The sequence below is a fragment of the Janthinobacterium sp. SUN137 genome, assembly GCF_030587265.1.
In the GTDB taxonomy this organism is placed as follows: Bacteria; Pseudomonadota; Gammaproteobacteria; order Burkholderiales; family Burkholderiaceae_D; genus Janthinobacterium; species Janthinobacterium kumbetense.
Genome location: NZ_JAPWHZ010000005.1, coordinates 517,780 through 575,450 on the forward strand (window position 1 = coordinate 517,780; position 57,671 = coordinate 575,450).

Annotated in this window: 46 protein-coding genes and 1 pseudogene (1 of these 47 running past the window's edge); 16 read left to right on the forward strand and 31 right to left on the reverse strand. The window is 62.5% G+C overall.

All coding sequences use genetic code 11. The features are described 5' to 3' along the window. From O3298_RS26300 to O3298_RS26355, 12 genes are all read right to left on the reverse strand, one after another. On the reverse strand, positions 1-993 hold the beginning of the coding sequence (locus O3298_RS26300) for a TonB-dependent receptor domain-containing protein (protein WP_305060926.1). 1,122 nt of this gene lie to the left of the window's left edge; only the first 993 of its 2,115 coding nucleotides appear in the window; it begins with the start codon at positions 991-993; its stop codon lies beyond the left edge, outside the window. Between the two features lie 77 nt (positions 994-1,070). Next, positions 1,071-1,463, reverse strand: coding sequence for a DUF2946 domain-containing protein (locus O3298_RS26305; protein ID WP_289917990.1), 393 nt, complete (start codon positions 1,461-1,463; stop codon positions 1,071-1,073). Between the two features lie 53 nt (positions 1,464-1,516). Continuing rightward, positions 1,517-2,086 carry a membrane integrity-associated transporter subunit PqiC gene (locus O3298_RS26310; protein WP_289917989.1) on the reverse strand — a complete coding sequence of 190 codons (570 nt, stop codon included), beginning with the start codon at positions 2,084-2,086 and terminating at the stop codon, positions 1,517-1,519. Between the two features lie 23 nt (positions 2,087-2,109). Next, on the reverse strand, positions 2,110-3,741 hold the full coding sequence (locus tag O3298_RS26315; RefSeq protein WP_289906384.1) for an intermembrane transport protein PqiB: 1,632 nt from the start codon (positions 3,739-3,741) through the stop codon (positions 2,110-2,112). Next, positions 3,734-5,026 carry a paraquat-inducible protein A gene (locus O3298_RS26320; RefSeq protein ID WP_369811631.1) on the reverse strand — a complete coding sequence of 431 codons (1,293 nt, stop codon included), beginning with the start codon at positions 5,024-5,026 and terminating at the stop codon, positions 3,734-3,736. Before O3298_RS26320 ends, O3298_RS26315 begins: the two co-directional genes overlap by 8 nt. Positions 5,027-5,154: 128 nt before the next feature. Further along, a complete protein-coding gene (locus tag O3298_RS26325; protein ID WP_305060928.1) occupies positions 5,155-6,504 on the reverse strand; it encodes an amidase in 1,350 nt (449 codons plus the stop codon). A gap of 4 nt (positions 6,505-6,508) precedes the next feature. Next, positions 6,509-7,186: a DUF2848 domain-containing protein gene (locus tag O3298_RS26330; protein ID WP_305060929.1), complete on the reverse strand. Its 678-nt coding sequence runs from the start codon at positions 7,184-7,186 to the stop codon at positions 6,509-6,511. Between the two features lie 8 nt (positions 7,187-7,194). Further along, entirely contained in the window at positions 7,195-8,520 is a 1,326-nt protein-coding gene (locus O3298_RS26335; protein ID WP_251349758.1) for an MFS transporter, read from the reverse strand. A 108-nt stretch (positions 8,521-8,628) separates the two neighbouring features. After that, on the reverse strand, positions 8,629-9,300 hold the full coding sequence (locus tag O3298_RS26340) for a DUF4286 family protein (protein ID WP_289917976.1): 672 nt from the start codon (positions 9,298-9,300) through the stop codon (positions 8,629-8,631). Positions 9,301-9,434: 134 nt separating this feature from the next. After that, positions 9,435-10,361 carry a LysR family transcriptional regulator gene (locus tag O3298_RS26345; protein WP_289899810.1) on the reverse strand — a complete coding sequence of 309 codons (927 nt, stop codon included), beginning with the start codon at positions 10,359-10,361 and terminating at the stop codon, positions 9,435-9,437. A 57-nt stretch (positions 10,362-10,418) separates the two neighbouring features. Beyond that, positions 10,419-11,654 (reverse strand): M20/M25/M40 family metallo-hydrolase, encoded by a 1,236-nt coding sequence (locus tag O3298_RS26350; protein WP_305060930.1) that lies wholly within the window; start codon positions 11,652-11,654, stop codon positions 10,419-10,421. Further along, the gene (locus O3298_RS26355) at positions 11,651-12,883 is read right to left on the reverse strand and encodes a urate hydroxylase PuuD (protein ID WP_305060931.1); all 1,233 of its coding nucleotides are present in this window, start codon (positions 12,881-12,883) and stop codon (positions 11,651-11,653) included. Before O3298_RS26355 ends, O3298_RS26350 begins: the two co-directional genes overlap by 4 nt. Positions 12,884-13,014: 131 nt before the next feature. Between O3298_RS26355 and O3298_RS26360 the strand changes: the two genes are divergently transcribed. Both O3298_RS26360 and O3298_RS26365 read left to right on the forward strand, forming a co-directional pair. Continuing rightward, positions 13,015-13,953: a LysR family transcriptional regulator gene (locus O3298_RS26360; protein WP_034754583.1), complete on the forward strand. Its 939-nt coding sequence runs from the start codon at positions 13,015-13,017 to the stop codon at positions 13,951-13,953. A 73-nt stretch (positions 13,954-14,026) separates the two neighbouring features. After that, positions 14,027-15,781 carry an allantoate amidohydrolase gene (locus O3298_RS26365; protein ID WP_305060932.1) on the forward strand — a complete coding sequence of 585 codons (1,755 nt, stop codon included), beginning with the start codon at positions 14,027-14,029 and terminating at the stop codon, positions 15,779-15,781. 2 nt (positions 15,782-15,783) lie between these two features. Here the strand turns inward: O3298_RS26365 and O3298_RS26370 are convergent, their stop codons facing one another. The 7 genes from O3298_RS26370 to O3298_RS26400 all read right to left on the reverse strand — a co-directional run bounded on the left by O3298_RS26370 (position 15,784) and on the right by O3298_RS26400 (position 25,568). Further along, on the reverse strand, positions 15,784-17,019 hold the full coding sequence (locus O3298_RS26370) for a Zn-dependent hydrolase (protein WP_305060933.1): 1,236 nt from the start codon (positions 17,017-17,019) through the stop codon (positions 15,784-15,786). Between the two features lie 10 nt (positions 17,020-17,029). Continuing rightward, a complete protein-coding gene (gene hydA / locus O3298_RS26375) occupies positions 17,030-18,421 on the reverse strand; it encodes a dihydropyrimidinase (RefSeq protein ID WP_305060934.1) in 1,392 nt (463 codons plus the stop codon). Positions 18,422-18,438: 17 nt separating this feature from the next. Then, positions 18,439-19,923, reverse strand: coding sequence for an NCS1 family nucleobase:cation symporter-1 (locus O3298_RS26380; protein ID WP_305054288.1), 1,485 nt, complete (start codon positions 19,921-19,923; stop codon positions 18,439-18,441). A gap of 122 nt (positions 19,924-20,045) precedes the next feature. Further along, a complete protein-coding gene (preA, locus tag O3298_RS26385) occupies positions 20,046-21,326 on the reverse strand; it encodes an NAD-dependent dihydropyrimidine dehydrogenase subunit PreA (protein WP_305060935.1) in 1,281 nt (426 codons plus the stop codon). Continuing rightward, positions 21,326-22,693, reverse strand: a complete 1,368-nt coding sequence (locus O3298_RS26390) for an NAD(P)-dependent oxidoreductase (protein ID WP_305060936.1) — start codon at positions 22,691-22,693, stop codon at positions 21,326-21,328. Before O3298_RS26390 ends, preA begins: the two co-directional genes overlap by 1 nt. Before the next feature lie 47 nt (positions 22,694-22,740). Beyond that, positions 22,741-24,243: a CoA-acylating methylmalonate-semialdehyde dehydrogenase gene (locus O3298_RS26395; protein WP_305060937.1), complete on the reverse strand. Its 1,503-nt coding sequence runs from the start codon at positions 24,241-24,243 to the stop codon at positions 22,741-22,743. A gap of 8 nt (positions 24,244-24,251) precedes the next feature. After that, on the reverse strand, positions 24,252-25,568 hold the full coding sequence (locus O3298_RS26400) for an aspartate aminotransferase family protein (RefSeq protein WP_305060938.1): 1,317 nt from the start codon (positions 25,566-25,568) through the stop codon (positions 24,252-24,254). Between the two features lie 199 nt (positions 25,569-25,767). Between O3298_RS26400 and O3298_RS26405 the strand changes: the two genes are divergently transcribed. The 6 genes from O3298_RS26405 to O3298_RS26430 all read left to right on the forward strand — a co-directional run bounded on the left by O3298_RS26405 (position 25,768) and on the right by O3298_RS26430 (position 30,689). After that, a complete protein-coding gene (locus O3298_RS26405; RefSeq protein WP_305060939.1) occupies positions 25,768-27,225 on the forward strand; it encodes a PLP-dependent aminotransferase family protein in 1,458 nt (485 codons plus the stop codon). Between the two features lie 10 nt (positions 27,226-27,235). Then, the gene (locus O3298_RS26410; RefSeq protein WP_305060940.1) at positions 27,236-27,913 is read left to right on the forward strand and encodes a TetR/AcrR family transcriptional regulator; all 678 of its coding nucleotides are present in this window, start codon (positions 27,236-27,238) and stop codon (positions 27,911-27,913) included. Positions 27,914-28,004: 91 nt separating this feature from the next. Beyond that, on the forward strand, positions 28,005-28,520 hold the full coding sequence (locus O3298_RS26415; RefSeq protein WP_099665363.1) for a hypothetical protein: 516 nt from the start codon (positions 28,005-28,007) through the stop codon (positions 28,518-28,520). 141 nt (positions 28,521-28,661) lie between these two features. After that, positions 28,662-28,931, forward strand: coding sequence for a hypothetical protein (locus tag O3298_RS26420; protein ID WP_289906405.1), 270 nt, complete (start codon positions 28,662-28,664; stop codon positions 28,929-28,931). Positions 28,932-29,091: 160 nt separating this feature from the next. Further along, entirely contained in the window at positions 29,092-29,514 is a 423-nt protein-coding gene (locus tag O3298_RS26425) for a VOC family protein (RefSeq protein ID WP_099665365.1), read from the forward strand. An 11-nt stretch (positions 29,515-29,525) separates the two neighbouring features. Continuing rightward, positions 29,526-30,689, forward strand: a complete 1,164-nt coding sequence (locus tag O3298_RS26430; RefSeq protein WP_305060941.1) for a dipeptidase — start codon at positions 29,526-29,528, stop codon at positions 30,687-30,689. A 1-nt stretch (position 30,690) separates the two neighbouring features. Here the strand turns inward: O3298_RS26430 and O3298_RS26435 are convergent, their stop codons facing one another. The 7 genes from O3298_RS26435 to xapA all read right to left on the reverse strand — a co-directional run bounded on the left by O3298_RS26435 (position 30,691) and on the right by xapA (position 39,317). After that, positions 30,691-31,902, reverse strand: coding sequence for a nucleoside deaminase (locus tag O3298_RS26435; protein ID WP_289917944.1), 1,212 nt, complete (start codon positions 31,900-31,902; stop codon positions 30,691-30,693). A gap of 10 nt (positions 31,903-31,912) precedes the next feature. After that, complete coding sequence (locus O3298_RS26440) at positions 31,913-32,332, reverse strand: cytidine deaminase (protein ID WP_369811633.1); 420 nt, start codon at positions 32,330-32,332, stop codon at positions 31,913-31,915. An 87-nt stretch (positions 32,333-32,419) separates the two neighbouring features. Further along, positions 32,420-33,742, reverse strand: coding sequence for a thymidine phosphorylase (gene deoA, locus O3298_RS26445; RefSeq protein WP_305060943.1), 1,323 nt, complete (start codon positions 33,740-33,742; stop codon positions 32,420-32,422). 74 nt (positions 33,743-33,816) lie between these two features. Beyond that, complete coding sequence (locus tag O3298_RS26450) at positions 33,817-36,198, reverse strand: aldehyde dehydrogenase family protein (protein ID WP_369811632.1); 2,382 nt, start codon at positions 36,196-36,198, stop codon at positions 33,817-33,819. Between the two features lie 12 nt (positions 36,199-36,210). Further along, positions 36,211-37,170, reverse strand: a complete 960-nt coding sequence (deoC, locus tag O3298_RS26455; RefSeq protein WP_099665370.1) for a deoxyribose-phosphate aldolase — start codon at positions 37,168-37,170, stop codon at positions 36,211-36,213. Next, positions 37,167-38,360 carry a phosphopentomutase gene (locus tag O3298_RS26460; protein ID WP_289917940.1) on the reverse strand — a complete coding sequence of 398 codons (1,194 nt, stop codon included), beginning with the start codon at positions 38,358-38,360 and terminating at the stop codon, positions 37,167-37,169. Before O3298_RS26460 ends, deoC begins: the two co-directional genes overlap by 4 nt. A 117-nt stretch (positions 38,361-38,477) precedes the next feature. After that, positions 38,478-39,317: a xanthosine phosphorylase gene (gene xapA / locus O3298_RS26465; protein WP_099665372.1), complete on the reverse strand. Its 840-nt coding sequence runs from the start codon at positions 39,315-39,317 to the stop codon at positions 38,478-38,480. Positions 39,318-39,697: 380 nt separating this feature from the next. On the opposite strand from xapA, the gene O3298_RS26470 reads away from it, so the two are divergent. From O3298_RS26470 to O3298_RS26500, 7 genes are all read left to right on the forward strand, one after another. Then, positions 39,698-40,855, forward strand: coding sequence for a carbohydrate kinase (locus O3298_RS26470; protein WP_099665373.1), 1,158 nt, complete (start codon positions 39,698-39,700; stop codon positions 40,853-40,855). Position 40,856: 1 nt separating this feature from the next. After that, positions 40,857-41,786, forward strand: a complete 930-nt coding sequence (locus tag O3298_RS26475; protein ID WP_099665374.1) for a pseudouridine-5'-phosphate glycosidase — start codon at positions 40,857-40,859, stop codon at positions 41,784-41,786. Between the two features lie 87 nt (positions 41,787-41,873). Then, positions 41,874-42,776 carry a LysR family transcriptional regulator gene (locus O3298_RS26480; RefSeq protein ID WP_077400023.1) on the forward strand — a complete coding sequence of 301 codons (903 nt, stop codon included), beginning with the start codon at positions 41,874-41,876 and terminating at the stop codon, positions 42,774-42,776. Between the two features lie 379 nt (positions 42,777-43,155). Further along, positions 43,156-44,151 (forward strand): BMP family protein, encoded by a 996-nt coding sequence (locus tag O3298_RS26485; protein WP_071325222.1) that lies wholly within the window; start codon positions 43,156-43,158, stop codon positions 44,149-44,151. 81 nt (positions 44,152-44,232) lie between these two features. Next, a complete protein-coding gene (locus O3298_RS26490) occupies positions 44,233-45,762 on the forward strand; it encodes an ABC transporter ATP-binding protein (RefSeq protein WP_305060944.1) in 1,530 nt (509 codons plus the stop codon). Further along, positions 45,759-46,838, forward strand: a complete 1,080-nt coding sequence (locus O3298_RS26495) for an ABC transporter permease (RefSeq protein ID WP_305060945.1) — start codon at positions 45,759-45,761, stop codon at positions 46,836-46,838. Before O3298_RS26490 ends, O3298_RS26495 begins: the two co-directional genes overlap by 4 nt. A gap of 4 nt (positions 46,839-46,842) precedes the next feature. Next, positions 46,843-47,814: an ABC transporter permease gene (locus tag O3298_RS26500; protein ID WP_034754516.1), complete on the forward strand. Its 972-nt coding sequence runs from the start codon at positions 46,843-46,845 to the stop codon at positions 47,812-47,814. Positions 47,815-48,233: 419 nt separating this feature from the next. Here the strand turns inward: O3298_RS26500 and O3298_RS26505 are convergent. Beyond that, positions 48,234-48,818: pseudogene (locus tag O3298_RS26505) on the reverse strand (NUDIX domain-containing protein); the annotation flags it as partial. Positions 48,819-48,903: 85 nt separating this feature from the next. On the opposite strand from O3298_RS26505, the gene O3298_RS26510 reads away from it, so the two are divergent. After that, positions 48,904-49,668, forward strand: a complete 765-nt coding sequence (locus tag O3298_RS26510) for a DeoR/GlpR family DNA-binding transcription regulator (protein WP_305060946.1) — start codon at positions 48,904-48,906, stop codon at positions 49,666-49,668. Between the two features lie 35 nt (positions 49,669-49,703). On the opposite strand, the gene O3298_RS26515 is transcribed toward O3298_RS26510, so the two are convergent. The 4 genes from O3298_RS26515 to O3298_RS26530 all read right to left on the reverse strand — a co-directional run bounded on the left by O3298_RS26515 (position 49,704) and on the right by O3298_RS26530 (position 57,324). Then, entirely contained in the window at positions 49,704-50,774 is a 1,071-nt protein-coding gene (locus O3298_RS26515) for a S1/P1 nuclease (RefSeq protein ID WP_305060947.1), read from the reverse strand. Positions 50,775-50,776: 2 nt separating this feature from the next. Continuing rightward, positions 50,777-52,006, reverse strand: a complete 1,230-nt coding sequence (locus O3298_RS26520; protein ID WP_305060948.1) for a phospholipase D-like domain-containing protein — start codon at positions 52,004-52,006, stop codon at positions 50,777-50,779. A 17-nt stretch (positions 52,007-52,023) separates the two neighbouring features. Further along, entirely contained in the window at positions 52,024-53,721 is a 1,698-nt protein-coding gene (locus O3298_RS26525) for a bifunctional UDP-sugar hydrolase/5'-nucleotidase (RefSeq protein WP_305060949.1), read from the reverse strand. 156 nt (positions 53,722-53,877) lie between these two features. Beyond that, positions 53,878-57,324 carry a TonB-dependent receptor gene (locus tag O3298_RS26530; RefSeq protein ID WP_289917929.1) on the reverse strand — a complete coding sequence of 1,149 codons (3,447 nt, stop codon included), beginning with the start codon at positions 57,322-57,324 and terminating at the stop codon, positions 53,878-53,880. Between the last annotated feature and the right edge of the window lie 347 nt (positions 57,325-57,671).

A 57,671-nucleotide genomic window follows, 5' to 3' on the forward strand; every position in this document is an offset into this window, starting at 1 on the left:
CTTCACGTCCAGGCCCAGCGAATCGACATGGTTGTTGTTGATGACGCCCTTGCACAGCATACCCGCGCAGCTGCCGATGGAATACGCGGGAATCTGTCCATGGTCATTCTTGCGCGTAAACACGGTGACGGTGCTCGTGCCATCGGCCGTCGTCGCGCCCTCCCACGCCAGATTCATGCGCGTGGTCTTGTCTTTGCGGTAGGTAAACGTGTTCAGGCTCTTGCCGGGGTCGTTGCGGTAGTCGTTCTCGAACAGGCTGCCCGTCATCGCCGCATCGAGATCCGTGTGAACGATGGTGGCGCGCAGCTGTGAGGTGGGGCCAAGCGCATAGTCGGCGCGCAGCGAGAACGAATCCTTGTCGCCGTAGCTGTACTCTTGCCAGTTGTCGCGCGAGCGGCGCGAACTATAGTGGGAAAAGCGCAGTCCCAGCGGCCCCCAGGTATCGCTGGCGGAAGTGTCGTAGCGGGTGTAGCCGGCCACATTATCGCGTCGCACGCCGACCTTGGCCGTGGGTGCCGCGCTGGCGCCGGCTGTCAGGAAATTGACGGCGCCGCCGACCGCATTGCTGCCGTACAGCGAGGACGCGGCGCCCTTCACCACTTCCACGCCGCTGGCGCCCGCCATGTTCATCTCGTTGAGCGAATTGTGGTTGAAGACGCCCAGCGGGCGAATGGGAATGCCGTCTTCCAGGTACTGGTAGACGGCATTCGTGCCGATGGGCTGGCGGATGCTCATGCTGTGCTGTTCGTTGCCCAGGTCATTCCAGTACACGCCGGCGATGCGGTTGAGGATATCGCCCATGGTCTTGGGCTTGTCGCGTTCCAGGGTTGCGGCATTGACGACGCCGATGGCCTGCGGCGTCTCGGACAGCCACGCTTGCGCGCGCGAACCGGAAACGACGACGGTGTCGATGGCGTGGTCAAGTTGCTGCGCCTGCGCGCAGGGGTAAGCCACGGTGATGGCCGCGGCCAGCACCAACAGTTGTTTGTTCATGTGATTCTCGTATGAGTGTGCGGATGCGGCGTGCCCCACCGCAAGGCGGACAGCGCCAACATTGAAAATGCAAGGACTTAGACGAGTGCGGGCGGCGCGCGCGATTGCGCGGTGGACCAGATGAACAGCGGAGACGGCGACTGGTAGTACAGGGCCGGGAAAATGGCCGTGCCGCCGGCGACGGGCAGCGGCAGCACGGGACTGGGCGGCAAGCCCACGGAACCCGCATGCGTGGAACAGAAGGCGCAATGCTCCATCTGCATGGCCTTGCCGCCGGACTTGCCGTCGGCGCCGCCATCATCGTCGATCTGGACGAAACGGATGCCGGCCACCGAGCAGATTTCCGCCCAGCCGGAGCCGGACTCCTGCTTGGCATTGGCGACGGCCTGGGAAACCGATGGCGCGAGCGCCGCCAGCAGGATCGCGAAACAGGCGATCCAGGCGGCGCAGCGGCGTGTGAAAGAGGTCATTCCCATGGCCGCATTTTACCAGCGGCCGCCGGGACTGGGTAGCGGAAAGCGGCTCAGGCGGCCGGACAGGCGGCGTTGCCGCCGTCAAAGCCACGCACGACGCTCGCCGTATCGGCGGCGATGCGGCCGACGGCGCGGCGGTGACCGAGCACCAGTTCATCGTAGCCCGCGCCCACCTTTTCATTGGCTATCGTGCGGCAAGTCACCACCTTGTTGCTGGCCAGCTGGCGCACGCTCCACACGGCATCGATCAGCGCATACTGGCCCATCACGGACTCGAAGCGCTGCACATTGGTGCTGATGCGGTACACGGGCAGGTTGTCCGGATGCGGCGTGCGGAACACGTCGATGGCGCCCAGGTCGTTCGTCACGGCCGTCGACAGGGCCTGGCCGATCTCGCCGGCCAGCGGCCCCGCCCAGCGCTGCTGCTCCAGCAATTCGATGCGCCCCGATGGCGCCGTCACGACAAACTGGTTGCGGCTCACCTGCTGCGGCACGCTGACGGCCAGCACTTCGACATAGTATTTGACGGGCTTGGCCGGCTGCGCGTCGGCGCCGCCGCTGAGCGTATAGAAATGCTCGGGCTGGGGTGTGGAACAGGCACACAGCAAGATGGCTGTCATCAAAAGCGCAAGAATTGGCTGCTTCATTTTTTCTCATCTCCTTTTTTACCGCGGATCAGGGACTCGGGGTGGCGTTCCAGGTAATCCGACAGGGCATTGAGCGATTGCAGGGTTTGCGTCAGCTGCTGCAAGGCCTGGCGCACGTCCGACTGCAGCGGCGAATCCTTTTGCAGCACCTGTTCGGCCGTGCCGAAGGTCTGTTTCGCCGCCGTCAAGGTATCGCGCATTTCCGGCACCACCTGACCATCGAGCTGCTTGAACAGGGTATTGGCCTGCTTGATGGTGGCGTTCAGGTTATTGCCGATCTCCGCATACGGTACCTGATCGAGCTTGCGGGCGATGCTGGCGATCTGCGTCTGCAATTCGTCGAGCGTGTTCGGCACGGTCGGCACTTCCAGCGGATACTTGTTCGCGTCGAGCACCACCTTCGGCGCTTTCGGGAAGAAGTCCAGCGCGATGTACAGCTGGCTGGTCAGCAGGTTGCCCGTGCGTAGCTGGGCGCGCAAGCCACGGCTGACCATGCGTTCGAGCAGCTGGTGGCCGGCCGAGCCTTCCTCATCGTCGACAGCGGCCTTGAAGCGCATGCCCAGGCGGGCCGGGTACAGATTGACGGTGACGGGCATGCGGAAGTTCTTCTTCACGGGATCGAACTCGATGCCGACCGAACGCACCTCGCCCAGCACGATGCCGCGGAAGTCCACCGTGGCGCCAGGCTGCAAGCCGCGCAGGGACTGGTCGAAATAGAACACGGTGGTAATGGCTTCGCCATCGGGTTCGCGCATGGCGCTGGCTTCGTCGGCCGCCAGGCGGAAATTGGTATTGGCCGGCGCCGGTTCTTCGGGCTTGCGGCCATTTTCCGCTTCGAAGGCGATACCGCCCACCAGCATGGCGGCCAGCGATTGCGTATTCAATTTGAAGCCGTTCGAATCGAGGCGCACGTCGACGCCGCTGGCATGCCACCAGCGCGCATTCTTGCCGACGAACTGGTCGTACGGCGCATTCACGAACACCGACATGGTGATGCCGTTGCCATCCTTGTCCAGCGCGAAGCTGACCACCTTGCCCACGCGCAGACGGTGGAAGAACAGGGGCGAACCCACGTCGACGGAACCGAGGCTGTCCGCATGCAGGGTGTACAGCTTGCCCTTCTGGTCGCCGGCCACGGCGGGCGGACTCTCCATGCCGATGAAATTCTCCTTTTTGGCTTCCGACTTGCCCGTGTCGACGCCGATGTAGGCGCCCGACAGCAAGGTGCCCAGCCCCGTCACGCCGCTGGCGCCGATCTGCGGGCGCACCACCCAGAAACGCGAATCGGCGGTAGCGAAGCGGCGCGCTTCCTTGCTCATGTCGATCGTCACCAGCACCTTGCTCAAGTCCTCGCCCAGGGTGATGGCGCGCACCTGGCCGATATCGACATCCTTGTATTTGACCTTGGTCTTGCCAGGCTCGAGTCCTTCCGCGCTCTTGAAGCTGACCGTCACCGTGGGCCCCTGGTCGAGGATGGACTTGGCGGCCAGGCCGGCGCCGATCAGTGCGGCCAGCAGCGGGATGAGCCATACCAGCGACGGCAGCCAGCGGCTGCCCTGTTCCACATCAGGCTCGGGCAATGGACGGCCACCCGCTTCGGCAAGGTCGCCTGCTTCTTTGTCAGACATGCTGTTCTCCAATCACTGTATTGTTTCCGGTATTTGTCACCACCACGGGTTCTTCCTCGCCGGGCACCTGCCCGTCGATGGGGTCCCAGATCAGGCGCGGGTCGAACTGCATCGCCGCCAGCATGGTCAGCACCACCACGGCGCCAAAGGCCAGCGCGCCGGGGCCGGCCGTGATCACGGCCAGCGACTTGAAGCGCACCAGCGCCACCGTCAGGGTGACGACAAAGATATCGAGCATGGACCAGCGGCCGATGAATTCGACCATGCGGTACAGGATGGTGCGCTGGCGCGGCCGCCAGCGCGAACGCCGCTGCGCGGTGAACGCCAGCAGCGCCAGCACGCCCAGCTTCAGCATGGGCACGACCACGCTGGCGATGAAAATGATGATGGCCAGGCCCTTCGAGCCGCTGGTCCAGAACAGCACCACGCCGCTCATGATGGTGTCGTCCTGCGCGCCGAACAGCGATTGCGTCACCATCACGGGCAATAGGTTGGCGGGAATGTAGAGGATCATGGCGGCGATCAGCAAGGCCCAGGTGCGGTTGATGCTGTCCGGTTTGCGTACGTGCAGGGCCGTGCCGCAGCGCACGCAAGCCAGGTGCCTGCCCTTGCCCAGCGGCGGCGCCACCAGGCCGCAGGCATGGCAAGGCAGCACTTTCTCGCCCGGCGCGAAGGCCTTGTAGCGGATGCCCGGCAGCGCTTGCCGGGTCAGGTCGTCGCCCAGGTTCCACAGGGCCTTGGGGTCAAACGAGACGACGATGGCCAGCATCAGGGTCAGCGCGCCAAACGCGAACAGCCCCGGTTGCGGCAGCACCGTGGCCAGGCTGGTCATCTTCACGACGGTGATCAGGATGCCGATCATCAGCACCTCCGTCATGCCCCATTCGCGCGCCGTCTGCACAGCGCGCAGCACGCGGTTAAAGCCGGGCACCTTGACGCCGCCGCGCAAGCCCAGCGCCACGTACAGCAGGGAACCGAGTTCGATTGCGGGAAAGAGGATGGTAAACAGGAAGACCATCGTCGCCACGATGTGCATCTGCTCGGACCACAGCACGCGGATGGAACCGAGCAAGGTAGCGCTGGAAGTGAGGCCATTGACGTCGAGTTCGACGATAGGGAAAAACTGGGCGATCAGGAAGACAAAGGCGGCGCCCAGCGTGAGCGCCACCACCTTGGTCAATTCGGCCGATGGGCCCCGCGCGTGGGCGCCGCGATACAGCACCGAGCGGCAACGGATACAGCGCGCCTTTTCGCGGGGACGCAGCGGACGTTTGCGGTACAGCACGCCGCAGTCATGACAACTAATCAGGTCGTATCGGTGCACAGTGTGAAGTTTGCCGGCGCCCGAAGCGCGACTATCCCATGTCAATGCCAGCCATCATGACAGAGTTGGCATTTTTCTGCACTACGACATTATTCTTTTCCACGCCCCCGCAGCAGCACCTCCACGGCGCGGCCGATCTGCAGCACTTGATCGTCAGCGCCCGCCAAGCCGCAAATGCCCAGCCCCACGGGCAACTCGCCGTCGGCGTGGCAAGGCAGCGACAGCGCGCAGCCATCGAGGAAGTTGATCACGCTGGCGTTGCGCAGCACCAGGCCATTCGTGGCAAAGAAGGTGGCGTCATCCGCTTCCAGCGGCGCGGCTTCCGGCGCCAGTATGGCCACGCTGGGCATCAGCCAGGCATCGAACGGCGCCAAGCGCCGCCGGGCGACGCCGATCAGGCGCGCGCGCGCATCGAGCAAGTCGATGTAGTCGGCCGCGCCCTGCAGTTGACCGCGGCGGATGCGCGCCGCCACGCGCTGGTCGTACTGTGCACCCTTCTCTTCAAGCAACACCCTGTGCCAGTGCCAAGCTTCCGCCGCCACCAAGCCGCCGCCGCCATTAATCATCGGCAGCTCCAGCAATTCGGGGAAATCAAACTGTTCTACCTGCGCGCCAGCTTGCCGCAGCTTGTCCAGGGCAGCATCGAAAGCCTGCTGCACCTGCGGCGCCACATGCGTATCGACATAGTCCAAGGTAAAGCCAAAGCGCAAGCCTTTCAGTGCTGGCGCCTGCGCGCCAATGTCATGGCCCGACAGCGCTGCGTACAAAATGGCGCAGCAATCGACACTGTGCGCGATGGGCCCGGCCGAATCGAGGGAGCGCGACAGCGGCACCGTGCCGGTCAGCGACACGGAAGCCGCCGTCGGCTTGAAACCGGTCAAGCCGCAAAAAGCGGACGGGATGCGGATCGAGCCGCCCGTGTCCGTGCCCAACGCTCCCGCAGCCATCCCCAACGCCACCGTCACGGCGCCGCCCGAGGTGGAGCCGCCCGCCACGCGCGCGCGGTCGTGCGGATTGCGCGGCGTGCCGTAATGGGGATTCAAGCCCAGGCCGGAAAATGCGAATTCGCTCATGTTGGTGCGACCCAGCAGGATGGCGCCGGCGGCGCGCAGGCACGCCACGGCGCCGGCATCCACAACGGCGGGCGGAGCGTCAGCCAGCGCCAGCGAGGCGGCGCTGCTGACCTGCCCTCGGACGTCGAACAGGTCCTTGATGGACAGGGGAATGCCCGCCAGCGGCGAAGGCACCCAGCCTGCGGCGCGTGCCGCATCGCTGGCACGGGCCTCAGCCAACGCCTGTTCGCGATCGAGGCTGACATAGGCATGGCCGCCCTGCGCCCGGTGCGCCTCGGCGCGCGCCAGCATCTGCTCGGTCAGTGCCACGCTGGTGATGCGGCCGGCGGCCAGGTCGGCGGCCAGTTCACGGATGGTCTTGGTCATTGCGTTATCCTTCCACGGGCAGGGTTTGCACGGCATAGCGGTGCTGCAGGCGGCGCTGCAAGGCTGGATCATACAGCTCCAGTTCGAAAGCATCGCCGTGACCCATCTCGCCGATGATCGGCTGCGTGCCGCAGAACATGGCGCTGCCCACGGGCAGGCTGACCTGCCCCGTGTAGCGCAGGATCAGGTCTTCCGGCGACAGCATGCGCGTCACGGGGCCATCCTGGTACAGGGCCGGCACGCCGGCGCGCTCGCGCCAGGAGCGCATCTGCAGCTGGTCCCAGTGGCCGGCCACGTCGGCATAGCGCCACAAGGTGTCGCCCACGGGCTTGCCGCACATTTGCTTCGACACCGTCACGCCATAGCTTTCCACCTTGCGGTCCGTATGGTCGGAGCCGATCCCCACCAGCAGGCCGTATTCGGTGGAGAACAGCACGAATTCGGCCTCGCCGGACGAATCGCAGCCCGGCACTTCGATGGCGGCATCGCTGGAGAGCAGTGCCGCCGCCACGCGATAAAACGTCGGCACGCTTTTCGGGCGCGCCACGCCGATGGCTTCCAGTTCGGCGATATGGTGTTCGACCATCGCCAGGTCGCGGCCCGTCCAGCCGGCGATGATCAGATTGTCGATGTCGAAGGTGACGGGGCCGTGGCCGGCCAGGTTGAAGGTATGGGTGGTCATGATTTTCCTTATTCTTCGAGGGGACCGCGGCCCGTTTCTCTGGCTGCGAAGACGGCGGCACCGGTGATCAGCAGGGCCGCCGCCACATACAGCGAGACGGCCATGGTGCTGTTGTACGAGCGGTACAGGCTGGCGATGACGAGCGGTGCAAAGCCGCCGCCGATGACGCCGGCCAGGGTATAGGCCAGCGAGGAACCCGCGTAGCGCACCTTGGTGGGGAATTGCTCGATAACGAAAGCCGCTTGCGGGCCGTACATGATGGCGTGGATGACCAGGCCTACGACGACGGCCGTGACGATGGCGGCCGGGCTGGCCGTGTCGAGCAAGGTGAAGAAGGCAAACGCCCACACGAGGCCCAGCACGGCGCCCAGTGCATATACGGGTCGGCGGCCGATCTTGTCCGACAGCGCGCCAAATACGGGCACCGACAGCGCATTGCAGGCCGTGCCGATCATGATGGCGGTCAGCGCCAGGGTCGATGACAGGTGCAGCACCGTCGTCACGTACGTCAGGGTGAACACCACCACCAGCGCATACAGCACGTCCGAGCCGATGCGCACGCCGCCGGCGATCAGCAAACGGCGCCAGTAGAGGCGCAGCACGTCGCCGATCGGCGCTTCCGCCTTCGCATCCTTCTGGTCAAGTTCCTTGAACAGCGGCGTTTCCTCGATGCCGCTGCGTATCCACATGCCGAAGGCCACCAGCAGCAGGCTGGCGATGAACGGCATGCGCCAGCCCCAGTCCATGAACGCTTCATGCGGCAGCAAATAGGTGATCAAACCGATGCAGCCAGTGGCCAGCAAGGTGCCGAACGACGGTCCCACCTGCGTCCACGAAGCGTTGCGGCCCCGCTTGTCCGCTGCTCCGTGTTCGACGGAGATCAGCACGGCGCCTGCCCATTCGCCACCCAGCGCGATGCCCTGCACGAAGCGCAGCGCCACCAGCAGGACCGGGCTCCAGATGCCAGCCGTCGCATACGTGGGCAAGAGGCCCATCAAGCCCGTCGTCACGCCCATCAGCATCAGGGTCACCACCAGTACCCAGCGGCGTCCCAGCTTGTCGCCCAGGTGGCCGAAGATCACGCCGCCGATGGGACGCGAGATATAGCCGACGGCGTAGGTGGAAAAGGCCAGGATGGTGCCCGTCAGCGGATCGAAAGAAGGGAAAAACAGGTGGTTGAAGATCAACGCCGCCATGGTGTTGTAGACGGTGAAGTCATACCATTCCAGGGTCGTGCCGACCATGCTGGCCGTGGCCAGGCGTCCCGTTTTTGGCTTGTCGCCCGGTGCCTGGGCCGCCGGATGCGCAGCGTTTGCCGTTGTATATGTGGTCATTGCCTACCTCTCTCGTCAGTTTTATTGCAGGTCCGGTGCAGGATGCTTTGCCCTGCGCCGTGGCCCGTGTCTCGTGTTATCAGTGCCGGCAAGATACGCGCGGCCGTGTCAGGCCCCGTGCAGGTCGGCCTCGCGCAACTGCCAGGACAACTGCAGGATGGCAGCCTGTTCGCCGTCGAGGCCCAGCGCCGCGCTGGCGGCATCGGCGGCCGCCACAGCAGCGCTTTCCGACGATGCGTCGATCAGGAAGATCGGGTCGAGCACGCGGCCCTCCTTCTGCTCCGCCGGCAGAGGGCCGGACAGCTTGGCGTCGGGCGTCAGCAAGCGCGTGGCAATGACGCCGTCGATCTGCAGCAATGTCGCCCCCAGCGCGGCCATGGCGGCCACGGCTTGCGCATCCTGGCCGATCGCCGGCGCGCCCAGACGCAGCACGGCCAGCCAGGCGCCCGTACCCATGCCCGTTTCCGCCTCGATGGCGCAGACGCGGCGCATCGGGTCCACCATGCGCTGCAGATTCGTCACCGACCATGGCGTCTGCTGGCCGAAAGCCTTGAAGTAGTCCGGCGTCTGGAAGGCGTCGAGCGAGACGGTGCGGTACAGGCCCAGATATTTGCGGGAACCGCGCACGCTCTGGTAGCGCGTGCCGCTGACGAAGCCGGGAATGCGCACGCGCTCTTCCACGTGTTCGCGGTCGTACCAGCGGTTGAAATCGCGTTCGTGTTCCGGGTCTGCGCTGGTCCAGACAAACAGGATGCCTGGCAAGGTAGGTGACGTCGTCATGATGGTTCCGTTCTGCGTTATGGGTGGTATGCCAGCCCAGAATAGGTGGCACGCCATCACTTGGCAAACGGGTTATTCTGAACGCGACTGATAAGTTTTTCTTATGGGTCGCGGTGACAACTGCAATTTAATTCTCACGTCCGCGCACCGGCGCCATACTCTTCGCCCAGCCCCAGAGTGAACCTGGCCGCCTCCTCGCATGCCAGCATGGCCACCAATTGAATCGCTTCCGTGGTGAGGTCTTCGCTGTAACTGATGACGATGCGCTGCGGCGCCAGGCTGCTGGTACAGGGAATCAGGGCGATGTGGCCCTGCTCGATTTCCTCGCGCAGCGGCGCCAGCGGCAGCACTGCGATACCGAAACCCGCTTTGACCAGCCGCACGATGGCGGAAATCGAACTGACGCAATGCACCCTGCCCAGCTGCACGCCCTCGTCCTGGCACAGCGCTTTTAATGCGGAATGGGGCTGCGAGCCCCGGTTCATGGTGATGATCGGATGCTGCGCCAGTTGCGCCACCGTGAACGGCTTGCCCGTGTCGGGCCAGTCGGCGGCCCTGCCCGCCCAGCCCATGGCGATGGCGCCGCTGCCCGTGCTGCGGAGATGGTCGCCCGTCAGCATGTCCGTCTGCAGCGCGATATCGAGCTCGCCCTGCTGCAGCTGCTCGTGCAGGCGGCGCGTCGATTCCGACGTCAGTTGAATCTCGATGCCCGGATAGCGCTCCTGCACCCGCTGCAGGAACGGGATCAGCCAGGTATGCACGATGGTTTCGATGACGCCGATGCGCACTTCGCCCGTAATCAGCGCGGGCGAGGAATTGGCCGCATACATGTCGCGACACAGTTCCAGCATGCGTTCGGCGTACACGAGCAGGTTGCGTCCGGCAAAGGTCAGGCGGATTTCACGCGCGTCGCGGTCGAACAGCCGCGTGCCGAAATCCTGCTCCAGCGAGGCGATGCGGTTCGAGATGGCCGCCTGCGTGATGTGCAGCTTGTCGGCCGCCGTGCGGAAGCTGCCCAGCCGCGCAGCCCAGACAAACGCTTCGAGAAAACGGGTATTCAATGGGGCTCTTCTTCACAGTTTGAATGTCCGCCCCATTGTAAGCCAAAGCGCCCCGCCCTATTTCTTGCCCAGGAAATCGAGCAAAGTCAGGGCGACGATCTTGCTGGCCTTGCGTAAATCGTCGAGCGCCAGGCGCTCGTCGGCCTTCTTCGCATTCGATTCGGGCACCGTGCGCGGACCGGCGCCATACAGCACGGCGGGGATGCCCCGCTCGCCATACAGACGCGCATCCGCATATAGGGGCGTGCCGACGGCGGGAATCGTTTCGCCGAGGATGGCTTGCGCATTCTTTTGCAGGCTGCCCACCAGTTGCTCGGAACCGGGCAAGGGGCGCAGCGCGTGCGAGAGCAGCAGACGGCGGATCTCGAGGCGGATGCCGGGCTCGCCCCGCACGGCGTCCTCGATCAGCGCGCGCACCTGCGCTTCCACCGCCACCGGGTCTTCTTCGGGAATCATGCGGCGGTCCATCTTCATGACGACCTTGCCCGGCACCACATTGGTATTCGTGCCGCCGTCGATGCGCCCCACCAGCATGGTGGGCGAATCGATGCCCGCCACTTTGGATCTGACCTTTTTCAGCTCCGGCAACTGGCCGTAGATGGCGTTGAGTATCTTGTTGGCCGCCTGCAGCGCGTCGTGTCCCGTCTCCGGCATGGAGCCGTGGCCCGACTTGCCGTGTACGGTGATTTCCAGCTGCAGGCAGGCGTTATGGGCCGTGACGATGCCGTAGCTGAAACCGGCGGCGATGACAAAATCGGGTTTCGTCAGCTGCTGCTCCAGCAGCCAGCCCGGTCCCAGCAAGCCGCCGAATTCCTCGTCGTACGTGAAGTGCAGCTCAAGCTGGCCCTTCAAGGGAATGCCCAGCGCTTCGAGCGCGCGCGCGGCAAACACATAGGTGGCGAAATCGCCCTTCGACACGGCCGTCGCGCGGCCGTAGATATAGCCGTCGTCGATCTGGCCGCCATACGGCGGATACGTCCAGTTGTCGCCAGGCGGCACCACGTCGCCATGCGCATTCAGGGCCACCGTCGGACCGCCCGCGGCATACGGCCGGCGCACGATCAGGTTGGTGATGCTTTGCATGCCGTACGCTTCCACCTGCTCCGCTGGCACCGCGTGCTTTTCCGCCTGCCAGCCATACGCCTGCAGCAGCTGTGCCACCAGTTCCGCATGGGGCGCGTTATTGCCGGGCGGCGTATCCGTCGGCTGCTGCACCACCTTCTGCAAAAAGGCGACTTCCTCGTCAAAATGGCTGTCGATCCAGGCCATAATCTGTTCTACGTGCGTTGTCATTTTGCTCCTTGCATGGTCTGTTGCAGCCAGGCGCCCAGCTCACTGCGCTCGGCGTCCGTCATATTGGTCAGGTTCCCGATCGGCATGGCCTTCAGTTCGATGGCCTGCTTGTAGATCTGCGCCGCATGCTGGCGGATTTCGACTTCATTATCCAGCATCATGCCGGCCGGCGCCGTAGCGAAGCCCGGTTGCGTGGGCTGGGCCGAATGGCAGGTGGCGCAGCGCTGGGCGATGATGGCATACACGGCCTTGAACTGCGCGGCCGGGTCCACCGCCGGCGCGGCCGCCACAGCTACGGGCGCCTTGGGCGCGATGGCCACGGCGACGGCCACCAGCAAAGCCACGCCGAGGGCCGGATAGCGCCACTCGACCCGGCCCTTGTGACGCAGGTTGAAGAAGTGACGGATGAAAACGCCGGCCGCCATGATCAGCGCCAGCACCAACCAGGCGTGATCGTTGCGGTAGGTCATCGCGTAGTGGTTGCTGATCATGATGAACAGCACGGGCAACGTAAAATAATTGTTATGCACGCTGCGCTGCTTGGCTTTCAGGCCGTGTTTGGGGTCGGGTAGCTTGCCGGCGGCCATGGCTTCGACCATCTTGCGCTGGCCGGGAATGATCAGCATCAGCACATTGGCCACCATGATGGTGCCGATCATGGCGCCCACGTGGATGTAGGCGGCGCGCCCGCTGAGCAAGTGCGTGAGCACATATGCGGCGCCGACGATCAGGGCAAACACCGTCACGCCGAACCACAGCTCGTATTGCGCCAGCTTTGATCGGCACAGCAGGTCGTACACGGTCCAGCCGATGACGAGGGTGGCGATGCCGATGCCGATCGCCTGGCCGCTGCTGATGTCGGCCACGGATTTGTCGATCATCATGGCCTGGGCATTGAAGTAGTAGGCAATCGTCAGCAGCGCAAAGCCGGATAGCCAGGTGGAATACGCTTCCCACTTGAACCAGTGCAGTTCCTTCGGCAGTTCCGCGGGCGCCACCAGGTATTTTTGGGGGTTATAGAAGCCGCCGCCGTGCACGGCCCACAATTCTCCCGACACGCCTTTCTTCGCCAGCTCCGAGCCGGGCGCGGGCGGGCGGATCGAGTTGTCGAGCCAGACGAAATAAAAGGAAGCGCCGATCCAGGCGATGCCCGTGATGACGTGCAGCCAGCGGACGATCAGGTTCAGCCACTCCAGGCCGTACGGAATCAGGTAGGCAAATACTTCCATAAATTTCCTCTAGTCAGACCGAACCAATATTCGTGCCAATCTACACAAGATAAACGGATTTACCGCCCATCACATGAAAAATATCGTATATTTGACATATTCAAATCGATATACAACAGAGCCGCCGCCACATGTCCAGCCTGCCGCAACACCTCGACCTGCACTTGATCCGCATCCTCTACCTGCTGCTGGTGGAAAAGAATGTCTCGCGCGTGGCGCTGAAACTCAATCAGCCGCAACCTTCGATTTCCGCCTCCCTGCGCAAGCTGCGCGAACTGACGGGCGACCCGCTGCTCGTGCGCGGCGCGCGCGGCATGGTGCCGACCCAGCATGGCGAAAGTCTGCTCAATCCGGCCAAGCGCATCCTCGACCAGACTGAGAGCCTGTTCGTCAAGAAGACGCCATTCGTGGCGCAGGAAGAAGCGCGCACCTTCCATATCGCCGCGCCCGACTACCTGGACAGCCAGTTCCTGCCCAACGTGGTGGCCCTGCTGCGCCGCGGCTCGCCGAAAAGCCGCGTCGTGCTGCACAGCCTGGGGCCCGGCATCGACCATATCCGCCAACTGTCCGATGGGGGCCTGGACCTGGTCATCGCCAACTGGGACGAGCCGCCCGCGCATCTGCACATCTCGAAGCTGTTCGAAGACCCCATCATCTGCGCCATGCATGCGGAAAACGCCTATGCGCGGCGCACGGCCAGCGACGCCATGACCCTCGACGATTATCTGAGCCTGCCCCACGTGGCGCCGTCGCAGATGATGCCCGGCTACCACGGCGTGATCGATTCCTTCCTCGAACGGCAAAACCTGCAGCGCAACGTGGTAGTGGAATCGGCGTATTTCGGCCTGATCCCCTACATGCTGACGCAGACGGACCTGGTGCTGACCACGGGCCGGCAATTCATGCGCTTCTATGAAAAGACGCTGCCGCTGAAAACTTATACCGTACCTCTGAAATTCCCGCCCATGCGTTTTTACCAGCTGTGGCACCAGCGCGTGCACCAGGCGCCCGAACACAAATGGCTGCGCGACCAGGTCAGCGCGGCCGCCAAGGCGCTGGTGCAGCGATAGCCGCTATCAGCACGCGCATATAATGGAGACAGGAACAGGGCGCTATCATCACCGCTTGCATGATCGGAAAACCATGACCACCCTTTCAGACCTGAACGCCGGCAGCACGGCAGACTTTATCGCACGGCTGCACGGCATCTATGAACATTCGCCCTGGATCGCCCAGCGCGCGGCACCCGCCCGGCCATTTGCCAGCCTGACGGCACTCAAGACGGAGCTGCAGCACGTGCTGGCGCAAGCTTCGCCCGAAGAGCAGCTGGGGCTGATACGCGCCCACCCGGAGCTGGCCGGCAAGGCCGCCATCGCAGGGCAATTGACGGCGGAATCGACGCGCGAGCAGGCCAAGTCCGGCCTGAACCTGTGCAGCCCCGACGAATTCGCCACCCTGCAGCACCTGAACGACGACTACAACGCCAAGTTCGGCTTTCCCTTCATCCTGGCCGTCAAGGGCCCGACGGGCGAAGGCTTGACGCGCCAGGACATCATCGCCACGTTTGCGCGGCGCCTGAAGAACCGGCGCGCCGATGAACTGGCCGAATCGCTGCGGCAGATCAAGCGCATCGCCGAGCTGCGCCTGAACGACCTGTTCGACGTGCGCCTGGACTTCGGCCCGGCAATCATGCAGCAGGCGGAAACCCTGGCCGGCTGGAGCGACAGCGATTACAACCTGACCTGCGCTTACCTGACGCCGGCGCACCAGAAAACGGCAGCACAGCTGGCCGACTGGATGCGGGACGCGGGCATGCAGGTGCACATCGACGCCGTCGGCAACGTGGTCGGGCGCTATCTGTCCGATGCACCCGGCGCAAAAACCCTGATGACGGGATCGCATTACGACACGGTGCGCAACGGCGGCAAGTACGATGGCCGCTTGGGCATCGTGCTGCCGATCGCCGTCGTGCGCCACCTGCACGAACAGGGCGAAAAGCTGCCGTTTCACTTCGAGATTGTCGGCTTCGCCGAGGAAGAAGGCGTGCGCTTCAAGAGCACGTTTTTGGGCAGCACGGCCGTCACGGGAAAGTTCGACGTATCGCTGCTGGAACAGCTTGATACGGATGGCGTGAGCATGCGCGACGCGCTGGCCGCCGCCGGCCGCGAGGTAAGCGCCATCGGCGCCCTCGCGCGTGATCCAGCCGACTTGCTCGGCTATGTGGAAGTGCATATCGAGCAGGGTCCCGTGCTGCTGGAACGCGACCTGCCGCTGGGGATCGTCACGGCGATCGCTGGCAGCTCGCGCTACCTGGTCAATCTTGGCGGCGTGGCCAGCCACGCAGGCACCACGCCCATGACCATGCGCAAGGATGCAGCCAGTGCTGCGGCCGAAATCATCCTGCTGGTGGAACGGCGCTGCAATCAGGGCGAGGCGCTGGTGGGCACCGTGGGGCAGCTGCACGTGCCGAACGGCTCCGTCAACGTGATCGCCGGCGCCTGCACCCTGTCGCTCGACATCCGCGCGGCCAACGACGCGGTACGCCAGGCGGCCGTCGACGATATTCTCGATGGCATCGCCGCCATCTGTGCACGGCGCCAGATCGACTACCAGCTGGAATTGCTGCTGTCGGCGCGTGCCGCACCGTGTGCGCCATGGCTGATGGCGCAGCTAGCGCAAGCCGTGGAATCGGTTGGCGTCGAACCATACGCGCTGCTGTCGGGCGCCGGCCACGACGCCATGGCCATGGCTGCCATCACCGACGTGGCCATGCTATTTACCCGTTGCGGCAATGGCGGCATCAGCCACAACCCGCTGGAAACCATGACGGCCGATGACGCCGACATCGCGGCGCGCGCCCTGCTGGCGTTTTTGCGCAGCTTCCAGCCCAAGCCGTAAGACTACACGGCCACGGCCCGCTCCAGCATCGCGTGCAGCAGCACGTTGCAGCCCGCTTCCAGGTGCTCGGGCTTGGCGTCCTCGATTTCATTGTGGCTGATGCCGTCCTTGCACGGCACGAAGATCATGCCGGCCGGCGCCAGCCTGGCCGCATAGATGGCGTCGTGGCCGGCGCCGGACACCACGTCCATCATCGAGTAGCCCAGCTTTTCAGTCGCGTTGCGCACGGCGCCCACGCAGTCGGGATGGAACGGGCATGGAGGGTAATAGGAAACCCGCTCAAGAGATATATCCAGTCCAGTACCTGTGCGCGTGGCGTCGATAAAGGCCGTGATTTCGCCATGCATGGTGTTGAGGAGTTCATCATTCACGTTACGCAGGTCGATGCTGAATTTGACTTCGCCGGGAATCACGTTACGGCTGTTGGGGAAGACCTGCACCATGCCCACCGTGCCGCGCCCGTACGGCGGGTAGCGGTTGGCGATGGCCACCACTTCCTGCATGATGGTGGTGGACACCTGCAGCGCGTCCTTGCGCAAGCCCATGGGCGTGGGGCCCGCATGCGCCTCCATGCCCGTCACCACGCAGTCGTACCACGACAGCCCCATCACGGCCGGCACCACGCCGATCACCTTGTCCGCGTCTTCCAGCACGGGACCCTGCTCTATGTGCGTCTCGAAGTAGGCGCCGATGGGATGATCGCCCGGCACCTGGACGCCACGATAGCCGATGCGCGCCAGCTCCTCGCCCACCGTTTTGCCTTCCGTATCCTTGGCCGCATACGCGGTTTCGAGCGAAAAAGCGCCGCAGAACACGCCCGAGCCCATCATCACGGGCACGAAGCGCGAGCCTTCCTCGTTGGTCCAGAAGGCCACTTCGATGGGAGCCTGCGTCTTGATCTGTAAATCATTCAGGGTGCGCACCACTTCCAGGCCGGCCAGCACGCCGTAATTGCCGTCGAACTTGCCGCCCGTGGGCTGCGTGTCGATGTGGCTGCCCGTCATCACGGGCGGCAAACTATTGTCCGTGCCGTCGCGGCGCATGAAGACATTGCCTATCTGGTCGATGGTGATGCTCATACCGGCTTCCTTGCCCCAGCCTACCACCAGGTCGCGCCCCTGCTTGTCCAGGTCCGTCAGGGCCAGGCGCTTGACGCCACCCTTCGCTGTCGCGCCGATTTGCGCCAGTTCCATCAGGGCCGCCCACAGCCGTTCGCCATTGATACGCAATGCATCCATCGTCAACTCCTTATGCGGTGGTGGCGGAAAACGCGGGCCGCTCAACATAGCGCCCGGCCCCTTCCACCGCCATCAGTTCACCCTTGTGGAAGACCACCTTGCCGGCGGCAATCGTGGTGCTGGGGATGCCGCGCACGGTACGTCCTTCGAAGACATTGAAGCCTCCCTTGGCGAACTGCGTGGCGGCGGAAATGGTGCGCGTGCCATGCGGATCCCACAGCACGATGTCGGCATCGCTGCCAGTGGCGATGATGCCCTTGCGCGGATACATATTGAAGATCTGCGCCGCATTGGTGGACGAGACCTTGACGAATTCGGACGGCGTCAGCATGCCGGAATTGACGCCGGCATCCCATACGACGGCCATGCGCTCCTCGACGCCGCCGCAGCCGTTCGGGATGCGCGTGAAGTCGTTCTTGCCGGCCGCCTTCTGCTCGGCGCAGAAGGTGCAGTGGTCGGTGGCAGTCGTGTGCAGGTTACCGCTTTGCAAGCCGTGCCACAGGGCCGCCTGATGCTGCCTGCCGCGAAACGGCGGGCTCATGACGTGGCCGGCGACGAAATCGAAATCGTCGCTCTGGTAGACGCCGTCGTCGATCACCAGGTGCCCGGCCAGCGCTTCGCCATACACACGCTGGCCATTCGCGCGCGCCCGCGTGATGGCGTCCAGCGACTCGGCGCACGACACGTGCACGATGTACACGGGGGTATTCAAGACATTGGCGATGGCGATAGCGCGGTTGGCCGCCTCCGCTTCCACGGCCGGAGGGCGCGACAGCGGATGCGCCTGCGGCCCCGTGATGCCCTTCTTGAGCAAGGCTTGCTGCAACTGGAAAACCAGTTCGCCGTTTTCCGCATGCACGGTGGGCAGTGCTCCCAGTTCAAGCGAACGTGTAAAACTTTTCACCAGGGTTTCATCGTCGGCCATGATGGCGTTTTTATACGCCATGAAATGCTTGAAGCTGTTCACGCCATGTTCGCGCACCAGCACTCCCATCTCTTCATGTACCTGCTCGCTCCACCAGGTGATCGCCACGTGGAAGGTGTAGTCGCCGGCCGCCTTGGCCGACCACTCGCGCCACTGGTGATACGCCTCGATCAGCGACTGCTTCGGTGCGGGGATGACGAAATCCATGATGGTGGTGGTGCCGCCCGCCAGCCCCGCCGCCGTACCCGTGAAAAAATCGTCGGATGTCACGGTGCCCATGAAGGGCAGATTCATGTGCGTGTGGGTGTCTATTCCGCCCGGCATCACATACAGGCCGCCCGCATCGATCACCGTGGTGCCGACCGGCACCGGCAGATTCTCGCCGACGGCGGCAATCGTGTCGCCCTCGATCAGCACATCCGCGCGGAAGGCGCGGTCGGCGTTGACGACAGTACCGCCACGTATCAGTGTAGTCATCTTGTCTCCTTGAGTGATTACGACTGCGGCGCCTGCTGCACTCTCTCCGCCGCCTTGCCCTTCATCATGGCGCCGTAAACGACGGCGGCGATGGCCACGCCCACGAACCAGGCGTAGGTGTAGATGGTCTTAAAACCTTCGGCCACGCCGGGAAACGCCGTGGGGAAGGCCGCGTTCAAAAAGCCCGGGATGTTCGGCAACACGGCAATGACAAAGGCGATCAGCGCCGCCATGTTCCAGCCATTGCCATACGAGTAGACGCCGTCGTCGCGGTACAGCTGTTTGACGTCGAGCTGCGTCTTGCGTACAAAGTAATAGTCGACGATGAGGATGCCGGCGATGGGGCCCAGCAGGGCCGAATAGCCGATCAGCCAGGTGAAGATATAGCCCTGCGTCGATTCGAGCACTTTCCACGGCATCATGACGATGGCGATGAAGGCCGTGATGTAGCCGCCCATCTTGTACGAAATCTGTTTCGGGGCCAGCGAAGAAAAATCATAGGCGGGGCCCACCAGATTGGCCGCCAGGTTGACGCTGACCGTGTCGATCAAAAGGATGATCAGAGCGATCAGCACGGCGGCGCCCGTCATGCGGCTGGCCAGGTCGACGGGATCCCAGATGGCCTTGCCGTACATGACGACGGAGCCTGCCGTGACGATCACGGCCAGCATGGCCAGCAATCCCATCGGCACGGGCAGGCCGATCGACTGGCCTATCACCTGGTCGCGCTGCGTCTTGGCGAAGCGCGTGAAGTCGGGAATGTTCAAGGCCAGGGTGGCCCAGAAGCCCACCATGGCCGTCAACGATGGCCAGAAGACGCTCCAGAACTGGCCCGCCTTTTTGCCGCCGGGGATGAATTGCGATGGCTGATCCAGCAGGCTGGCTACGCCGCCGGCCTTGCTGTGCACCCAGTACAGCAGCACGAAGCAGATGAGGATTTTCAAGGGCGCCGTGTAGGTTTCCAGCTTGCGGATCGACTCCATGCCATGCAGGATGTAATAGAACTGGATGGCCCAGAAAGCCAGAAAGCACAGCAACTGGCTGCCATTGATGCCCAGGCCCGCAATCTTCTCGCCGCCCAGCTCATGGCCCGCCAGCACGCCCATCAGGGTGTAGATCATCTGCCCGCCGAACCAGGTCTGGATGCCGTACCAGCCGCAGGCGACGACGGCGCGCATCAGGGCCGGAAGACGCGCGCCCATGGTGCCGAACGAGGCGCGCGCCAGCACGGCATACGGGATGCCGTACTTGGTACCCGCATGGCCGATCAGCAGCATGGGCAAGAGCACGATGGCGTTGGCGAGAAAAACCGTGAGCACGGCCTGGTAACCGGACATGCCACTGTCGATCAGGCTGGCCGACAGGGTGTAGGCGGGAATGCACATCACCATGCCGACCCACAGCGCGGCGAAGTGATACCAGCGCCAGGTGCGCTGTGCCGCCGTGGTGGGCGCCAGGTCTTCATTCCAGAGTTGCGTGTTGCCTGAATAGTCGTGGTTCACAGGTATGCTCCATCGGTTGGGAGAGGATCGGTTTTATAGAAACGGCTCGACTTTTAAGTCAACCTAGCTTACCGCAAAGCCCGGTCGCTGTTTACAAATAAAACGCACGCAAAAAACGTGCCCTACGCCGTTTCCGCCAACGCCCGTGGATTCCTGGGATCCTGCGTCCAGTTCATGTATGGCTTGCCCGTGACCTGCGGCACCATCGTGATGCAGCCCTGCACCGGGCAGGTGATTTCGCACAGGTTGCAGCCCACGCATTCCTCCTTGATCACCTCATACGTGCGCGTGCCGGCAGCGTCGATCAGCTGCGCAATCGACTGGTGCGAGGTGTCTTCGCAAGCCACGTAGCACTTGCCGCATTTGATGCAGTCGTCCTGATTGATCTGCGCGATGACCTGGTAATTCATGTCCAGGTATTTCCAGTCCGTCGTATTGGCCACGGCCTTGCCGGAAAAGTCGCTGATGCGCTCATATCCCTTCTCGTCCATCCAGCGCGACAAGCCATCCTTCATCTCTTCGACGATGCGGAAACCATGCAGCATGGCTGCCGTGCACACCTGCACGCAGCCGGCGCCCAGGGCGAGGAATTCGGCCGCATCGCGCCAGTTACCGATGCCTCCTATACCGGAAATGGGCAAGCCGCGCGTCTGCGGATCGCGGGCGATTTCCGCCACCATGTTCAGGGCGATCGGTTTGACGGCAGACCCGCAATAGCCGCCGTGCGTGCTGGCGCCGCCGACAATCGGCAAGGCCACCATGCGGTCCAGGTCCAGCGAGGTGATGGAATTGATGGTGTTGATCAGCGAGACGGCGTCCGCGCCGCCCGCCTTGGCCGCGCGCGCCGGCATGCGCACGTCCGTGATATTCGGCGTGAGCTTGACGATGACCGGAAGACGGCTGTGCTTCTTGCACCAGGCGGTCACCATCTGCACGTACTCGGGCACCTGGCCCACGGCCGCGCCCATGCCCCGCTCCGGCATGCCGTGCGGGCAGCCGAAATTAAGCTCGATACCGTCCGCGCCTGTCGCCTCCACCTTGGGCAGGATGTCGGCCCAGTAGTGCTCTTCGCACGGCAGCATCAGGGAGACGATCATGGCGCGGTCGGGCCAGTCCTTTTTCACCTGCGTGATTTCGCGCAGGTTGATCTCCAGCGAGCGGTCGGTAATGAGTTCGATGTTATTGAAGCCGACCACTTCGCGGTTCTTGCCGTACAGAGCGGAATAGCGCGACGAGACGTTGACGGCGGCAGGGTCTTCACCGAGCGTTTTCCACACGACGCCGCCCCATCCCGCTTCGAAGGCGCGCACCACGTTGTAGGCCTTGTCGGTCGGCGGCGCGGACGCCAGCCAGAAGGGATTCGGCGCCTTGATGCCGCAAAATTCGATGCTGAGATCAGCCATTATGCAGCCTCCACTTTATTGAATAAATCGGAATGGATGGCCAGTGCGGCCAGCTTGCCATGCTGGACGGCCTGCACCGTCAAGTCCTGCCCCGGCGCCACGCAGTCGCCGCCCGCGTAGATCCCCGGCAGCACCGTGCGAAAACCTGCGTCGACGGCGATCTTGTCGCCTTCGCGTTGCAACAGCGCCGCCATCGGGTCATCCAGCACGTCGGTGTCGAGGCTCTGGCCGATGGCCTTGAAGATGGCGTCGGCCGCCACGTCGAACGTTTCGCCCGTACCAGTCAAACGCGTGCCCTGCATGCGGGTTTTCTCGAAGCGCATGCCGGCCACATGGCCGCCAGCGTCAAGCAGCACCTGCTGCGGCTGGGCCCACGTCAGCATGCGCACCAGGTTCGCCTTGGCGATCTCCTGCTCATGGTGGGTAGCCGTCATGGCGTCGAAGCCACGCCGGTACACGAGGGTGACTTCCTCTGCGCCCAACCTTTGAATCTGCACGGCCATGTCGATGGCCGTATTGCCGGCGCCAATCACAATCGCGCGTTTCGGCACGGGCAACGCAGCCAGGTCGTCGGCCTGACGCAGCGCGCTGATGTAATCGACGGCGGCCAGCAACCCAGGAGCGTCCTCGCCCGTCAAGCCCAGCTTGCGGCTGGCGCCCAGGCCCAGGCCCAGGAAGACGGCGTCGTATTGCGCGTGCAAGTCACGCAGCTGCAGGTTCTCGCCCAGCACCTGGCGACATCGGATCTCGATGCCGCCTATCTGCAGCAGGAAGTCGATTTCCTTTTGCGCGAAGTCGTCCGTCAGCTTGTACTTGGCAATGCCGTATTCATTCAGGCCGCCCGCCTTTCCTTCCTTTTCAAACACCACCACGTCGTGGCCCAGCATGGCCAGGCGGTGCGCGCACGACAGGCCGCTGGGGCCCGCACCGACGATGGCAATCGTCTTGCCCGTGGCGGCCGCGCGCCGGAACGGGTGCTGCGCAAAATGCATGTGGTCGACGGCGTAGCGCTGCAGCAGGCCGATCTTCACGGGCTGGCCTTCCGCGTCGTGGTTGCGCACGCATACGTCTTCGCACAGGATTTCCGTCGGGCAAACACGGGCGCAGCTGCCACCCAGGATGTTCTGCTTCAGGATGCCGGCGGCGGCACCGTTGATGTTCTTGTCGTGGATATTGCGGATGAAACTGGCCACGTCGATTTCCGACGGACAGATACGGCTGCACGGCGCGTCGTAGCAGTACAGGCACCGGGCGCTTTCGATGGCGGCCTGGCGCGCGCTCAAAGGAGGCGCCAGGTCCGTGAAATGGCCCGCCAGTTCCTCGTTGGGCAGGATGGGATGCGGCAAATAGCTCAGGGACTCGATCATCGCGTTTTCCTTCTTTGATCCTGCGGTGGATTTTCAGTGTGAAACCGTCACTTCATCTGGGGAAAAGCAAATTCCACACCAGCGCTTGCCGTATTCGGCCAGCGCTGCATCACGGCCTTGTGACGCGTGTAGAAACGTACGCCTTCGGGACCATAGGCGTGGTGGTCGCCGAACATGCTGCGCTTCCAGCCGCCAAAGCTGTTGAAGGCCATCGGCACGGGCAAGGGGATGTTGACGCCCACCATGCCAACCTGGATCTGTCGCACGAATTCGCGCGCCACGCCGCCGTCGCGCGTGTAGATGGCCACGCCGTTGCCATATTCGTTGGCGTTGATCAGCTCCACCGCATGCACCACGTCAGGACAGCGCAGCACGCACAGCACGGGACCGAAAATCTCTTCCTTGTAGATGCTCATGTCGCGCGTGACGTGGTCAAATAAAGTGCCACCCACAAAAAATCCGTTCTCGCGGCCCGGCACCACATGGTTGCGGCCATCGACGACCAGGGTCGCGCCCTGCTCCACGCCCGAGGCGATCAGTTTTTCGATACGCTGCTTGGCGGCCAGCGACACGACGGGTCCCATTTCCGCACCATCGGCCATGCCGTCGCGCACTTTCAGTGCGGCCGTGCGCGTTGCCAGTGCATCGATCAATTTGTCGCCCGCGTCGCCCACGGCCACCACCACCGAGATGGCCATGCAGCGCTCGCCCGCCGAACCATATGCAGCGCCGATCAGCGCATCGACCGTCATGTCCATGTCCGCATCGGGCATCACCACCATGTGGTTTTTCGCGCCACCCAGCGCCTGCACGCGCTTGCCGCTGACACTGCCGCGCGCATAGATGTATTCGGCGATCGGCGTGGAACCGACAAAGCTGATCGCCTGCACGACAGGATGATCGAGCAAGGCGTCGACCGTCACCTTGTCGCCCTGTACCACGTTGAAGACGCCGTCGGGCAAGCCCGCCTCTTTCAACAGTTTGGCGTGCAGCAGGGACGCCGACGGATCGCGCTCTGACGGTTTCAAGACGAAGGTATTGCCGCAGGCGATGGCGACGGGGAACATCCACATCGGCACCATCACGGGGAAATTGAATGGCGTGATGCCGGCCACCACGCCCAGCGCCTGGCGCATCGACCAGGCGTCGATGCCGCGCGAAATCTGGTCCGTGAATTCGCCCTTTAACAATTGCGGGATGCCGACGGCAAATTCCACCATCTCGATGCCGCGCGCCACCTCACCCTGCGCATCCGCGAAAGTCTTGCCGTGCTCGCGCGTGAGCATGGCGGCAAAGTCGTCCGTGTGCTGCTGGCACAACTGCAGGTAGCGGAACAGCACGCGCGCACGCGTCAAGGGCGGCGTTGCGGACCAGGAAGGAAAGGCGGCGGCGGCGGCCTGCACGGCCGCATCCACGTCTTCCACGGTGCCCAGCGCCACCCGGGCCACGGGTACGCCCAGGGCAGGGTTGTACACGTCGCCATAGCGGCCACTATTCGTGTCGACTTTGGCGCCGTTGATGAAGTGGGTGATGGTGTCGAGATCGTTCATGGTGTTCCTTAGTCGAGATTTTTGAGTACCTTGGCCAGCTTGCCAAACAGCTCGTCGACATGCTGTTTTTCCAGCACCAGCGGCGGCGACAGGGCGATGATGTCGCCCGTCGTGCGTATCAGCACGCCGTCGGCGAAGGCCTGCTTGAAGGCGTTGAAGGCGCGCGCACCGGGTTTGCCGACGATGGGATCGAGCTCGATGCCAGCGATAAGGCCAATGCTGCGCAGGTCGATCACGTGCGGCAATCCTTTCAAGGAATGCACGGCGTCGCTCCAATACGCCTGCATCGCTTTAGCATGGCCGAGAATGTCCTGCTCCTCGAACACTTGCAGGGTCGCCAGCGAGGCGGCGCAAGCCAACGGGTGACCGGAATACGTGTAACCGTGGAACAGTTCGATGCCGGCCGGCGCATCCATGAAGGCGTCGTGGATGTATTTTTTGCTGAAGACGGCGCCCATCGGCACCATGCCGTTGGTCAGGCCCTTGGCCGTCGTCATCAGGTCCGGCTCGACGTCGAAATAATCAGCCGCGAACGGCGTCGTCATGCGGCCAAAGCCCGTGATGACTTCATCGAAGATGAGCAGAATGCCATGCTTGGTGCACAGCTCGCGCAAGCGTTTCAGATAGCCTTTCGGCGGAATCAGCACGCCCGTGGAGCCGGACACCGGTTCGACGATGACGGCGGCAATCGTCGAGGCGTCGTGCAGGGCGACGATGCGTTCCAGTTCGTCGGCCAGGTGGGTGCCGTATTCAGGCTCGCCCACCGTATAGGCGTTCTTGTCCAGGTTATGCGTATGCGGCAAATGGTCCACGCCCGGCAGCAGGGGGCCGAAGGTCTTGCGGTTGCCGCCGATACCGCCCACGGAAATGCCGCCGAAGCCCACGCCGTGATAACCGCGTTCACGGCCGATCAAACGCGTGCGGCTGCCCTCGCCGCGCGCCCGGTGATACGCGAGCGCGATCTTCAGGGCCGTGTCGACGGCTTCGGAACCGGAATTGGTATAGAAGACATGGCCGAACTTGTGGCCCGTGTAGTCCATCAGTTTTTCGGCCAGGTCGAAGGCGGCCGGATGGCCCATCTGGAAGGTGGGCGCAAAATCGAGCTGGCCCACCATCTCGCGGATGGCGCCGACGATTTTCGGCTGCGCATGGCCGCATGGCACGCACCACAGGCCGGCCGTACCATCGAGGATGCTGTTGCCATCGACGTCCTTGTAGTACATGCCTTCGGCCGACACGAGCAAGCGCGGATTGGCCTTGAAATCACGGTTGTTGGTAAACGGCATCCAGAATGCCGACATCGATTCCGGCCTTGTTTCGTTCATGACCTTCTCCTTGGGATGGACTGGCGCGGGGCCAGGATCGTTTTTGACGAAGCGTAAAATAATTTACCAGTTGGCAAAAAGCTGATGTAATAATAGACAGGCCATCCCCAATGGCACAGATACACAAACGGCAAAGTATCCCAACCGTACAGGTCGAAAAACCACTACAGTTTTGTGCAAGGCAGCATAAGGAGCCACCGTGAAGCACAGCGACAGCGCAGACGATGCCCCCGAACAGACCAGCGGCTGGCCCGTGCTGGACATCGACCGCCAGAAAAAGGGCGGCCTCGTCGAGCAGATCGTCATCGCCATCAGCGTCATGGTGGGCAGCCGCACCCTGCGCATCGGCACGCGCATGCCGTCCGTGCGCCAGTTCGCCCGCTGCAATGGCGTGTCGACGTTTACCGTCGTCGAATCGTATGACCGCCTGGTCAACCTGGGCTTGCTGTCGTCGCGCCGCGGCTCCGGCTATTTCGTCGCACGCCACGATATCGCCGCCTCGCCGCAGACGGCCGTACACGCGAGTCCCACCGCCATCGACGCCCTCACGCCGGATCTGTATTCCGGCGTGTCCGACGCCCTGCCCGTGGGCGCGGGCTGGCTGCCACCCGAAATGTATGGCGAAGCGACCGTGCTCGACGCCGTGCGCCAGGCCATGCGCATTCCCGCCAGCCGGCTGCGCGGCTATGGCCATCCGCTGGGCTTTCCCTCGCTGCGCCAGCACCTGGCGACAAGCCTGTCGGAAGAGCTGTTCCAGGTGGAGCCGGACCAGGTCTTGCTGACGCATGGCGCCACGCACGCTTTTGACCTGGTCCTGCGCAGCCTGACCAAGCCGGGCGACACGGTGCTGGTGGAAGACCCAGGCTACAGCAATCTGCAGTCGCTGATCCGCCACCACGGCTGTATCCCCGTGGGCATTGCGCGTGGCGAGGCGGGCCTGGACCTCGATGCGCTGGCCAGCGAGGCTGCGCGCACGCAGCCCAAGTTGATGTTCGTCAACACGGTGCTGCAAAATCCGCTCGGCACCTCGCTCAGCCAGGCGCAGGCTCACCGTTTGCTGGCACTGGCCGAACAATTCGATTTCTGGCTGGTGGAAGACGATATCTACCGCGAACTGGCGGCGCGCGGCGAAGCATCGCTGGCGGCGATGGATGGCTTGCGCCGCGTGATCCGCGTGGGCAGCTTTTCCAAGACGCTGTCGCCCGTGCTGCGCGTGGGATCGATTTGCGCCTCGCCATCGCTGGTGGCCGAACTGGTACGCGTAAAAATGCTGGCGGGACTGACGACGTCGGAAATCAACGAGCGCGCCGTCTACCACGCCATCTCCGCGCGGCCCTACAAACGCATGGTGGAAAGGCTGGTGGCGCAGCTCGATGCGGCCCGCGAGCGCAGCATCGATTACCTGGCGCAGGCGGGCATGGCGCCCGTGGCGCGTCCGCGCGGCGGCATGTTCGTCAGCGCCGGCTGGCCCGATGTGCAAACGCCGGAATGGAATGGCAAGATCATCGCCGACATGGCCTTGAAGGCCGGCATCCTGCTGTCGCCAAACGAATTTTTCATGCTGCGCGCGCCCGAAACGGTGTGGTTCCGCTTCAACGTGGCCTACACCGATACCCCCGTGCTGCAAGCCTTCCTGCAATCGATCCGCCCACGCTAAAGAATCCGCCATGGCCAGCGACAAATCCCCTGCCCTTTCCGTGAAAAATGCCGGCGGCCGGCGCCTGCAAAACCGCGACCGCCTGGAAGCGGACATCCTGGAACAAGCCGTGCGCGTGTTCGCGGAAAGCGGCTATGAGGGCGCGTCGATCGCCGCCATCGCCGAACGGGCCGGCCTGTCGAAGCAAAACCTGATGTATTACTTCCCGTCCAAGCAGTTGCTGTACCAACGCGTGCTAGACGACGTGCTCGACGACTGGCTGGCGCGCATGGAATCGCTGGCCAATGAATACGACGAGCCGCGCGACGTGCTGCGCGCGTACATCGGCGCCAAACTGCGTTTTTCGCGCGAACAGCCGTGGGCTTCGCGCGTATATGCACTGGAAGTGATCAATGGCGCACCCCTGTACGGCGCGCAGATACGCGACCGGGTCGTGCCCCTGCTGCGCAAGGATATCGCCGTCTTCGAAGCCTGGATCGCCGCCGGCAGGATCGCGCCCGTCAACGCCACGCACCTGATGTTCGCCATCTGGGCCATGACGCAATCGTATGCGGATTTTTCAGCGCAGATGGCACTGGTGCTGGAGCGCAAGCAACTCACGCGCAAGGATTACGAGGATGCCGAAATCCTGCTCACGCACATGGTGCAGGCGGCCATCGCCCTGCCCGGAGCAGTGCCCGGCACGTGATGAAATTTCCATTGAACAATCTGACAGTGATAGCATGGCGCGCTGAAGCGTTTGCAATGGCGACGCAATATCGACAGGATAAGGAACAGGCATGAAACAATGGTCATCGGCGCGCACCGCGTCATTGCTGGGCAAAGCTGCCTGCGCGACGCTGCTGGCAGTGGCGGGCGCGGCACAGGCGCAGACAGTCGGCATGATAGATAACCAACCGCTGAGCGAAACCTGGCTCAACGCGGGCTTTTATTCGTATCATTTCCAGCGCGACAAGAACCTGAACGACAGCAATCCGGGCCTGGGTGCCGAGTACCGCTTTTCCACCGTCGCCTCGGTCACGGCCGGCCGCTTCTACAATAGCGACCGCGCCTATTCGAACTACCTGGGCGTGTACTACCAGCCCATCAAGGTGGGCCCGCTGCGCGTCGGCGCCGTCGTTGGCGGCTTCAGCGGCTATCCAAAGATGCGCGATGGTGGCTGGTTCCCGGCCCTGGTGCCCACCATCAGCTATGAATACCAGCGCGTGGGCGTGAATATCGCCATCGTGCCATCCTACAAGGACCGCCTGTATGGCGCCCTCAGTTTCCAGCTGAAACTCAAGGTGTTTGAATAACCGTTTGTCCCGGCCTGTCGCCGTTCGGTCCGCCATTCCTGCCATTCGTCGCATACGCGATGTCTGGCAGCGGGGTTTTGCCTATAGTGGATTCATCGCCAGCTTGCATACGCAGCGGCACCCACACGACAGGAGAACGGCATGAAAGACCTCAATTCGGCACCGGGCAGCACTTCCTTCAGCGCTTTCTGGAACGAGCTGTGCGCTTACACGCGCCAAGGCATGGCCGCCCTGCGCGCCATGTCCTGGCCCATGCTGCTGGCATGCTGCCTGGGCCTGGCGTTCGTGATCACCATCTTGCCGCTGGCCATCATGCTGTTTGCCCTCGTCATGCTGCTGAGATGGGCAAGCAACAGCGATGACATGGACGCGGACACGAAGGCAGCGAACTCTTCGCAGTCGCCGCAATAAAAATTTGCGTAGTAGCAAGAGTGCAATGATTATTCTATGGCACTATGGATGGGCGCGGCACTGACGGGCATCAAACCCCTCCCGATGGATGGTATTGAGACGGAACGCTACGCAAGATTAACAATCGAAGCTACTCCCCCACAGCCATAGGAGTTTTCTGATGACCTCGACTGCAAAAGCCACAACCGGCACGACCATTCCCTGCCTGCGCTACCGCGACGCGCCCGCCGCCATCGAATGGCTGTGCAAGGCGCTCGGCTTTGAAAAACAATTGATTGTGCCTGACGGAAACGGCGGCGTCGCCCATGCGCAACTGAGCTTTGGCAATGGCATGGTCATGGTGGCGCCGGCCATCGACAGCGACTATGGCCGCCTGATGAAACTACCCGGCGACGTCGGTGGCGCGAACACGCAAAACTGCTACCTGGTCGTCAGCGATGCCGATGCCGTCTACCGCAGCGCGCGCGAAGCGGGCGCCGAAATCGTGCTCGACATCAAGGATGAAGACTACGGCGGACGGGGCTTTACCTGCCGCGACCCGGAAGGCCATATCTGGAGCCTGGGCACCTACGATCCATGGTAAGACGGAGAACAATGATTATCAGTACCCTCGCCGCCGCCAGCCTTGCGCTGATCGGCGGTTTCCTGTCCGCTCCCGTCCTCGTCGACGAGCACCTCAACCGCGTCCATCCTCCATCCGGCAAGGCGCCGTCGGCAGCCACTGTGGCCCTGCACCAGAGCCTGTGGATCGCCGACCTGCATGCGGACAGCCTGCTGTGGCAACGCAACCTGAACCGCGACAGCCAGCGCGGCCATGTCGACTTCCCCCGCCTGCAGCGGGCCAACGTGGCGCTGCAAGCCTTTTCCGTCGTCACCAAGACGCCGCGCAAGATGAATATCGAGCGCAATGGCAGCGACACGGACAACATCACGGCCCTGGTGGTGGCGCAAGGCTTGCCGCCTGCCACCTGGAACAGCCTGCTGGCGCGCGCCACCTATCAGGCCGACGAGCTGCGCCAGCAGGCGGCCAAGAGCCAGGGCAAGGTCCGGGTCATCGGCAGCCGCGCCCAGCTGCGCAGCTTCATCGCCGCGCGCGAGCAAGATCCCACCCTGCTGGCCGGCTGGCTGACGCTGGAAGGCGCGCATGCGCTCGAAGGCAAGCTGGCCAACCTCGATACCCTGTACCGGGCCGGCTACCGCATGGCCGCGCCCACGCACTTCTTCGATACGGAACTGTCCGGCTCCCAGCATGGATTGAAGAAAGGCGGCTTGACGCCGCTGGGCAAGCAATGGCTGCGCGCCATGGAGCAGCGCAAGATGATCGTCGACCTGGCGCACGCCTCGCCGGCCACCATCGACGACGTGTTAACCTTGGCAAAACGCCCCGTAATGGTGTCGCACACGGGCGTGCGCGGCACTTGCGCCAACGGACGCAACCTGAGCGACGCACAACTGAAACGCATCGCCGCCCAGGGTGGCCTGGTGGGCATCGGTTTCTGGAATACGGCCGTCTGCGGCAAGGACGTGGCGTCCATCGCGCGCGCCATCAAGTACACGGTAAAACTGATCGGTGCCGAACACGTGGCCTATGGTTCGGACTTCGACGGCGCCGTCACCACGGCCATCGACGCGACGGGCTTGCCGCGCCTGACGCAGGCCTTGCTCGACGCAGGCTTGTCGGAAGCGCAGATCCGCCGCGTGGCGGGTGAAAACGTGCGCGACTTTTTACTGAAAAACCTGCCGGACGATGACGCCTAGGCTAGCCTAGCGCCTGGACCAGGGCCTGGTCCAGCACCTGGCGCGGCCGGATGCGTATCAGCTTGCGATACAGCGGCGGCATCGACTCGCACAGCGCCAGCAGCGCGTCTTCCCCCATGGCGGGTCGTACGTACTGGAATTGCGCCGGATTATTCTCCGGCAGCGCCCCCTCCATGGTGGAGCCGTAGGCGCCCAGGGTCATGAAACTGGCGGCGCTGTCGTCTGGGCCGATGGCCAGCACGAAGGTACCGTGCTTGGGGTGGCCCAGGTAGCTTTTGAATTCTTCCTGCAGCGCCGGCGCCGCATTCGCCATCAATTCAAAGCGCAGCTGCGCGTACTGCCGCGTGCATTCCATGAACGGCGTGCGGATGGCCGATTGCGCCACGTTTCCCGGCATGCACAGCAGCAGGTTGCCGAAGGAATCGAGCAAGGCGGCCGCGTCGCCCTGGCCGCCATCGCGCACATCCTGCTCCATGGCCGCCTGCAGGAATGGCGCCAGGCCCGCATCGGGCGCGTGCGGGTCGCAACGGTAAGTCAGGGCATCGGGATAGCGGCGGCGCAGGGCGCGCACCACGGCATGCTCGGATGGCAAGGTGGCGGGATCGCGCAAGTACACGTCGTCGCCGGCGTTCAGCAGCTGCATCACCTGCGCCGATGTCGACTCGAACACGAGCGAGCACAGTGCCTGCGTCGCCTCGTGGATGCTCTTGCCGATGAAAAAAGATTTGGGCGTGGCGCCGGCAGGCAGGCGCGCATACTCGGTGGCGCCGCGCACGGCCGGATAGCAAAAGCTGCGGCCGGCCTGCGCCTGCAACAGCGCCGGCAAGGCCGTAAACGTGGCGCTACCATCGTAATTGATGCCGGCCTTGACATCGGGTGCGGCCACCACCACGTTGAAACCGGCCGCCAGAATCGCTCCCGTGCACATGCAGCAGGGGTCGAGCGAGGTGACGATGGTGAGCTCTCCCGGCGGCGGCAAGGGCGTGCCCTTGGCCCGTTCGGCAAAATACCAGTCCACCAGCTGGCGCTCGCCATGCGCCGTGGGGTCGAACACCAGGCCCTGGCGCACGACGTTGTTGTGCATCGATTGCAGCACGTTGCCTGCGCCATCGAGCAGCACGCCGCCCACGCCGAAGGTGCCTTGCGTCTTGGCGGCCATGGCTTCGGCCGCGGCAATCGCCACGGCGGCCTGGATGTCGATCGTCTTGTTCAAGCGGATCCTGTTACTTCATGTCCAGGTCGGAATTGCCGAAGCCATGCGGCAGCAGCCAGCCCGCCGTCACTTCCATGACATCGTTTTTCAGGTTCGTCAGGATCACCGGCAGGTCGACGCCGCCCATCTCGAACATCACCTGACGGCAGGCGCCACATGGCGAAATCGGTTCGGCCGTGTCGCCCGTAACGGCCAGCTTGGCGAAATCGCCCGGTTTGCAGCCATGCGCGATGGCGCTGAAAAATGCCGTGCGCTCGGCGCAGTTGCACAGGCCATAGGCGGCGTTTTCCACGTTACAGCCACGGAAGACGCGGCCATCCTTGCACAGCAGCGCCGCGCCTACCTTGAAACGCGAGTATGGCGCGTAGGCCAGTTCACGCCCGGCATTGGCTTCGGCGATCAGTTCTTGGTTGTTCATTTTTTCTGCAATACCCTTGAATTCATAAGACCGGGGTCAGACCACCGCCGACACATAGCTTAGCGCTATCGCAAGCGGGGGTCTGACTCCGGTTTTCAACTACGGACGTATGGTACGGTAAATCACGGGATTGGCCGCCAGCGCCACCGCGCCGATGGCATACGCATCCTGGATTTCCTTGACGGCTTGCTGCGCCGCCGCTGCCGTGCGCGCGTGCACCATGGCCAGCGGCTGGCCGACAGCAACCTGCTCGCCCAGGCCCACCAGATCCGTCAGGCCGACGGCGAAATCGATGCTGTCCGTCGGACGGCGTCGGCCGCCGCCCAGGGCCACCACGGCCAGGCCGATGGCGCGGCAATCGCGCACGTTGGCGTAACCGGACGACAGCGCAGGCGCCGGCACGATGAATGGCGCCTGTTCCAGGTGCTTGTCCGGATGTTCGACCAGGTCGGCCGGGCCGCCCAGTGCTGACACCATGCGCGCAAAGCGCTCGGCTGCTTCGCCCGAATCGAGGGCCGCCATCAATTTCACGCGCGCCTCTTCCTCGGTGGCGGCCAAGCCGCCCAGCACCAGCATCTCGGCGCACAGCGCCAGGGTGACTTCATGCAGGCGCGCGGGACGCGAACGGCCCGTCAGGTAATCCATGGCGCCACGCACTTCCAGCGCATTGCCGGCGTACGGCGCCAGCGACTCGTTCATGTCCGTCAAAATCGCCGACGTCTGCATGCCCGCGCCATTGCCGACGGCGACGATGCTTTCGGCCAGTTCCACCGACTTGTCGTAGGTCGGCATGAAGGCGCCCGTGCCCACTTTCACGTCCATCACCAGCGCGTCCAGCCCGGCCGAGAGTTTCTTCGACAGGATGGAGCCGGTAATCATGGCCACCGATTCCACCGTGGCGGTGACGTCGCGGATGCTGTAGAAACGCTTGTCGGCCGGTGCCAGCTGCGCCGTCTGGCCGATGATGGCCACGCCCACTTCCTTGACCACCTTGCGGAACAATTCATTGTCCGGCACCGTGCAATAGCCTGGAATGGCGTCGAACTTGTCCAAGGTGCCGCCCGTGTGTCCCAGGCCGCGGCCCGAGATCATCGGCACGTAGCCGCCGCACGCGGCGACCATGGGGCCCAGCAGCAGGGAGACGACATCGCCCACGCCGCCCGTCGAATGCTTGTCGACGATGGGGCCCGGCAAGTTCAGCGAACGCCAGTCCAGCACCTGGCCGGAATCGCGCATGGCCAGGGTGAACGCCACGCGCTCGTCCATGTTCATGTCATTGAAATAGACGGCCATGCCCAGCGCCGCGATCTGGCCTTCGCTGACGCTGCCGTCAGTGATACCGCGCACGAAAAACTGGATTTCCTCGGCGCTCAGCACGCCCTTGTCGCGTTTCTTGCGAATGATTTCCTGGGTTAACAACATGGAATAACTCCAATCATGATATCTGGGGTCAGTCCCTGCGGATCTGACCCCAGCTTTGTAACGCTAGTGACCTATCAGACGCCGTAAGGAATCCACACGTTTTTCACTTGCGACGCATGCGCCAGCACGGCGCGGCCGCCGCTTTGCGCGGCGCTGTACCAGTCGCGGCCCTTGGCGCCGCCGACCCAGGTGCGCTTCAGGGAGCCGGCCGACAGGCGCTCGACTTCCGCGCAACCTTCGGCGGAACCGTCATGGCGCCAGACGGCGTCGATGTCGGCGTGCGTGGCCAGGGTGCGCGCCAGTTCATCGGCGTTGCCGCTGATGATGTTGACGACTCCGCCCGGCAAGTCGGACGTGTCGAACACCTGGTACAGGTCCAGCGCGGAGAGCGGATGCGCTTCCGACGGTACCACCACCACGCGGTTGCCCAGCGCGATGGCCGGCGCCACCAGCGAAATGAAGCCCAGCAAAGGCGCTTCGTTCGGGCAGACGATGCCGATCACGCCGACCGCTTCATTGAGCGCCACGGTGATGCCCTTGGTTGGCGGCTGGTGCGCCAGGCCGTCGTACTTGTCGGCCCAGGCGGCGTAGTAGAACAGGCGTTCGATCGATGCCTGCACTTCCTTTTCAGGATTTTTACTGCCCGTCATGGCAGCGATGCGGGCGGCAAATTCGTCGGCGCGCGCTGCCAGGTTTTCGGCGATGTAGTACAGCACTTGCGCGCGGTTGTGCGCCGTGGCGCTGGTCCAGCCGGACGCTTTATGGGCCGCTTCGACGGCATTGCGGATGTCCTTGCGGCTGCCCACGCCCACTTCGGCCAGCAGGGCGCCATTCGCGCCGAATACGGGCACGCTGTAGGCGCTGTCAGGGCGTGCCTGCTTGCCGCCGATGTACATCTTGGCCGTGCGGTCGATGGCGAACGGATCGGCTGCCGCCGGCTTTGCCGCCGCCTTGGCCTTGGCTTCTACCACCAGCAAGGCCGGACGCGCATCTTCGGCCAGGGCCGTCATGTATTCCAGCATGCCTTCGCGGCCGCCTTCACGGCCGAAGCCCGATTCGCGGTAGCCGCCGAAGCCGCACGCCGCGTCGAACTGGTTGGCGCTGTTGATCCACACCACGCCAGCCTTGATGGCAGGCGCGATGTCCAGCGCCAGGCTGATCGACTCGGTCCACACGCTGGCGGCCAGGCCGTACACCGTGTTGTTCGCCAGTTGCACCGCTTCAGGCGGCGTGCGGAAGCTCATCGCCACCAGCACGGGGCCGAAGATTTCAGCTTGCGCCACGGCGGCGGAAGTGGACGCGCCCGTGATCAGGGTCGGCGGGAACCACGAACCGTCCGCCGGCAATTCGCACGCCGGTTGCCATACGTCGCAGCCTTCGGCACGGGCCGAATCGACCAGCGCAGCGATGCGCTGGCGCTGCACAGGGTCGACCAGCGCGCCCACGTCCATCGATTTGTCCAGGGGCGAACCGAGGCGCAGGTTTTCCATGCGCGCGCGTACCTTGTTCAGGAAGCGCTCCTGGATCGACTCCTGCACCAGCAGGCGCGAACCGGCGCAGCACACTTGCCCCTGGTTGAACCAGATCGAATCGACCAGGCCTTCCACGGCGCCGTCCAGGTCCGCGTCTTCGAAGACGATGAACGGCGACTTGCCGCCCAATTCGAGGGACAGCTTCTTGCCGCTGCCGGCCGTCGCCTCGCGAATCAAACGGCCCACTTCCGTGGAACCCGTAAACGCGATCTTGTCGACGCCCGGATGGTTGACGATGGCCGAGCCCACGCGGCCGTCGCCCGTGACGATATTGACCACGCCAGCCGGCACACCCGCCTGCACGCACAATTCGGCGAACAGCATGGCCGTCAGCGACGTGAATTCGGCCGGTTTGAAGACCACCGTGTTACCCGCGGCCAGGGCAGGGGCGATTTTCCACGACAGCATCAGCAGCGGGAAATTCCACGGCACGATCTGGCCCACCACGCCCACGGCGCGGTAGTCGGCGAATTCTTCCGACTGCAGCTGCGCCCAGCCGGCGTGATGGTAGAAATGGCGCGCGGCCAGCGGCAGGTCGATATCGCGCGTTTCGCGGATGGTCTTGCCGTTGTCCAGGGTTTCCAGCACGGCGAACAGGCGCGAATGCTTTTGCAGCAGGCGGGCCAGCGCGTACATGACTTTGGCGCGGCCGTGACCACCCATGCCTTGCCATACGGGCAGCGCGCGGCGCGCCGCTTCCACGGCGCGTTCCACGTCAGCATCGGTGGCTTGCGTCAGCTCGGCCAGTTGCGTGCCGTCGGCTGGGTTGGTCGAGGCGAACAGCTCGGCCGGTTCGCTCCAGGCATTGTCGATGAACAAACCGAATGTGCGCTGGTGGCCGTCGAGCCACGCCTGCGCTTCTTTTTGACTTTCGGGAGCAGGGCCGTAGTCCATAGTATTGAGAATCTCGTTAATTGTTGGCATGACGATTGTTCTTTAAGGTTGTGCGTGACGATGATTGGCCGAGTAGCTGCCGGTGACGTAGTGCTCGAGCTGGCGCTCGATGTCGGTCAGCAGGCTGGAAGCGCCGATGCGGAACAGGTGCGGCTGCAGCCATTCGTTGCCCAGCTCTTCCTTCATCAGGGTCAGGTATTGCAGCGCGCTCTTGGCCGAGCTGACGCCGCCGGCCGGCTTGAAGCCCACCTGGAAACCCGTCTGCTCGTGGTATTCGCGGATCGTGCGCACCATCGTCAGGGCCACGGGGATGGTGGCGTTCACGCCCTCCTTGCCGGTGGAAGTCTTGATGAAATCGGCGCCGGCCATCATGCAGACCCACGACGCCTTGGCCACGTTTTCCATCGTCAGCAAGTCGCCCGTGGCAAGAATCGCCTTCACGTGCGCTTCGCCGCAAGCCTTGCGGTAGGCCAGCATTTCGTCGTACAGCACTTGCCAGTTACCGTTCAGGACGTGCTGGCGCGTGATGACGATATCGATTTCCGAGGCGCCGGCGGCGACCGACAGTTCGATCTCGCGCAGCTTCGTTTCCATGCTCGTCAAGCCGGCGGGGAAACCCGTCGACACGGCGGCGATGGGCAAGCGGCCCTGGATGACTTTCACGGCCGGCTGGATCATCTCGTGGTACACGCACACGGCGCCGGTACTCAGTTCCGTCAAGCCCAGTGCCTCCATCAGGTCGGCGCGCAGCGGGCGCATGGCCTTCATGCACAGGCGTTCCACGCGGCCCGGAGTATCGTCGCCGCCCAGGGTGGTCAGGTCGATCATCTGGATGGCTTTCACCAGCCAGGCGGCCTGGTATTCCTTTTTCACCGTACGGCGGTTCGCCAGGCTGGCCGCGCGGCGGTCCGTCGCGGCGCGGTTGACGCGGATCTGGTTGATCCAGCCCAGATCGAGGCCAACGGCCTCGTTACGCTTGAATTCGGGGTGCATGAGTGTCATAACAAGCTGGTTCCATTAGCAAGTGGTGGTACGCCAAGGTGCTTGGCGAGGGTTTGGCCAATATCGGAGAACGTCTCGGAAATACCCAGTGCGCGCGGAGCGACGCCGGGGCCGAAGAAGATCATCGGAATGTGTTCGCGGGTGTGGTCGGAGCCGTGCCAGGTAGGGTCGCAGCCATGGTCGGCGGTGATCACGACCAGGTCGCCTTCCTTGAGCTTGGCCATGAATTCCGGCAGGCGCGCATCCATTTCGCGCAGCGCGTCGGCATAGCCTTCGACGTTGCGGCGGTGGCCGAAGGCCTGGTCGAAATCGACGAAGTTCACAAAAGTGAGCGACTTGTCCTGCACTTCATCGGCCGTCTTCAACAGCGCTTCGAACAGCGCCATGTTGTCGACGCCCTTCACGACGCGCGAGATGCCCTGGGTGGCGAAAATGTCGCTGATCTTGCCCAGGCCGACGACTTCGCCGCCCGCATCCTTGACGTGGTCGAGCAGGGTCTTGCTTGGCGGCGCAACGGCGTAATCGTGGCGGTTGGAAGTGCGCGTGTAGTTGCCATTGCTGCCGGTGAACGGGCGGGCGATCACGCGGCCGATGTTGTACGGTTCGACCAGCTTGAAGGCCATTTCGCACACTTCATACAGGCGCTCGAGGCCGAACGACTCTTCGTGCGCGGCGATCTGCATCACCGAGTCGCCCGAGGTATAGATAATCAGCTTGCCGGTGGCGACGTGTTCATCGCCATGCTTGTTGATGATGTCCGTGCCCGAGGCATGGCAGTCGCCGAGGAAGCCTGGCACGCCGGACATGGCTTTCAGCTTGTCGGTCAGGTCGGCCGGGAACGACGGCGTCGTGCGGGGGAAGTAGCCCCAGTCGAATTCGACAGGCACACCGGCGATTTCCCAGTGGCCGCTCTGCGTGTCCTTGCCGGTGGAGCGCTCGCGCGCCGCGCCGTAGGCGCCGGTGAAACCGTCGCGCTGGTCGAAGCCCGTGGCCCATTCGCCGCTGGCCAGGTGCGCCGCGGCGCCCAGGCCCAGGCGTTCCATGTTCGGGAGTTTCAAGGTCTTGCCGCTTTTGGCGACAGTGCTGGCAATATGGCCAAAGGTATTGGCACCTGCGTCGCCATACTTGGCGGCGTCTGGCGTCGCGCCAAGGCCGAAGGAATCAAGCAGGAGGATAAATGCGCGTGACATGATAAGGCTCGCTTTAGGAGTGATGCGAAGATGATGCGAACAGTGTAGGCCGGATTTTCCCGGCCTGCCGCGCGGCAGCGCCGGTGGCCGGCGCGCCGCTACTGCATAAAAAAGTGCTTAGGCTTGCGGTTTTTCAGCGACTTTGGAGAGGAAAGCCAGGATCAGCTTGACCAGGTCTTTGGCGCCGATGGCCGCGTATTTCAGGGTTTGTTCGTGCGACAGGGCGAATGGCGACATGCCTTCGGCCAGGTTGGTGATGACGGACACGCCCACCACTTTCAGGTCGCAATGACGGGCCGACACCACTTCCGGCACCACCGACATGCCGACCGTGTCGGCGCCCAGGCGGGCCATCATGCGGATTTCCGCAGCCGTCTCGAAGTTCGGGCCTGGGTAGGCGACGAACACGCCTTCGTGCAGGGTGATGCCGTTCGTGGCGGCCGTGTCCTTGACCAGGTTGCGCAGGTCCGCATCGTAGGCGTTGGCCATGCTGAAGAAGCGCGGGCCGAAGCGGTCGTCGTTCGGGCCGACCATCGGTGTGCCTGGCAACAGGTTGATGTGGTCGCTGATGGCGACCAGGCTGCCGGCGTCCACTTCAGGGCGCAGGGAACCGGCGGCGTTGGTGACGAACAGCATTTCGCAGCCCAGCAGTTTCAGGGTGCGGATGGCGCTCGTCATGACACCCATGCCATAGCCTTCGTAGAAGTGGCCACGGCCCTTCATGCAGACGACGGCGACGCCCGACAGGGTGCCGACCACCAGTTCGCCGGCGTGGCCGTGCACGGTGCTGATCGGGAAGCCTGGCAATTCGTCAAAGCTGATGCTGACGGCATCCGTCATCTGCTCGGCCAACACACCCAGGCCGGAGCCGAGGATCATCGCCACGCGCGGCTTGAAATTTGCAGGAGCGCGGGCACGGATGATTTCGGCGGCGTGGAAAGGGCTGTTGTTCGACATGGTTATCCTCTGATTGACTAATGATGATGGGTTGCTGCCTGTGCGGCCGAGCCCAATGAAGGACTGCGGCCCAGGTATCGGCTAAGTATGGTGTTACAGGTATATCGAAATGCGTATTGCCACTATTTGCCGCCACTATGCATCAAACGGAATATGTATGGCAAATACCATTTTTCTTGCCCATTTATACAATTCAAATATAAATGGCCGACATTATAGTCCAGGCAAGCCCAGACCTGCCATGCCCCGAAAATGCATGCATACAAGCTCCATACGACCGCTTTTCGCGCACGCCTGACACGGGCTTGACATGGGCTTGACACGAGAAAGACAAATGTTTACAGTCGCAGACAAATGTTTAAACCTTCAGCGAAAACCTTGTGACCGATACCAATAAAAAAGACCAGCTGTACACGCTGATCCGCAACAACCCCTTCATCTCGCAGCAAGACCTGGCGAGCGAACTGGGCTTGTCGCGCTCGGCCGTCGCCGGCCACATCGCCGGTTTGATCCGCGAACGACGCCTGCTGGGACGCGCCTATGTGCTGCCGGACAGCCGTCCCGTGCTGTGCATAGGCGCCGCCAACCTCGACCGCAAGATGCGCACGCTGGCGACCTTGCAGATGGGCACCTCGAATCCCGTGCGCTCGGAAGAAGTGTTTGGCGGCGTCGGCCGCAACATCGCGGAAAACCTGGCCCGCCTGTCCATTCCCGTCGCCCTGCTGACGGCGCTGGGCGACGATGCGGCCGGCCACGCGCTGCAGACGCACGCGGAAGACGCAGGCATCGACATGCGCGGCAGCTTGCATTTGAGCAACACCAGCAGCGGCACCTATACGGCCGTGCTCGACGAACATGGCGAAATGCTGCTGGCGATGGCCAACATGCAACTCTACGAACAGCTGACACCCGCCTTTTTGCACAGCCGCCAGCCGCAGCGCGCGGCCGCCGCCCTCACCGTCTGCGACCTGAACCTGGGCCACGACAGCGTGCAGGCGCTGCTGGCCGATGCGCGCCAGGACGCCGCCCATGCGACGCCGCTGGTCATCGTCGCCGTCTCGCAGCCGAAGATGGCGCACCTGCCGCAAGACCTGACAGGCTTGCATTTGCTGATCCTCAACCGTGGCGAACTGGAAACGCGCGTGGCGCGGGCCTTGCCCACGGCGTTCGAAGTGCGCGCCGCCTGCCGCGAAGTGCAGCGCCAGGGCGCGCGCCAGGTGATCGTCACCTGCGGCGGCGAAGGCGTGTACTTCACGGATGGCGACAGCCTGGACGCGCCTGTCGTGCACCTGGCCGCGCGCGAAGTGGATGCCGTCGACGTGACGGGCGCCGGCGACGCGTTTTCCGCCGCCGTCTGCTGGTCGCTGTACCACGACAGCAGCGATTTGAAACTGGCATGCCGGCGCGGCCTGAAACTGGCCGCCATGACCCTGGAATCGGCGGCCACCGTCTCCCCCCAGATTTCCGCCGGCGCGCTCGACAACATTGACGACGCCGACCTGGCGCCGCCCCCCCCTACCCTCTTTCAACAGGATTAACATGACTCAATTACAGAATTTCCTCTTGTTCTCGCAAGAAGTGCTCGACGCGCGCGCCGCCGGCAAGGCCATCGTGGCGCTGGAATCGACCATCATTTCGCACGGCATGCCGTATCCGCAAAACGTGGAAATGGCGCGCGAAGTGGAGCAGATCATCCGTGACGGCGGCGCCGTGCCGGCCACCATCGCCATCATCGGCGGAAAGATCTGCGTGGGCTTGTCGCCTGAGCAACTGGAATTGCTGGGCACCTCGCCCGACGCCATGAAAGTCAGCCGCCGCGACCTGCCGTTCGTCCTGTCGCAGGGTAAACTGGGTGCCACCACCGTGGCCGCCACCATGATCTGCGCGGAACTGGCGGGTATTTCCGTGTTCGTCACGGGCGGCATCGGCGGCGTGCACCGCGGCGCGGAAACGAGCTTCGACATTTCCGCCGACTTGCAGGAACTGGCGCAAACGTCGGTCGCCGTCGTCTGCGCGGGCGTGAAATCCATCCTCGACATCGGCCTGACCCTGGAATACCTGGAAACCCATGGCGTGCCCGTCATCAGCGTGGGCCAGGAAGGCTTCCCCGCCTTCTTCACGCGCGAAAGCGGTTTCAAGGCCGATTTCCGCCTCGATACGGCCGCCGAACAGGCTGCCTTCATCGGCACCAAGTGGCAACTGGGCTTGAAAGGCGGCGTGATCGTCAGCAACCCCGTACCGGCCGCGCAAGCCATGCCCAAGGAAGAAATCGACGCCATCACCACGCAGGCGCTGCAGGAAGCGGATGCGGGTGGCGTGAAGGGCAAGCAAGTCACGCCATTCCTCTTGTCGCGCATCAAGCAGCTGACGGATGGCCGCAGCCTGGCGACGAATATCGCGCTGGTCAAGCACAATGCCCAGGTCGGTACGGCGCTGGCCATTGCCATGCAGGCAGTCGTGGCACGATAATAGGACTGCTGTAAAGAAAGCGCGCATGCCGGCATCCAGGTCTGCGCGCCGTTCCATCGCCTAGCACCACGCAACGCCAAGGAAAGCATGTCCATCGATCTGAAACAGTTAAAGTATTTTCTTGCCGTTGCCGAGGAGAAAAGCTTCAGCCGCGCCGCCGAGCGCCTGCATATCTCGCAGCCGCCCCTGAGCCAGCAGATCATGAAACTGGAAAGCGAACTGGGCGTACGCCTGTTTGCGCGCACCACGCGCACGTTCGAACTGACCGTGGCGGGCAAGGCGCTGATGAACGAGGCGGCCGACCTGCTGGCCAAGATGCGCATGACCATCGACACCATCCGCCAGATCGACCGCGGCGAAGTGGGCCGCTTGCGCGTGGGCATCGTCGGCTCGGCCATGTGGGGCCCCATCCCCAGCCTGCTGGAAGAATTCCAGACCAAATTTCCCCGCGTCAGCTGGACCATCCATGAATTTGGTCCCACGGTGCAATACGAAGCCTTGCGCGCCAAGCAAATCGACGTGGGCTTCTGGCGCGAACCCAAGCTCAACGACGACGACTTGCGTCACGACAATTTACGCCAGGAACTGTGTTTCCGCGAAAACGTCTGCGTGGCCGTCAATGAACACCACCCGCTGGCAAAAAACACGTCCATCGAACTGATCGACATCGCCCACGAACCGATGCTGACCCTGAACCTCGACAAATCCGCGTTTCCCCGCTATCTGGTGCAATGTTGCATCAATGCCGGCTTCGAACCAGTGATCTTCCAGGAAGCGAGCGAGCCGCAAACCCTGCTGGCCATGGTGGGCGCGGGCCTGGGCGTGACCCTGGTGCCGGAAACGACGAGCCGCATCGGCTGGCCCGGCGTCGTTTTTCTGCCGATCAAGACCAATCCGCCGTCGGCCAACCTGTATATCAGCTACACCACGCTGGACGACGCGCCCGTCGTACGGGCCTTCTTGAATATCCTGAATCCCCCCGCCGCCTGAAGCCGCAATTTATATGGCTTTCATATAAATAACTAAACAAAAACGTATTTGTCATACATATCTGGCATGATGCATAGTGATTCGGACGCCCATCGCGGCGCCGGTCCCGTGCTTGCCCTGCCCGTCAACTGACGGCGCATCCCAGCCCGCTCCGGCAGCCCCCTTCGATGTTGTACGTATAAAAGACACGGGGTCGACTGTTGCATGAGCATCACATTGTCGACATAAAAGCAGTCAAGGCCAGCAATGATCTTGTGCAATACAGTGCAATGTTAATAAGGAATTATCACCTCGTGCATCAAAAACAGGCTAAATCGGCCCCAAATTATATGTTTCACCTATAAAAAATATACAATATCGATCTTCCAGGAGCCAATTCATGAAACTTACACAATTTAGTTTGACGATCGCAGCCGTATTTCTGACTGCTCAAGCGTCCGCGGCTACCCCAAAACTGGGTGTCGTGTATGACGCGGGCGGCAAGTTTGACAAGTCGTTCAACCAATCCGCTTTCGAAGGCGCCTCGCGCTTCAAAAAAGACACGGGCATTTCCTTCATCGAAGTGCAAGCCTCCAGCGATACGCAAGCCGAGCAAGTCATGCGTGGCCTGGCCCGCAAGAAACTCGACATGATCGCGGCCATCGGCTTTGCGCAAACGCAAGCCGTGCAAAAGGTCGCCAAGGAATTTCCGAACGTAAAATTCGTGCTGATCGACGGCCAGGCCGCCGGCAGCAACGTCAATTCCGTCGTCTTCAAGGAAGAAGAAGGCTCCTACCTGGTGGGCGTGGCCGCGGCCATGGCCAGCAAGAGCAAGAAGGTCGGCTTCATCGGCGGCATCGATATTCCCCTGATCCGCAACTTCGCCTGCGGCTACGCGCAAGGCGTCAAGGCTGTGAACACAAAGGCGGAAATCACGCAAAACATGGTCGGCACCACGTCCGGCGCCTGGAATGACCCGGCCAAGGGCGGCGAACTGGCCCGCTCGCAATTCGAACGCGGCGTCGATGTCGTCTTCGCCGTCGCTGGTGGCAGCGGCATGGGTACCCTGCAAATGGCCAAGGAAAAAGGCAAGCTGGCCATCGGCGTCGATTCGAACCAGAATCATCTGTATCCAGGCAGCATCCTGACCTCGATGGTCAAGCGCGTCGACAACACCGTCTATGACAGCTTCATGCAAGTCAAGAACGGCACCTGGAAGGGCGGCGTCAGCTATAAAGGCTTGAAAGAAGGCGGCGTGGATTGGGCGCTCGATGCGAACAACCGCAAGCTGATTACGCCGGAAATCGAAAAGCGCGTGTTGGGTGCGCGTAAGGACATTATCGATGGCAAGATCAAAGTGATCGATTACCGCGTCGGCAGCAGCTGCCCGGTTTAATTTTTCTCCGTATCTTTTAGCGCGCCGCCGGAGCCAGTCTCCGCGCGGCGCGTTTCCATGAAACTATCCAGTTATGAACCTATGCAGCCAGCAGTAGAATTTCGCAGCATTTCCAAGCAGTTTGGACATGTGAAGGCGAACGCCGACGTCAGCTTCTCCATCGCCAAGGGCAGTATCCACGGCCTGGTGGGGGAAAACGGCGCCGGCAAATCGACCTTGATGAGCATCCTGTACGGGTATTACCGTGCCGACGGCGGAGAAATCTTGCTCGACGGAAAAGTACAACCGATCCGCAACAGCCAGGAAGCGATCAACCTCGGCATCGGCATGGTGCACCAGCACTTCATGCTGGTCGAGAACTTCACCGTCCTCGACAATATCATGCTGGGCACGGAAGGCGGTTTTCGCCTGGCCAGCCACCGCACGGAAGCGGAAGCGAAGTTGCGCGAGATTTGCGCCCGCTACCGCCTCGACGTCGACCCGCTGGCGAAGATCGAAGACCTCTCCGTCGGCGCGCAGCAGCGCGTGGAAATCCTCAAGCAGATTTACCGCAGCGCCAATATCCTGATCCTCGACGAGCCGACAGCCGTGCTGACGGCCCAGGAAACGGCTTCGCTGTTTGAAATCTTGCGCCTGTTCAAGGAACAAGGCAAGACCATCATCTTGATCACGCACAAGCTGCAAGAGATCCTGGAAATCACCGACAACGTCACCGTCATGCGCGGCGGCACGGTGGTGGGCGCCGTCGCCACGGCCAGCACCTCGAAAGAGGAACTGGCCAACATGATGGTCGGCCGCCCCATCCAGAGCCACTTGCCCCGCGCACCGTACAATCCGGGCGCCACGGTGCTGGAAGTTGACGGTTTACAACTGGCTGACGACCAGCAAGTCAAATTGCTGGCCGACATAGGTTTTAATCTGCGCGCCGGCGAAATCGTCGCCATCGCGGGCGTGTCGGGCAATGGCCAGAGCGAACTGCTGGAAATCCTGTCCGGCATGCGTTTGCCGACGTCGGGCAAGCTGCGCTTCCTGGACAAGGACTTGCCGTTTGCCAAGCGCCACGATGCCGACGGCTTGCCGCTGGCCTTCCGCGAACTGGGCATCGCCCACATTCCGGAAGACCGCTTGCGCGATGGCGTGGTGAAAAATTTTTCCGTCATGCAAAACACCATCCTCGGTTACCAGGACCGCCTGAAAAACCGCTGGGGCCTGTTCAACTTCAAGGCCATCGGCGCCCGCTGCGCGGAACTGCTGAAAACCTTCGACGTGCGTCCGGCCAATCCGGATCTGCGCATCGGCCTGCTGTCGGGCGGTAACCAGCAAAAAGTGGTGATCGCGCGCGAAGTGCTGGCCAAGCCGAAACTGATGCTGGTGGGCCAGCCCACGCGCGGCGTCGACATCGGCACCATCGAAAGCATCCATACGCAATTGCTGGCCCTGCGCGACGCGGGCGTGGCGATCCTGCTGGTCTCCGTCGAACTGGAAGAAGTGCGGGCGCTGGCCGACCGCATTCTCGTCATGTGCGGCGGACGCATCACCGGCGAACTGAAAATTGAAGAATTCGATACCACCCGCATCGGTCTGTTGATGGGGGGAATGCACAAATCATGAATAACGACTTGCCACGCTGGGCGACAGCCTTTGTCATGCCCATGTTAAACCTGCTGTCGGCCTTGCTGGTCTCAGCCCTGGTGATCTATATGCTGGGCGAAGACCCGGCCGAATCGCTGGGTATTCTCGTCAATAGCGCCGTCCTCAATCCGGAAGGCTTGAGCTACACCCTGTTCTACGCCAGTACCTTCATCTTCACGGGCCTGTCCGTGTCCGTGGCGATGCAGGCCGGCCTGTTCAATATCGGTTCCGAAGGCCAGATGTACATCGGCGGCCTGGGTATCACATGCGCCATGCTGGCGTTCGATCAATCGCTGTCCGCCTGGGCCTTGATTCCCGTGGCCATGATTAGTGCAGCCGTCTTTGGTGCACTGTGGGGTTTCCTGCCCGGCTATCTGCAAGCCAAGCGGGGCAGCCACATCGTGGTCACCACCATCATGTTCAACTACATTGCATCCTCGCTCATGAATTCTGTGATCGTGCGATACCTGATCCCCCCGGGCGAGCAGAACACGGCCAGCCGCGTATTTGCGGAAAGCGGCGAAATGCCGCGCCTCTCCACCTGGTTCCCGTCGCTGGGCGACACGCCGCTGAACATCAGCTTTGTCCTGGCAATCGCTGCGCTGGCGATCTATGGCGTGATGGTCTGGCGCTCGTCGTGGGGCTTCAAGCTGCGCGCCACGGGCCTCAACAAGCATGCGGCCCACTACGCGGGCGTGTCGATCAGCAAGATGATCATCATCGTCATGCTGATCTCGGGCGCGCTGGCGGGCCTCGGCGCCGTCAATTCCATCATGGGTTCGACGCACTACCTGTCGCTGAACTTCGTGGGCGGCGCCGGCTTCATCGGCATCGCCATCGCCCTGATGGGCCGCCAGCATCCGGTCGGCATCTTCCTGTCGGCCGTGCTGTTCGGCGCGCTGATACAGGGCGGTTTCGACTTGTCGCTGGAAAAACCGAATATCCCGACGGAAACTTTCATTTTCATCCAGGGCTTGATCATCCTGTTCTGCGGCGCCATGGAAAACTTCTACGCACCGGCCATTTCCGCCCTGCTCAAGCGCACCAAAGGCTAACACCATGACACTCGACGACTTTCAATTCGCCAGCATCCTGGTATCGACCGTGCGCAATGCGCCCGTCCTGATCTTTGCCGCCATGGCCGGCCTGTTTGCCGAACGCAGCGGCATGATCGACATCGGCCTGGAAGGCAAGATCCTGGCCAGCGCCTTCGCTTCCGCCGCCGTGGCCTACACGACGCAAAACCCGTATTACGGCATGGCTGCCGGCATGCTCGTCTGCGTCGCGCTCGCCCTGCTACAAGCGTATGTCAGCATCACGCAAAAGGGCAACCAGCTGGTGGCCGGCATGGCGATCAACATCGCCATGAGCGGACTGACGTTTGTTCTGGCGCAATTCTTCTTCCAGCAAGGCGGCCGCACGCCCGACCTCGGTTCGGCGCGGCTGTTCGACGTGGTCTTGCCGGGTACGCAATACGTGGAACACATCCCCTTCATCGGCTGGGTGTACGCCCACCTGATCGGCGGCCATTCCATCCTCGTCTACGTGGCATTCCTGCTGATTCCGCTCGTGCACTGGCTGCTGTACCACACGCGCTTCGGCCTGCGCCTGCGCGCCTGCGGCGAAAACCCGCACGCGGCCGACTCGGCCGGCGTGAGCGTGGAAGCGACGCGCTACCTGGCCATGCTGGTGGCCGGCATCCTGTGCTCGTTCTCGGGCGCATATCTTGCCATCGTGCAAAGCGGCTTCTTCCTGCGCGACATGTCGGCCGGCGCCGGCTACCTGGCCCTGACGGCCATGGTGTTCGGCAACTGGCGTCCCGTCTACACCTTCCTCGGCTGTTTGATGTTCGGCTTCTTTGCCGCCATCCAGATCCAGATTGAAGGCGTGGACTTGCCCGTCGTGGGCCGCATCCCCGGCTCGCTGATCCAGATGGTGCCGTACGTGGTCACCGTGATCGTGCTGGCGGGCTTGATGGCGAAATCCATCGCGCCGAAGGCCATCGGTATCCCCTTTGTGAAGTCCCGTTAAGAGGCTATCACATCATAAAAAAGCGAAGCCCGCGGGCTTCGCTTTTTTTACGCCTGCGCAATCTCGTCCAGCGAGAAATACACGGCCAGGCCCAAGTTGCGCGCCACCGCCACCATCTGGTCGGCTCCCTGGGAAGCGCCACCGATGCGCAGCACGGCATCGCAATGGCTGAGTAAACGCGTCGCATGCGCGTGGAACAACTCTTCATACACGGCGTCGCCCACCCGGGTGGAACCGGCCAGCGCCAGCATGGGCAAGGCCAGCCATTCACCGAGCACGGGCATGTGTCCCTTGGCATACAGGGGCAGGCAGACGGCTTGCATGGCGTCCACATTGCGCTGCATCAAGATGGGGTCGTCGTCCGTGCCGGAACGATACGGGCCAGCTACTAAAATCTGCAGTCCTCTTTTGCGCGGCATCAAGTGCAACTGCGCATGCTGCAGCAGCATGATGGTCTTGCCGTCGCAGATGCGGCCATCGGCCACCATCTGCAGCGCTTGCGCCAGGGGCAGTTCCAGCACTTCGATATCCTCGCCCTCGTGCGCCAGACCGCCGCCGTCGCCGATGCGGCTGGCCGGATCGTACTCTGCGACAAAAAAATGCAGGCGCTCCGTCACGGAACCGGGACTCATGAAAGCCTCGAACACTTTATGCACGGCGCCCACCGTATAGCCCGTTTCTTCTTCCACCTCGGCGCGGATGCGCTGCTCCGCGCTGGCCTCTTCCAGCAAGCCGGCCGCCGATTCGATGAGGAAACCGTCGTGGCCTTCGCGGTAGGTGGGAAAGCGGAACTGGCGGATCAAAATCACCGTACGTTTGACTTTGTTGTAGAGCAAGATGGTGGCGCCATCGCCCCGGTCATAGGTTTCCCGCGTCTGCGTCTGCCATTGCCCATCACGGCGCAGATAGTCGAACGTGGTTTTCTGCAATAAATACCAGTCGTGCGACAGGGTCTGCACGCCGTGGATGCGGACCCGTTCCTGCTTGCTATTTTCTTCGCGCATAGTGTCTCCTTGTGCTTGTATATGCTTGCCTTTGCCGACTTTATCATGCAAACTCGTGCAATATCAAGAAAATACAAGAAAAAACATGCTGACACATCAACGCAAACAATACCTGCTGGACTTGCTCCAACGCGAAGGCCAGATCGTCGCCAAGGCCGTCAGCGATAGCCTGGGCTTGTCGGAAGACACGATACGCCGCGACCTGCGCGAACTGGCGAAAGAGGGTCTATTGGAGCGCGTGCACGGCGGCGCCCTGCCCTTGCTGCCCCGTTCGCCCGCGCTGGCGCCGTTTTCCGGGCGCGAACAGATTTCGCTGGAAGCCAAGCCCGCCATCGGCCGCGCAGCGGGCGCCATGATACAAACGGGACAAGTGGTGTTTCTCGATGGCGGCACGACTGCCGTGCAACTGGCGCGCCAGCTGCCGCGGGAATTGCGCGCCACCATCGTCACGCACAGCCCTTCGATTGCCGTCGAACTGGTGAATCACCCCGGCGTCGAGGTCCTGATGCTGGGCGGGCGCCTGTACAAGCACTCGATCGTGGGTGTCGGTGCGGCAACCGTGGAAGCCATCGGCCGCATCCGCGCCGACCTGTACTTCATGGGTGTGTCCAGCCTGCATCCACAAGCGGGCATCACTACGGGGGATCATGAAGAAGCGTGCGTGAAACGCGCGCTGAGCGAAGCGTCCAGCCGCACTGTCGTGCTGGCTTCGCCGGAAAAGTTCAATACGGCCTCGCCGTTTCAAATCGTCCCCTTGAGCCAGGTCAACGACATCATCGTTCACCGCGACGTGGAAGACGCCCTGGTCGCGCCCTACCGCGAGATGGGGATCAGCATCACCCTGGCATGAAAAAAGCGGCCCGCAGGCCGCTTTCGCATGACACTTTACTGCGGCCAGATCGCCTGCAGCACGGCGGCCAGACGATAGCCCGCCTCGATCAGCTGCTGCTTCGCCAGCGCCGAGCTGGGCACGGGATAATTGTCCGGCACGTTCAAGTTCCACACATTGTAGACATCGCCCTTGCGGCTGGTCTGCTGCGTGGCCGGGCCGGCCTCCACGTCCGTGAAGGCAATCTTTGACGCCGCCAGCGAGGCATCGGCCCATTGATACGGCCAGGTGGCGGGGTCGCCAGTATTGACGCTGACCACAGGCGCGCTGGCGATCACGGTGCGCGCGAACTGCTGCGGCGTGCGCGTGCTCAGGCGGCGTATGGCGTAATCGACGACGGTCGTGTCCCAATACGCATGCAGGGGCTTGGTGGGCGACTTCGGATACGCGCTGGAGGGCTTGGCTACGCCATCCTCGGCCGGTAGCGGTGCGGGGATCACGGCATCCGACAGCGCCGTCATCTTCGCCTCGTCGAGCAGCAAGTCGTTGCCGCCGCGCGCATTGAAAATGGTGACATCGTCAATCTGCGCCTGCGTGGCGGGCACGAAAAACTGGCCATCCTTGCCGACAAACGCATTGCCCACATGCAATGGCTGGTGGATATCACCGACCAGGTGCGTGATCAAAATCAAAGCTTCGCGCTGGCTGAAGCCGTGCGGATTACTGGCTGCATCATCCTTGCCTTGCAACACCAGGATCGCCTGCTTGAGCGTCTGCACGATATCGTCGTCGGCCGTGCCCACGCCATGGTCGTGGTAATGCGCGTTTTGAAAAGGCACGTTCGTGTAATGGTATTCGCCATGCTTGGGATTCGCCGCGACATAGGTCAACATTTCGGGCGATTGCGGACCGCAATACGTGCCCTTCACGCAATCGGGCCAGTTGGCGATCTTTTCCAGGCTTTCGCCGGGCAACAGCAATTTCTCCAGCCGCGCCTGCGCCGCGCTGCCCTTGAGCAACTGATCGGCGATGGCGCCCACGGCGCGGTGGCCGTCGTTGCCCCAGGCCAGCACATTGCCGGAGGAGAAAACCGCGCCCAGCGCCAGCACGGTCAACAGTTTTTTCATGTTCACTCCTTGCCTTGCGGCGCCGCCTTGGCCGGCTTCGGATATTGCTTGTTGATATCGATAGGCTGGGCATACGCCGAGCTCCACGTCTGCTCATGCAGCGCGGCAATACGCTGCGCCATGGCATCGTTGCGCAGCACCACTTCCAGGTTGCGCGACAGGTCGAAATAGCCGCCCGCCCAATTGCTCGTGCCGACCCAGGCCAGCTTGCCGTCGATGCTCATGGTCTTGCTGTGGATCACGCGCGCGAACGGGATAAAACCCGTCGACGCCGTGGGTATCGTCACGATGCGGATTTCCACGTTCGGCACCAGGGCCAGGCTTTTCAAGTAAGCGATGGCGGGCGCCTCCGTGTTCCAGGCGGACACCATCAGCTTGATCTTCACGCCACGCTGGGCAGCCGCGCGCACGGCATTGTCGATCACGGCGTAATACGGCCGCGTGCGGTTCTGGCCGTAGGACAGCGGGGCATAGTCGAGCAGCTGGATGCGCACTTCGCTTTTCGCTTCCGCCAGCAAGGCGGGCAAGCCCGTTTCCGAGTCCCCCACGCCGGCCGGGTTGTAGGCATTCGGGCTGGCCAGCAGGAAGGCGTTTTGCGCGTAGTTGGCAGGCACGATCTTGCTGTTGAGCACCGTGGCACGGCTGCCTTGCGACGTCAATGCCTGGGCTTGCCAATCCTGCTCGAAAATCGCTTGCACCTGGCTCACCATGCCTGGCTCCGTGATCTTCAAGCCCGTCTCATGGATGTGCTCGAACGAGCGCCAGTCGAAATTCTGGCTGCCGATGTATGCCACCTGGCCATCGACGGCCAGGTATTTCGCGTGCACGATGCCATTGCCCGTGATTTTATTGAAATCGATGAGGCGCAAGTCCAGGTTCGGAATCGCCTTGATCCGGTCGATGGTGGCCGCTTCGGACAGGCCCACGCCCTTCTGGTCCAGCAGGAAGCGGATTTTCACGCCGCGCTGGCCTGCGGCCGTCAGGCTCGCCAGCACTTTTTCAAAGGCCGTGCCCGGCTTGCTGACGGCATAGAACTGGGCAATGACGATTTCTTTCTTGGCCGAATCAAACAGCTCGCTCCACACGGTAACGGGCTCGCGCAGGTCGGGATTCGTCAAGCTCGTTTCCACGGGCGAGGTGTGCACCAGCTCAAAGCCGGGAATCGTGAAATCGGCGTGGGCCGTGCCTACGAACAGACTGGAGAGAACGACAGAAACAAATAAACGACGCATGGTTATTCCTTGTAATGTTATTTGACGCGCACGATGCGGCCGGCCGCCGTGGCGCTGCCAGCCGGCTTGCCGGCGCGCGCTCGGTCGATCAGGTAATTGCTGAAGGCGTCGATGTCGCGCACGCCCGTGTCCAGGCGGCGCGTGCCGGCCGCCAGCACGGTGAAGCGGTCGCCGCCACCGGCCAGGAAACTGTTGGCGGCGACTCGGTATTGTTGATTGTCATCAATGACGACGCCATTGAGCATGATGCTGCCCGGCAGCACGCGCTGGCCTTGCGGCTGCGTGCTATCCCAACGGTAGCTAAAACCTTCGGACACTTGCAGCAGATTGCCCTCGCCGGCCTCTTCGCCCGGCCATTGCTGCTCGAGCAAGGTACGGATTTGCGCGCCGGAAAGACTCACGACGATCAGGGTATTGCCAAACGGCACCACGGCCTGGTTCTGGCCCACGTTCGTCATCAAGTTGGCGCCTGCTTCCAGGTCCTTGCGGATGCCGCCATTGTTCATCAGGCCAATTTGCGCGCCGGCTGCGCGCGCGCCAAATAAGGTGCTGTCGGCCACCAGGTCGCCCAGCGGGGATGCGCCGCCGCCCTTGGTGCTGCGGCCCACGGTGGGCACGGCGATGGCGGCCACGGGACGCGACAATTCGGCCGCGCTGCGCTGCTTCACCGATTCCAGGTAAGCTGCCACGGCCGGGTCCGGTTCATACATGCCTGGCAGCATGACCACGTTTTGCGCACTGGCATCGATCAGCGCATTCTTGACGGGATCGACCTTGAGCTTGATGCGCGTCAACATGTGTCCGCCCATTTGCGCTTGCGTCACCAGGCGGCCATCTACACGGCACAGATAACCCTGGTGCGAATGGCCGCTGATGACCAACTGAATCGCCGGATCGAGACGTTTCACCACATCCACCACTTCGCCCTTCAGCTGGCTGCAATCGGGCTGGTCGACGGCTTCCTTGGTCTCGCCGCCCTGGTGCAGCAGCACGACGAACACGCCCACGCCCTGCGCGCGCAGCTGCGGCAAGGTGGCGTTGATGGCATCCGCTTCATCACCAAACTGCAAACCGGCAATGCCTGCGGCCGTCACCACGGATGGCGTATCTTTCAGCACGGCGCCGATCAAACCCACCTTGACGCCATGCGCCTCTTCGATGCGGTAGGCGGGCAGCAAGGACTTGCCCGTCTGCGTGTCGATGACATTGGCCGCCATATAGGTATAGCTGGCGCCCTTGAAATCGGGTGTGAACTTGCATGCCTTGTCGGCGCGCGACGAGTCGCAACCTCCGCGCTGCTGGCGCAGCAATTCCGCCTTGCCCTGGTCAAATTCATGGTTGCCGACGGAACTGGCCTTCATGCCCAGCATGTTCATGGCAACGATGCTCGGTTCGTCGGCCCACAGGGCCGACATGGCGGGGCTGGCGCCGACCAGGTCGCCATTGCCGACAAAAATCAGCTGCGCGTCTTCGCGCCGCCACGCCGTCAATGCGCCGGACAAGGTATCGATGCCACCGGCCTGCACCGTCTTGCGCTCGGCATCGGCAACGCTCGTGTAGGTAAATTTGCTGCGGTCGAGATTGCCGTGAAAATCGTTCAGGGCGACCAGGTTGATATCAACGGGCGCCGCGGAAGGCGTAGGAGGCGTGGCGCAGGCGGCCAGCAGCAAGGTCAGGGCCGCCGCTGCGGCGAGTGGTGTCAGATGATGTTTCATGGTCCCCACGTAGTCATCGTTGTCAAAAGAATCTGTCTCATCCGGGGGGACGCCGCGCGCCGCAAGCCCATCCGAGCATTACAAGAAAGCAGAACATAAACGAAAAAACGGCCGGTGTCGCCACCAGCCGTTTGCAACTTCAATCAAGCGTCGAGATTAGAACTCGTACTTGACCGTAGCCTGGATCGCCCATTGGGACTCACCCTTGTTTTGACGCACATCATAGTTTTCCACTTTGTCGCGGACTTGGTAGATGTAACGGCCTTGAGCATCGAGACCTGCGAAGTCAACAAAGCTGCGTGCCTGACCGCCACCGGATTGGAAGCCGATTTCATTGATACGGCCCCACTTGCGGTTGATCATGTTGCCCACGTTGAAGAAGTCCATCGTGAACACGCCTTTATTGCCTTTGAAGAAGCCTGGTACTTCCTGGCTGATACGCATATCGAAGCTGTTGGTCCATGGTGCGAAGCTGCCATTACGGGAAGCAACACCACCAGCGGATTTTTTCAGATCCGGGTTGCTGTTGACGAAAGCCCAGAAACGGTCTTCGTTGGCATGGTTGGTCGCGGTGTCGTTACGGAACACCACTTCACCCGAACCTGGTTTCGATGGAATGTACATCAGGTCGTTACCCTGCACGCCGTCGCCGTTCAAGTCATTGTTGACGGTCCAGCTGTAAGGCTTGCCCTTGCGGCCTTCATAGAACAGGCCGAAGCTTGTTTTGTAGGTACCGAAGAAACGTTTTTGCCAGTTGATCATGGCATTGAAACGGTCTTTCACCAGGTAGCTCGAGTTCGCCGCCACTTCTTCATTTGGATTGAAGATACTGCGGGCGTTGAAGTTCGAATTCGAAACCGACGACGTCAGTGGCGACACTTCCGTTGCATCCGTGTAGGTGTAGGCAACCGACCAGCCGAAGCCTTTGGTCATTGGCTGGCTCAGCGACAGAGTCACCAGATTGCCTTCTCCCTTGTCCGTTTTCTTGGCAACGAGAACGTTGTTGTAGGCCGTATTTTTCAGAGCACGCGACACAGCCCCCCCGCAAACCGGAGCCGCCGACGAGCTCAACGAGCCAGTGGCAGTCCAGCAATCGGTATTATAGGCATTGGCCGAATAGTACAGATTACGTCCATCCGAACCCTTTGCCGTCGGTGTACCCAAGTTCAGGTGCTCGTAGTAAATCGCATCCTTGTTCTTGGTGCGCAGGTATTCGGCACCGAAAACCAGACCCATCCATGGCAATTCATGTTCGAACGCCAGGTTGGCTTTCCAGATCGATGGCTGGCGCAGGTTTGGCGACAGGAAGTCGACGTTGGCGGCGCCATCACCGATAAAGACTGGTTGCTTGTCAGGATCAGGGTTGAACAGGCCGCCTACGGTCGTACACGGCTTGAAACTACCGCCGCAACCAACGACGCGGGTCGCCATGCCGGAGTTTGCAAACGGGTTCGACATCCACACGGTCGCCGCCGCACCTTGGAACAGGCCGGCACCACCACGGATTTGCGTCGGACGGGCACTGTCAAACGTATAGTTAAAGCCGACACGCGGCTGTACCAGGGTCTGGCCATCGATGGTCTGGGTATTGTCCAGGCCAAAACCACCTGTCTGCGCCGTACCGCCCAGGCCCGTGCGGCCCCCCGTGGCGACGCCTGCCACCATCGGCGCGGCTGCGGCCGCATTGCGCGCAGGACGCTCGCCTATGGCGGCTTTATCCACACGCACGCCGTACTGGACGGTCAGGCGCTTGTTGACAGACCACACATCCTGCAGGAACAAGCCATAATTTTTCAGGCTGAAATCGGCGGCAGCGCCTTCAATTGTGCCGCCCACGACTGGAATCTGCACCTGGTACGAGCTAGGACGGCCAAGGCGGAAGTTTTCCAGGATCGCTTGCTGGATAATTTCGGGCGACGAAGCAGTCTTGCCGCCGCAGGTCACGCTACCAAACGAATACTTGTAGGTTGCCGAGCTATTCGTGCAATTGAATGTGTAATTGCCGTTGATGTTCTGGGCAAACAGGTTATACACATCGTTCTTGCTGTAATCGCCGCCAAACTTGACTTCATGATCACCCACAGCCCAGTTCGCGCCCAGATAGGCATCTTTGGTCTTGGTGGTCAGCACATTCAGCTGGCGGCTCATTTCCGTACCGAAGTTCAAGAAACGGTTATCGGTAGGAACGCCGGCTGGCGTGCCGGCAGGATTGGCACCACTAAATTGCAGGCCAATCGCTGGCAGGCGTGCGTTGTTCGTTGGCGTGCTTTCATAATCGCGCGACGACACCTTGAACTCGGTCGAGAAAGCCGGCGTCCAGTCAGCAAACCATTGGCCGACAACGGTTTCGATCTTCTTATTCTGCGTGTACCAGTAAGAATTGAGCGACAGGCCAGTGGCCGACACGCCAGGGAACATCGGCTCGGATTGGTCCGTTTTCGAATAACGTACCATGGCGCGATGGTTATCGTTGATATTCCAGTCCAGTTTCAACAGGGTATCGTTCACCAGCAGCTGAGTGCCAGCTGGGATTGCCGTGGTACCGATATCGAGGCCACCGTAGTTATTCTTGGCGATCGCTTGCGCTGCCGCAATTGCGGCATCGGAAATACCGACGTTGGTTTTGTTGCTGCCCAGTGGGCCAAACGATGGCGCGGTGCGCGTGCTTTCCAGGCGCTCTTTATTGGCGAAGAAGAACAGTTTGTCCTTGATCAATGGGCCGCCGACGGTAACGCCCTTGGTCGTTTCGCGGAATGGCTCAGGGGAGCTATAGGTGTCTTTGTTATTATCATAACGATCACCAGCCATCTTGTCGTTACGGAAAACGAAATAGGCGCTGCCTTTGAATTCGTTGGTACCCGACTTGGTCACGGCATTGATGTTGGCGCCCGTATAGCCTTTTTGCGTCACGTCATAGTTGGCGACGTTGACTTGCACGGACTGGATCGCCTCGATCGAAATCGGTTGCTTGGCGGTCGGGCTGCCATTCGATTCCAGGCCGAAGGTGTCGTTCACTGCCACGCCATCGATGGTCATCGAGTTGTAGCGCGAGTTTTGACCGGCGACGGACAATTCGCCACGCTCTTTGTCGGTTTGCGATACGCGTGGGTCGGAACGGGCATAATCTTGCAGATTACGTTGGATCGACGCTTGCATGGCCAGCTCGGTTGGACCGATGCTGGTACCGGCGCCCATGTTGGATTTGCTGAACTTATCCGAACGGCCAGCACTGCCAGTCACGCTCACGGTTTGCATCGGCGCGCCGAGGGTGGCGTCCACACTGGCCGTTTCAGCCAGTTGCACGTACACGCCTTCGCGTTTCTCAACTTGACCGTTCTTGGTCACGGTGATCGTGTAAGGGCCACCGGCACGCAAGCCGCGCGCGACGTAGCGGCCTTCCGCATCGGTCGTCACATTGCTGACGGAACCCGACTCGGTATGCACGATGGTGACAGTGGCGCCGGCTGCCGGCTGGCCGTCGGTGGAGGAAATGCGTCCGCCAATGGAGGAGGTAGTGTTCTGTGCGATCGATGGTATCGTCGCCAGTGCAATAGACAGGCTGAACGCGATTTGCGTTAGCCGAAGTCGTTTGTGATTGATCATCTTTAACCCCAGAAAAGACTATTATTTTTGAAAATCCTGGTTTGCCCCACCGTCCGGCTGCGCCGCACAGCAAAACAAACACAACATTTCCTCTTTACGATGCTGCAACTGTTACGCCGGCGGGACTGGCTGCGGTCCTGACAAGACCATCACAAAACGCCGCTCCACACATCACAACCATTCCTATTCAGACAATAACGGCGGAAAAAACTGCGACCGATCCGTGCGACCCAGGGCGCTAGCTCCTGTGTCATTCACCCGACAGGCTTACCCGGCTAACATGGCAAGCCGCGAGTGTAATTGTTAAATATTTCAAGACTGTGACACGGCGGCAAAATGCAGAGGAA

What these genes read in the sequence shown, in the direction of transcription:
- O3298_RS26515 (WP_305060947.1), bottom strand. Translation starts at nt 50,774, where the DNA reads ATGAAAAAACTGTTGACCGTGCTGGCGCTGGGCGCGGTTTTCTCCTCC.
- preA (WP_305060935.1), bottom strand. Translation starts at nt 21,326, where the DNA reads ATGGCTGATCTCAGCATCGAATTTTGCGGCATCAAGGCGCCGAATCCC.
- O3298_RS26485 (WP_071325222.1), top strand. Translation starts at nt 43,156, where the DNA reads ATGAAACTTACACAATTTAGTTTGACGATCGCAGCCGTATTTCTGACT.
- O3298_RS26500 (WP_034754516.1), top strand. Translation starts at nt 46,843, where the DNA reads ATGACACTCGACGACTTTCAATTCGCCAGCATCCTGGTATCGACCGTG.
- O3298_RS26490 (WP_305060944.1), top strand. Translation starts at nt 44,233, where the DNA reads ATGCAGCCAGCAGTAGAATTTCGCAGCATTTCCAAGCAGTTTGGACAT.
- O3298_RS26510 (WP_305060946.1), top strand. Translation starts at nt 48,904, where the DNA reads ATGCTGACACATCAACGCAAACAATACCTGCTGGACTTGCTCCAACGC.
- O3298_RS26475 (WP_099665374.1), top strand. Translation starts at nt 40,857, where the DNA reads ATGACTCAATTACAGAATTTCCTCTTGTTCTCGCAAGAAGTGCTCGAC.
- O3298_RS26325 (WP_305060928.1), bottom strand. Translation starts at nt 6,504, where the DNA reads ATGACCAAGACCATCCGTGAACTGGCCGCCGACCTGGCCGCCGGCCGC.
- O3298_RS26450 (WP_369811632.1), bottom strand. Translation starts at nt 36,198, where the DNA reads ATGCCAACAATTAACGAGATTCTCAATACTATGGACTACGGCCCTGCT.
- O3298_RS26415 (WP_099665363.1), top strand. Translation starts at nt 28,005, where the DNA reads ATGAAACAATGGTCATCGGCGCGCACCGCGTCATTGCTGGGCAAAGCT.
- xapA (WP_099665372.1), bottom strand. Translation starts at nt 39,317, where the DNA reads ATGTCGAACAACAGCCCTTTCCACGCCGCCGAAATCATCCGTGCCCGC.
- O3298_RS26520 (WP_305060948.1), bottom strand. Translation starts at nt 52,006, where the DNA reads ATGCGTCGTTTATTTGTTTCTGTCGTTCTCTCCAGTCTGTTCGTAGGC.
- O3298_RS26460 (WP_289917940.1), bottom strand. Translation starts at nt 38,360, where the DNA reads ATGTCACGCGCATTTATCCTCCTGCTTGATTCCTTCGGCCTTGGCGCG.
- O3298_RS26400 (WP_305060938.1), bottom strand. Translation starts at nt 25,568, where the DNA reads ATGAACGAAACAAGGCCGGAATCGATGTCGGCATTCTGGATGCCGTTT.
- O3298_RS26310 (WP_289917989.1), bottom strand. Translation starts at nt 2,086, where the DNA reads ATGACAGCCATCTTGCTGTGTGCCTGTTCCACACCCCAGCCCGAGCAT.
- O3298_RS26430 (WP_305060941.1), top strand. Translation starts at nt 29,526, where the DNA reads ATGATTATCAGTACCCTCGCCGCCGCCAGCCTTGCGCTGATCGGCGGT.
- O3298_RS26410 (WP_305060940.1), top strand. Translation starts at nt 27,236, where the DNA reads ATGGCCAGCGACAAATCCCCTGCCCTTTCCGTGAAAAATGCCGGCGGC.
- O3298_RS26370 (WP_305060933.1), bottom strand. Translation starts at nt 17,019, where the DNA reads ATGGATGCATTGCGTATCAATGGCGAACGGCTGTGGGCGGCCCTGATG.
- O3298_RS26530 (WP_289917929.1), bottom strand. Translation starts at nt 57,324, where the DNA reads ATGATCAATCACAAACGACTTCGGCTAACGCAAATCGCGTTCAGCCTG.
- O3298_RS26390 (WP_305060936.1), bottom strand. Translation starts at nt 22,693, where the DNA reads ATGATCGAGTCCCTGAGCTATTTGCCGCATCCCATCCTGCCCAACGAG.
- O3298_RS26365 (WP_305060932.1), top strand. Translation starts at nt 14,027, where the DNA reads ATGACCACCCTTTCAGACCTGAACGCCGGCAGCACGGCAGACTTTATC.
- O3298_RS26425 (WP_099665365.1), top strand. Translation starts at nt 29,092, where the DNA reads ATGACCTCGACTGCAAAAGCCACAACCGGCACGACCATTCCCTGCCTG.
- O3298_RS26350 (WP_305060930.1), bottom strand. Translation starts at nt 11,654, where the DNA reads ATGACAACGCACGTAGAACAGATTATGGCCTGGATCGACAGCCATTTT.
- O3298_RS26525 (WP_305060949.1), bottom strand. Translation starts at nt 53,721, where the DNA reads ATGAAACATCATCTGACACCACTCGCCGCAGCGGCGGCCCTGACCTTG.
- O3298_RS26480 (WP_077400023.1), top strand. Translation starts at nt 41,874, where the DNA reads ATGTCCATCGATCTGAAACAGTTAAAGTATTTTCTTGCCGTTGCCGAG.
- O3298_RS26335 (WP_251349758.1), bottom strand. Translation starts at nt 8,520, where the DNA reads ATGACCACATATACAACGGCAAACGCTGCGCATCCGGCGGCCCAGGCA.
- O3298_RS26340 (WP_289917976.1), bottom strand. Translation starts at nt 9,300, where the DNA reads ATGACGACGTCACCTACCTTGCCAGGCATCCTGTTTGTCTGGACCAGC.
- hydA (WP_305060934.1), bottom strand. Translation starts at nt 18,421, where the DNA reads ATGACTACACTGATACGTGGCGGTACTGTCGTCAACGCCGACCGCGCC.
- O3298_RS26495 (WP_305060945.1), top strand. Translation starts at nt 45,759, where the DNA reads ATGAATAACGACTTGCCACGCTGGGCGACAGCCTTTGTCATGCCCATG.
- O3298_RS26355 (WP_305060931.1), bottom strand. Translation starts at nt 12,883, where the DNA reads ATGGAAGTATTTGCCTACCTGATTCCGTACGGCCTGGAGTGGCTGAAC.
- deoA (WP_305060943.1), bottom strand. Translation starts at nt 33,742, where the DNA reads ATGTTGTTAACCCAGGAAATCATTCGCAAGAAACGCGACAAGGGCGTG.
- O3298_RS26305 (WP_289917990.1), bottom strand. Translation starts at nt 1,463, where the DNA reads ATGACCTCTTTCACACGCCGCTGCGCCGCCTGGATCGCCTGTTTCGCG.
- deoC (WP_099665370.1), bottom strand. Translation starts at nt 37,170, where the DNA reads ATGACACTCATGCACCCCGAATTCAAGCGTAACGAGGCCGTTGGCCTC.
- O3298_RS26395 (WP_305060937.1), bottom strand. Translation starts at nt 24,243, where the DNA reads ATGAACGATCTCGACACCATCACCCACTTCATCAACGGCGCCAAAGTC.
- O3298_RS26315 (WP_289906384.1), bottom strand. Translation starts at nt 3,741, where the DNA reads ATGTCTGACAAAGAAGCAGGCGACCTTGCCGAAGCGGGTGGCCGTCCA.
- O3298_RS26420 (WP_289906405.1), top strand. Translation starts at nt 28,662, where the DNA reads ATGAAAGACCTCAATTCGGCACCGGGCAGCACTTCCTTCAGCGCTTTC.
- O3298_RS26360 (WP_034754583.1), top strand. Translation starts at nt 13,015, where the DNA reads ATGTCCAGCCTGCCGCAACACCTCGACCTGCACTTGATCCGCATCCTC.
- O3298_RS26330 (WP_305060929.1), bottom strand. Translation starts at nt 7,186, where the DNA reads ATGACCACCCATACCTTCAACCTGGCCGGCCACGGCCCCGTCACCTTC.